The sequence below is a fragment of the Xanthomonas sp. LMC-A-07 genome, from assembly GCF_030208825.1.
Classification (GTDB): Bacteria; Pseudomonadota; Gammaproteobacteria; order Xanthomonadales; family Xanthomonadaceae; genus Xanthomonas; species Xanthomonas campestris.
The window spans coordinates 1-57169 of the sequence record NZ_JARVTF010000017.1 but is presented as its reverse complement, the minus strand read 5'-3'; the positions used below and the strand labels follow the sequence as shown (position 1 = coordinate 57169).

The window sequence follows — 57169 nt, the reverse complement described above, 5'->3', positions numbered from 1 at the left end:
TGGCAAGACATTGCCATGCAGACAAGAACGGGCGCCGCAAGGCGTCCGTTTTTTTTTGTGAGATCAGCGAACCAAGCGTGCCTCCAATAGCTCTGCCACCGCGCCGCCATGAGCTGGCAATTGTCAGGCCTGGCTAGCCGGGCACTGCCGCCATGCTTCTCCGGAATTTTAGCTGTATCGACCTGCACGGATCTCGTGATTGTTCGACCAAACAAGACGATCTCTGCAGAATTCCCCGTGCTGTTTCTCGACCCAACATTCGTAGAGGAACTGGTTGCTGAGAAAGCAGTTGGGCAGCCGAAGCGCTTCAGTGTCGGCGCAGCGAAGTAGGTCGTTTTTCTGTCCCCGGGTTTTGCTTAACAACAGCGCATCGCTTTACAGATGCGATAGCGACAAGCGCCTGTGCGGGAAGCTGAAGAATCGTACCGAGCGGACTTGCAGGTATAGCTACCCCACCGCCGATCACTGCTTCAAACCGCTTTCTGCGGCCAGTTGAGCTGAGCGCTCACGACTCCGAGGACCTGTATCACACATGTGCTACATTGCCTACTAAACCCACCGCCGGGAGCCCCGCATGAGTACCACCACGATCCGCCTGCCGGACGCGCTCAAGGCCCGCATCGCCAAGGCGGCGGAGGCGGCCGGCACCACGTCGCACAACTTCATCCTGGAAGCCATCGCCGAGAAGGCCGAGCTGGCCGAGCGACGCGCCGACTTCCATGGAGAGGCCGAACGCCGTTGGGCCGAATTCCTCGAGACCGGCGAGAGCATTTCCTGGGAGGAGATGCGCCGCTATCTGACGGACCGCATTCAAGGTAAGGACACGCCACCTCCCACGCCCCGCAAGTTAGCGAAGTAGCATGGCGCGCGTCGAGTTCCTGCCCTCTGTCAACAAGGACCTGCGCCGCATCATTGGCCATCTGGAACAGTACGAGGCCGAGCACGTCCAAGCGCGTCTTGGCGAGATCGTCAGCGCATCGACTGTGCTCACGGACAATCCGCTGATCGGGCGCCTGACGCGCAACGATTTGCGCGAACTGGTCATTGGCCAAGGCGCTCACGGCTATATTGCCCTCTACCGGTATGTGATCGCGCTGGATACCGTATTTGTGCTGGCGATCCGCGCGCAACGCGAGGCGGGCTATACACGCGACGTATGAAACCGAGCCGACACCCGCGCCAACGCAACTGCCCGCCCCGTTGCTGCGCGATGCAGGCTGGGGTGTGATGCAAGGAGCACAGGTCCAGTCCGAACTGATTTGCCTGGCCGCATACTCGGCAGTGGCCGGCGCTATCGGCGGATGACGTGCGACCACGATCACGGCAGCCAGTTCGCGTTGTTCTGCCAGAATCTCACGCCGCGCCGGTAGACCACCTGGTCAAGTCATACACCGAACCGCCCTCTCTTCCTCAGCGCGTTGCGCAGTAACGTAATCGGCACTATCGGGATCTCTTCGGGCGCGACGGTGCGCCTTGAACCGCGTGCTTCGCTCGCCTTGCAACAGTGGCTGGCAACTCCGCATCGCTCGATGTTCGACGTATTGATCAGTCCGTTGCAGCTGAACCCTTGCACTCGACAGGCTGCACATGCCGGCGGTAACGTACCGGCCCGGGCGTCGCCCCTGCCTTGCCTGCACGCGGTTGCGGCAAAGCGCGCTGCCTCGGTCACCCCATCTAAAAAGGACACCGCATGGGTAGCTTCAGCATCTGGCATTGGCTCATCGTTCTTGTGTTTTTCGGCATCATCGCTGCCGTCATCAGCGCGATCGTCTGGCTTGCCAAGCGCGCTTCACGCAAACCCGGTGCATCTGCCGCAGGCACTACAGCGGCACTGAAGACCACCGAATCCCGGCTGGCCGAACTGGATCGGCTCAAGTCTCAGCAGCTGATCACCGACGCCGAGTACACCCAGCGACGCGCTCAGATTCTGAGCGATCTCTGAGCGGCTGCACCTGCCGGTGAATCATGTCCGCGCCGTGCTGGAACATGAGATCCATGTGGGTTGCGTACCAGGCGCCGCGTATCAAACGCTACTGGCGCAAGGTGACGCGACAAGCGACGGGATCGTGCTGGACGTCCGCACACCGGAGCGACAGGCCAAGATGTTCAGCCTGCTGCAGTCGCTGCAGCTTCCGTTTGCCGATGCGCCTGCAGGCTGGCCACCCGCAGCGGTCTTTGCGCAGCTCAGGGAGCAAGGGCTGGTGCACGGCGCCATCATCACGGTGACGTGGGCGGCCCCCGAGATGCCCGTGCTCGGCGTCGGCTAACGCTGCTTGAGCGCGTTGCTTGAACGCCGGTCGCCTGCAGGCAGCTGACGAAGGCGCAGGCCCATGTGCAATCGCTGCGCCCAACGCCTCGCGTCAGGGGCGCCAATTCGCGTTGGCATCCCAGAACGCCACCGCGCGGCGGTAGGCATCGCGATCCAGCGGCACGCCGGAACCGCCCTCCTCCACACCCAGCGCATTGCGCAACATGGTGATCGGGGCCATGGGAATTTCGTCTGGCTCGGCGGTGTACAGACAACCGACCACGCCCCAGTCCGCGTCGACGGGGCTGCCTTCTTTGGCCAGCTGATCGCGGCTGTAGAGGATGGGCAGCAGGTAGGTGGCCACCGGCGGCTCCACGCCTTCGAACCAGCGCACCAGGACTGGTAATTCCTGCGAATTGCGTGCCTCGTAGCCGGAGCGCAGCTGATGGCGATTGGCATCGGTGATGGGGACGGTCAGGCAGCGTGTCGAAGTCCAATTGCGATGCGCATGCAGCCGGCAGAATGGCGCGTAGCCCTCGATCACGCGCACTGGCGTTTCATCGTTGAGGCGCTGGATGAACTGCTCGGGCGTGCAGTCCTGGATGGCGTTGCGGCGGCCGTCGCGCGGAAACAATCGCGGGCGGGCAAACGGGGTAAGAACAATCGACATGGCGCGTGCTGGCAGCGGTACAGCGTGCAAGGGTAACGCGGGCGCATCGTTCTCACGCAAGCGCTGCTCCCGCGCCTTGGTCTGCGGTGACCCGCCAGATGTGCTGGCAGCAGTGCACCGCCCTTTTACCTGTACGCGCGTTGCCTGCCATCGACGCGGCGCACACGCATCACGGTGCCCGCATCCGGCTTACCAGATCAGATCGTCCGGCACCTTGAACTGGCTGTAATAGTCGTCGTCGCTGTCCGGCGATGGTGGCGCTGCGGCGCGGCCATGATCCAGCACCACCGCGGTGGCATCGCGGCTGTAGACCTTCTCCGCTGCAGCGCGCGGAATCAGTTCGAAATTCTCGCCGTAGCGCACGATCACCAACGCGCCGCTGGCCAGCTGGCTACGCAAAAGGGGGTTGACCAGCACGCTGCGAATGACGCTGCCATCGTTGAAGCGGTAGTCGATCTCGCCTTCGCGCTTGACGCGGCTGGTCTCGATGATCTGGCGGACCTGCGCCACCAGTTCCTGCTGCCGCAGCTGCGCGTTGCGCTCCTCGGCCAGTGCGCGGTCGCGCTCGGCGCGCTCGGCCTGCAGGCGAGCGGCATCCACCTTGTCCGGGGCTGCTGCGGCCGCCGGTGCACCCTTGGCATGGCGCTGCTTGTTCTGCTCGCGCGCCACCTTGTCCACCTGGGCTTTCTTGACCAGGCCTGCCTTGAGCAGTTGTTCTTGAAGAGGATTGCGCATGCGAGAAAACCAACGGTGACGTGCACACAGTTTAACGCGGCCGGCGTGGCGGCCGCCCTGGCGCACGAGGTGCCGCTGACCCAGGAGGCCTGAACCAGGCTGTTCAGGCTTAGCGCAGCTATCAAAACGCCTGCGCAGCCGCCAGCCGGGCGCGGCCGGCGCTCGGAATCGGCACGTCCCCTTCCCGTACACTCCGGGTGCTCCGCGCCGCCGCACCCACCTGACAACTTGCTCGCTACGTTTTGTAGCCGCTCTTCATACCGCTGAGCCGTTGTGCACGCGCAGCGCTGCTGCACTGGGCTGACGTCGTTGCCTGTAGCGCGCAGGTTGCGCCGAGCCAGGCCTGCTGGGCGTCACGGCATCCATACCGGCAACCACCACCGTCAGTGATCAGCGCCACGCGCAATGCATCGGCGCGAGTGCGACCGTGCACGCCCTCGGCATCGAACCGGCCGCACGTTTCGCGGCTGTTTTGCAGTGAATACGTATGCACAGGGTCGATGCTGCGCCGCGATGCGCGCTTAGCATCACCGCGCGCCGCACGCCGTGGGGCGCGCTTTCCGGAACAGGGGCCGGAGGGCATTGCTGCATGCATCGCTGTGCGGGATGCGTGCGTCCACTGATCAGGAGACACACCCGATGCACGCCACCTCTCGCCCCTGTCCACGCACGTTCTGGCAACGCGCTCACCAGTTGCTGTTAATCGCGCTGACCTTGTTGCTGACCACCGCCAGCGCACAGGCCGACGTCATCCTGCATGCGTTCAACTGGCCCTACGCCACGGTGGAAGCACGCGCCAAGCAGATCGCCGATGCCGGGTATCGCAAGGTACTGGTCGCACCGGCGTATCGCTCCGAAGGCAGTGCCTGGTGGGCACGCTACCAGCCGCAGGATATCCGCCTGATCGACAATCCACTCGGCGACACCACCGCGTTCGCGCGCATGGTGCAGGCACTGGCCAATAACGGCGTGGAAACCTATGCCGACGTGGTGTTCAACCACATGGCCAACGAAGCAGCAACCCGCTCGGACCTCAATTACCCCGGCAGCGCGGTGCTGGCGCAGTACGCGGCCCATCCTGGGCGCTACGATGCACTGCGCCTGTTCGGCACCGTGCAGTCCAACTTTTTGAGCGGCAGTGATTTCGGGCCGGCGCAATGCATCAGCAATTACAACGATGCCTTCCAGGTACGCAATTACCGCATCTGCGGCGGCGGCAGCGATCCGGGCCTGCCAGATCTGCTCGGCAACGATTGGGTGGTGCAGCAGCAGCGCGCCTACCTGCAGGCGCTCAAAGGCCTGGGCGTCACCGGCTTCCGCGTGGACGCGGCCAAGCACATGACCTTCGACCATCTCAATCGCGTGTTCGATGCCGGCATCCGCTCCGGTGTGTACGTGTTCGGCGAAGTGATCACCGGCGGTGGCAGCGGCAATGGCGATTACGACCAGTTCCTGGCGCCATATCTGCAATCCACCCCGCATGCCGCCTACGATTTCCCGCTGTTCAACGCGGTACGCAATGCCTTCGGTGTGGGCGCGAGCATGCAGCAGTTGGTGGACCCGGCGTCCACCGGGCAGGCCTTGCCGGGCAACCGTGCAGTCACCTTTGCCGTGACGCATGACATCCCCAATAACGCGGGCTTCCGCTACGCGATTCTCGACCCGGTCGATGAAACGCTGGCCTATGCGTACCTGCTGGGCCGCAACGGCGGCGTGCCAATGGTCTACACCGACAACAACGAAAGCGGCGACAACCGCTGGGTCAATGCCTATCTGCGCGATGATCTGCGCCGCATGATTGGCTTCCACAACGGCGTGCAGGGCAGCGACATGCAGGTGCTGTCATCCAGTGCCTGCCACATCCTGTTCCGCCGCGGCAGCCTCGGCATCGTGGGCATCAACAAGTGCGGCAACCCGGTCAACACCACCGTTGCCATGAACGGCAGCGTGTTGTTCTGGAATGCGGATTACGTCGATGCACTGGGTTCCGGCAACGTGGTGCGCATCTCCAGTGGCTCGTACACCTTCACCCTGCCGGCGCGGCAGGCGCGTATGTGGCGACGTTGATTTTGCAGACGCGCTGCGTCTGTAGGAGCGCTGCAGCACGGTCTGTTTTCCGTAGGTGACATCCAGGCAACCAGGGAACATCAGCAGATCCCGCTGAGTAGCAACACCGACGCCTTCATGAGGGCAGCCCGCATGAAGGCGTCGATGCGTTCGGCACCCGAAAACATCTACAACAACGCATCTTTTTCATTGCTGGCGGCATCTCAGCACCAAGCGATGACGCGCACGGTTACCAGCAGGTGCCCTGGCGCGCATGCCAACGAAAGATGAATTGTCCGCACACGGCAAGCGATCAATGCAACCCGTTCGCACGGCGAGCGTACCTACGGGCGGTCGCTGCAATTGCTTCCTTCTGCTGCCCCAGCTGCGCGGCGACCATCGTGGCGAGCGCCATGCGAGCACTACACGCATGACATCGCCCTCCCCCATCGATGGTGCACGCCGGAGCATGCGATGCCTCTCTACTTTGTCCGCCATGGCGAATCGCTCGCCAACGAACAGAACTACTTCGCTGGTTCCCAGAATTCGCCGCTGACCCGGCTCGGCCGGCGTCAGGCGCAGCAGGCCGCACGCTACGTGCAGCAACGCGCACTGCACTTCGACCAGGTACACGTCTCCACGCTGGAACGCGCGCAGGCAACGGCAGCCATCATCCTGCATGACGTTGCGCCCATGCCCGAGGTTGTTTCCAGCGCGGCACTGGTGGAACGCAACTTCGGCATCTTCGCCGGCAAGAACAAGACCTTGATCAAGAAGTCGGTCGGTCATGCGGTGTTTGAACGCTACTTCCATGATGCCGATGGCGCGCCACCGGATGGCGAACACTGGATGGACATGTACGCCCGCTGCAAGACCTACTACGAGACCGTGCTGGCGCCGCTGGATCAGCAAGGCAAGCACGTGCTGGTCGTCGCGCATAAATACATCGTGGAAGTCTTTGCACTGATCGCATCCGGGCTGCCGCCAGCGGAGTACATCGACTTCCGCTTGCCCAACTCGCGCCCGCTGTCATGGGACGAACTCAAGCAACTGACCGCGCGCAGTTCGTCACACCTCAATACGCTGGGCGAATTGACGGAAATCCACCTGCTGCGCTGGATGCTGCTCGCCGCGCTCGGTGGTTTTGCACTGTCGTGCATGGGCGTCGCGCTGCCACCTGCGTTAGCCAGCGCTGCGGTGATCGCCTTGCTGGCAGTGAATGCGTTCTTCCTGTCGCTCCGGATCGAGCCCGGGGCACTGCGCCTGACCAGCGGCCCGGAGAACATCGCATTGGGTGCACTCAGTGTGGGGCGTGTCTTGCTGGCAATAGCCCTGCTGGTTGGCACACAGAACGCGTGGATGCATGTCCTGGGCCTGTTGCTCATCGTACCGCCAGCGTTGTCGGTGCCCACGTTCTCGCTGGCACGTGGGGGCGACTATTTCTTTGCCGCACGCTACACGCTGGTCTTGTCGATCGTGCTGCCGCTGCTGCTGTTGGTGCTGTTCCTGGACCATCGCGAAGTGCTGGGTAACGCGCATGCGCTGGAGCGCTTCTTCGTGGTGTTGGTGGTTGCCTTGGCGCTGCCTTGCCTGCTTGGCCAGGCCTGGCGCCACGCGCGCCCCATTGCGGCCGGCAAGCTCGCCACCAACTGGAGCTGGGTCGGTGCGCTGGCGATGGTGCCACTGGCATTTCTGGTGTCGCTGCGCGCGGACGGCGATGCGCTGCCGGCCACCCTGCGCCACGGCGGCTGGCATGCGTGGGCCGCGTTGCTGCTCCCGTTCTGCGTCCTTGTGGCCAGCCGCATCTGCAGCGCGCTGTATCTGCGGCTGCACCAACGGATGACCGGCAGGGCCATTCATGCCGCGATCGTGGCCGATATCCATCTGCTGCAGACCTCGCCGAATATTTTTCTGTGGCTCAGCCTGCTGTTACCCGGCACGTTCCTGCATGCGCCGACACTGGTGGCCGGCTCCCTGTTGGGCTTCTTCGTCTTCGCCTACTTGGATGAAGCGCTGATCGTCAGGCGTTTTCGCGCACAGATTGCGCCCGCCGTGGCAACCCCGGTGCGTGCTGCGACCGACTGCATCGGTGAAGCGCAAGCGGTGGATGCACAGGATCAATGCACTGTGCTCGACACGCGGTAGGTCAAGACGCGCCTGTTCTCAGACGCTCTAGCAATGGCGTCTCGGCGGCGTTCCATGCACTGGAACGCTGTGAACGGGCGCATGGCGAGCCTGCCAACGCTACGCCTTACGCGCGCACTGTTACCACGCAAACGGCGCAGTCACCTGCCGTTCGCCTAGTAAAAACGCATCAGCCACATGCACGAAGGGCGTGGTGTCCACCTCGGACTCACCCGCGCGCACCAGTTGCACGAAACGCGCGTACAGCCCGTCGTATTCGCTGGCCGCAGGCACGCTATGTGCGACGCCATCGATGTGCAGCTTGGCACCGCCCTCGCTCAGCACCAGCGTTCCCTGCGTGGTCTCCACCGCGATGTCCCAGCATTGGTGGCCGGTCTGCAGGAAATCGAATTCCGCAGTTACCGGCACATTGTCGGTATCGGCGAAGGTGAGCGTGGCCGCCAGCGGCGCCTGTCGATTACTCGGTGTGTGCAACGTGGCTTTGCGTAGTGCGAACGGCCGGGGCAGCAGATGGGTGACGATGGACAACGCATTGATGCCGGGGTCGAACACGCCCATGCCGCCGGGCTCCAGGATCCAGTCCTGGCCCGGGTGCCAGTGGCGGATGTCTTCCTTCCAGGTAATGTGCACGCGCACCAGCTGCTTGCCGGCGAGCCACTGCCGTGCCGGCTCCACGCCGGCGGCGCAACGCGAGTGCCAGCTGGTGAACAAGCTGCGCTGCGCCTGCCGGGCGATCACGCGCAGGTCGTCGATCTCCGCCAGGGTGGCGGCCGGTGGTTTTTCCAGGAACACATGGCGCCCGGCCGCCAGCGCCGACTGCGCCAGCGCATGCCGCCCCACTGGCGGTGTGCATAAGGCCACGGCCTCGATCTGCGGATGCGCGGCAAACGCCTCCTCCAGCGTCTGGAAGGCTGGCACACCATCCACCGTGCCATGCCGGCTCACGGTGGCCACCAGCTGCACATCGTCGCGCGCGGCGATGGTGGGCACGTGCTGGTCGCGGGCGATCTTGCCGATACCGACAAGGGCAATGCGCAATGCGTCTGGATGCTTCATCGAAACCTTCGTGCTCATGAGGAAGTGACGACCCACAGATGACGCCGGCAACCCTGCGTCGTCGTGCGCACGGCTGCGTGGCGAGAGGCGTCGCAGCCATGGCGGCTGCGCGCAACCGGCGCAGTGTACGGGCAGCACAGCGGCCGCTGCGAGACATCGCTACCGCTTGTTTTGCTATACCTCGTGGCAGACCACAGCCGCGCGCATCGTGCAAGGTCGGGCAACGGATCTACGGTTGACGGCACGCAGGGCAGCGGCCAGCATCGCGCCGCACACTCCGTGCAGTCATCCCCTCGGGCGCCTCGCCATGCTGCATCACCTCTCGCTGGGCGTCAGCGCCATCGACACGTCCGTTGCCTTCTACGATGCGGCGCTGGGCGCACTGGGCTATGTGCGGGTGTGGTCGGACCTGGCGCCTGGCACCGATGACCAGGCAGTGGGCTATGGCTGGGCCGGTGGCGGCGACAAGCTCGCCCTGAAGCAAAGCACGGCCGTGCCGCTGGCCGCGGGCGCCGGCTTCCATCTCGCCTTCAGCGCACCGAGCACCGCTGCGGTGGACGCGTTCTACGCCGCAGCGCTGCTGTACGGCGGCCGCTGCAACGGCACGCCGGGCCTGCGGCCGGACTATGGCGATGACTACTACGCCGCCTTTGTGATCGATCCCGATGGGCACCGCATCGAGGCGGTGCACAACCAGCCTGCCGGCTAAGAGCAGCTATCAAAACGACTGCGCAGCCGCCAGGCGGGCGCGGCCGGTGCTCGGAATCGGCATGTAGCCCCGTACACTCCGGTTCCTCCGCGCCGGCCGCGCCCGCCTGACGGCTGCTCGCTACGTTTTGTTAGCCGCTCTAAGTGTTGCTGCGGGTGATCGCCGGTGGCGCGCTGTCTTCGAGTCGCGCAATGCCAACGATAAGGCGGCACGCGCACCGCTCAAGCAACCACATAGGCGCGCCCATGCGACAAGCCCGCAGCGTAGGGTGCAGGCCATGTGCGCACCTGCAGTGTCGCTACATTTCCAGCACCACCTTGCCCAGATGGCTGCCCTGCTCCAGATAGCGATGCGCGGCGGCGGCTTCGGCCAGCGGGAAACATTGATCGATCAACACGCGCACCTTGCCTTGCGCAATCCAGGGCCACACCACGCGTTCCACTTCCGCTGCCAGCCGCGCCTTTTCGTCGGCGCTGCGCGGGCGCAGGGTTGAACCGGTGATGATGGCCTGCTTGCGCATCAGCAGCGGGATCGGTACTTCCAGCGTGGCGCCGGCCTGCGAGGCGATGTAGACGATGCGGCCGCGCGGATTCAGTGCTTCCAGCGTATCGGCAAAGACCGATGCGCCCACCATGTCCAGCGCCACGTCCACCCCGGCGTGCGCCTTGGCGGCGGCCACGAACGACTCGGTGGTGGAGTCGATCGCCACGTCCGCGCCCAGCTCGCGTGCCTGCGCCGCCTTGCCGGCCGAGCGGGCCGTGGCCAGCACATGCGCGCCGGCAGCCTTGGCCAACTGGATCGCGGTCACGCCGATGCCGGAGGTGGCGCCGTGCAGCAGCAGCCATTCGCCTGCCGCCAGGCGGCCATGTTCAAACAAATTGGCGTAGGCGGTGAAGATGGTTTCCGGCAATGCAGCGGCCTGCACCAGCGTCATACCGTCAGGAACCGGCAACACATGGCGCGCGTCCACCACCGCGTACTGCGCGTAGCCACCGCCGCCGAGCAAGGCGCACACACGGTCACCGACCTTCCAGCGGCCAGCGGCCACCACGACGTCACCCGCGACCTCCAGGCCCAGCGTCTCCGGTGCACCCGGCGGTGGCGGATAGTGGCCGGCACGCTGCAGCAGGTCCGGCCGATTGATGCCGGCGGCATGCACACGGATCAACACCTGGCCAGGTCCCGGCTGCGGGCGCGCTTGCTCAACCGCATGCAGTGCATCTGCATCGCCCTTGCCGTTGCGGATCGCAATGGCCGTCATCGTGGTCTCGCTCATGGGGACGCTCCGTAGAAAGTGGGCACCAGTGTAGGCGCCGGCCCGTCAACGTTTGGCACAGGAGCAATGTGTGCCCGGCGTAGCGTCGCGAGAAACGCGAACCGTCTTTGGCGTCACGCTACATCCCTGGGCGACGTGACGACTTTGCGCATTGATGCAATGCCTGCATCAAGAAAGCCTTGGTCCTCAAGCAGGCGCTGAGCGTTCGAACAGCTGATGACCGATGCAGTTTCGCGCTGGCAATGAAGCGAACAGGGACTAGCTGCGCGCTGCTAAGCCTGCGCTGCGAGACATCGTCGCGCGCTCCCGGTGATACCAAGTCATCGTTGAACTCGCGCTTGGAGCGCATTTGCGGTGTTCACGCTGTTACTGCCACCAGCCGTGGCGCCATGCGATCGTATACAAGTGAGCGCTCCAGCCACGACCACTTCCCCACGCACGCCGCAGATGGACACCACACGTCGTAGACGCATCACCGTTTTGCTTCGACTCACAACAGCAGCAGCCACCAACTGCCACCACTTGGGCGAAACTATCACCAGCGACCCATCCCCAGTTGTCGCCATGACGGCATCGCGCTGCACCGCGACACCTCGCGCGCCGCCCAAACGACACCACCACCATCGCCACGCCAACAGCTGCGCGCCCACGTTTCCGTAGGCGCGCAGGCAGCCAGTTACTCGGCGTCGTCTGCCACCACGTCCTGATCCAGGTACTGACGGATCGCCTCGAACACCTTCGAGGTCCCGTCATCCTGGCCCGAGGGCAGGCGTGCGGCGAAGTCGCGCAACAACTTGTCGCCGTCCACGCCGGGCTGTTCGGCCATCGCGAGCGCGAGATCGCCCACGCTGCGCGCCAACGCGACCCATATGCGGCCCAACGACTCAGCGATTACATCCATTTCCTGCTCTTGCATGTCGCGCTCCGATCAATTGCGTGGGGTAGCGCCCAGCTTACCGCGTGCATCGCGCAATGACTGCGTCACCGGCAAGCAGCCCCAAGCATGCCGCGACCACGATCACATCCAGCGGCCCTGCCACATCTATGATTTGCTGCATTCGGCAGCGGAGTCGCGCATGAGGTATCGATGGCAGTGGTGTCAGTTGGTGGCGGGCGCCCTGCTGCTGGCCTGCAGCGCAGCGGCATGGGCCGCGCAGGTGCGCATCGAACACCGCGATGACGGCTATCGGCTGCTGGTCGATGGCGCGCCCTTCGTGATCAAGGGCGCGGGCCTGGGCAATGGCAGCATGGAGACGTTGGCAGCACGTGGCGGCAACGCGCTGCGCACCTGGCGCGTGGATCCGGATCCGCAGCGCCAGCGCGCATTCCTGGACCGTGCGCAACGCAATGGGTTGAAGGTCGCCGTCGGCATCGAGGTCGGCAACGAACGACACGGCTTTGATTACAACGATGCCGCGGCCGTGCGCCAACAACTGCAGCGCATCCGCACGCAGGTGCAGCAGTCCGCTGCGCATCCGGCGGTGTTGATGTGGGTAGTCGGCAACGAGCTCAATCTCGACTACACCAATTCAAAGGTCTGGAACGCGGTGGGCGCGATTGCCGATGCCATCCACGCGATCGATCCGGACCATCCGGTCACCACCACCCTGGCCGGTTTCGACAAGCCGTTGATCGACCGCCTCAAGGCACGTGCCCCGTCGCTGGATCTGATCGCCGTGCAGCTGTACGGCGACATCGATGCATTACCGCAAAAACTGCACGACAGCGGCTGGCGTGGCCCGTATGTGGTCACCGAATGGGGACCCACCGGCCACTGGGAATCGCCGACCACTGCCTGGGGTGCGCCCATCGAAGACAACAGCGCGCGCAAGGCGGTGCTGCTGGAGCAGCGTTATCGCCAGCGCATCGCCAGCGATACGCGGCAAGGGCTGGGCTCGTTCGTGTTCCTGTGGGGCAACAAGCAGGAGCGCACGCCCACCTGGTATGGGCTGTTCCTACCCTCTGGCGCGGCCACGCCCGGCGTGGACACGCTGCAGGCGCTATGGACCGGGCGCTGGCCGGCCACGCGCGCACCGGCCGTGTCCACGCTGACGCTGGACGGCAAACAGGCACTGGACAGCGTGACGCTGCGCGCAGGCCACACCGCCACCGCCACGCTCACGGCCAGCGGTGCCACCGCACTGCGCTACGTCTGGCAGGTGCGCATCGAAAGCACGGCGCGCAGCATCGGTGGCGATGCGGAAGCACTGCCACCGCAGATCGACGTTGAGCTGCATCCCGAGCATGCGGGCGATGACAGTCGCGTCCGCCTGAAGGCACCGGCGCCAGGCAATTACCGCCTGTTCGTGGAAGTCCATGACCAGCAAGGCCGCGCCGGGTACGCCAACCTGCCGTTCCAGGTGGAAGCGCCTTAGCGCGGCATGTACCGCGCGGATCAAGACACTCGCAACCAAATATGCATTCATCGCGATGAAGCGATATTATGGCCGCACGCTCTGCCGGACCTGCCGCGATGACGCATCTCAGCTTCGAGTTCTACCCGCCCAAAACTGACGACCAACGCGCGCAGCTGGACCGCACCGCAGCCAAGTTGAAGGCCTATGCGCCCGAATACGTGTCGTGCACGTTTGGTGCCGGCGGCTCCACACTGAGCTACACCTCCGAGACGGTGCGCCACCTCAAGCAGAAGCACGGCTTTGAAGCGGCGCCGCATCTGTCCTGCGTGGGCGGCAGCCGCCAGGAAATCCGCGAACTGCTCAAGCTGTATCGCGCCATCGGCTGCACCCGCATCGTGGCGCTGCGTGGCGACCTGCCGTCTGGCATGGGCCACCCAGGCGACCTGCGCTACGCCTCGGATTTGATTGCCTTCATCCGCGCCGAGCATGGCGATGCGTTCCGCATCGAGGTGGGCGCCTACCCGGAGACCCATCCGCAGGCCATCGATGCCGACAGTGACCTGAAGTACTTCAAGGCCAAGGTCGATGCCGGCGCGGATGCGGCGATCACCCAGTACTTCTACAACGCCGATGCGTACTTTCATTTTCGCGACGCAGCGCAGCGGCTGGGCGTGGAGGTGCCGATCATTCCCGGCATCATGCCGATCTCCAACTTCTCCCAGCTGCGCCGGTTTTCCGAGCAATGCGGTGCAGAGATCCCACGCTGGATCGGCAAGAAGATGCAGGCCTACGGCGATGATGCCGATGCGGTGCGCGCGTTCGGCGCCGAAGTGGTCGCCGCGCTGTGCGAACGGCTGATCGCAGGCGGCGTGCCGGCGCTGCACTTCTATACGCTCAATCTGGCCAAGCCGACCACACAGGTGTTGCAGCTGCTCGGGCGCTGAGGCACGCCGTCCAAGGCGTTCTCTCCACAGGCATGTCGTTCCGGATCACATCCCTCGCACGCACGCGCGTGCCCAGCGCGCGCGGCGCAAGCCTGTGTGGCATCGCTGTGTTGTTCGCCGGCTCACGCGCGCACCGTTACGCTGCGTCGATGCCTCGCCTTCTGCTGCCGTTGCTGCTGTTGTTCTGCCTTTGCTCCGCAACACGCGGGCAGGCGCAGGAAATCCGTCGCTGCGTGTCGCCGGAGGGGCAGACCATGTTCACCGACCGCCGCTGCGAAGACGTGGGCGCGGTCAGCCGCCTGCCGCCGGCCACGCGTGCGCAGGGCAATGAAGGGTTGTATCGCTACGGCTGCCCTCGTCGGCTGAGCGAGCTGGTGTCGCTGCTGCAACTGGCAGTGGACAGCCGCGACGTCAACCGGCTATCCAGCCTGTATCTGTGGAGCGGGCAGTCCGACGCCGCCGCCAATCAGGTGCTGAGCCGGCTCGAAGCCATCGTGCAACGCCCCTTGCTGGAGATCGCCCCGATGTATCCACAAAGCGATCCTCCGGCCTGGGAGGCAGAGGCAACAGCCTCTGCGGCGGCACCTGCCAGCGGCCTGGATGGCGGCACGGTCGACGCGCCGCTGCCACCGCCGGCCACCCGTCCGCGCCCCTGGGGGCTGCGCCTGGAGCAGGCACTCGCCAGCGGCACACCGGCGCGCAGCGTGTTGCGGCTGCGCCGGCAATACAACTGTTTCTGGGTGACGTTCTAGCGTCAGCCTCGCCGCCCGCCGTGCAGAGGCGGAAGCCAGCAACCAGCAGCGATCGATTGCACCGGCGTGCGCAACGCTAACGCGCCATGCCGCTCAGCGCGTGCGGCCGGCGAACTGCCCAAAGCACTGGGCGCAAGGTCGTTCGCACATGGCCCGCACGACGCACGACTGCTGCTTGCCGTGCCGCCTGCGCACCTCAGCGCACCTCAACAGCGCGACGCTCAACCACCGCATCCCCATCTAGCCGGCCAGGTGTGCAGTGATTGCCGCTACCGCCTGCTCCGGGCTCAGCACTGCACTGTCGAGCAGCAGATGCGGCTGCGTCCACGCCGCATAGTCATGCGCCAACACTGACGCCCATTCCGGCAATCGCAGGCCCGGCACCTCGCTCTGGCGTGTCTCCACCCGCTGCCGATGCAGGTCTTGGTCGCTGCAGATCACTTCGATCTCCAGCACGCGGCTGCCCGCATCCGCGGCAACGTCGCGCCAGGCCTGGCGCGTGACCGGCAAGGGATTCACGCAATCGGCGACCACCGGCAGGCCGTGGTGCAGATTGCTGCGCGCCAGCGCATAGGCAGCCAGGTAACCGGCCGCGCCAACGTCGCCGGCAAGCATGCCGCTGTCGCGCAACGCCTGCTCGATCGTATCGATGCGCAAGTACACTGCCCCGCACTGCGCGACCAGCCGCTGCGCAATGGCGCTCTTGCCGACGCCAGGCAATCCACCGAACACCACCAACCAGGGCGACCGTGCGGCGATCGCGCCTGCCGTCACGCTGGCCACAGCCCGCGAATGGCGGCGATGCCCTGCGCGCCGTGCGCGCGCGCTTCGCGCACATCCCCGGGCTGCATGCCGCCCAGCGCGTAGATCGGCAGCGAGACCTGCTCGCGCAAGGTCTCAAATCCCTCCCAGCCCATCGGCGTGGCGCCCGGGTGCGATGCGGTGGCCTGCACCGGCCCAAGCACGGCGAAATCGCAGCCCAGTCGCTGGGCATGGCGCAGATCCTCCAGCCCGTGGCAGGAGGCGGCAACGGGCTGGTCGGCCGGCAATGGGCGCTCGGTCAATGTGGCCAGCTGCTCCGATCCCAGGTGCACGCCGATGCCGAGCTCGCTGGCCAGGCCGATGTCGCGATTGAGCAACCACTGCGCACGCTGACGCCCGCGCAGCCCCATGACTTGATGCACCAGCGCGTGCCAGCGCGCAGGATCCACCGCCGGTGCGCGCAGCTGGATGCGGGCGATCCCTTGCTGCAGCGCCTGCTCCACGCCATCCAGCCACGCGGCATCGTCCTGCGGCTCTGGCGTGATCAGGTAGCGGTCCGGCTGGCGCAGCACCCCCACCACCGGCACATCGGCCGGCGGCATCGAATAGCGCGCCAGCTTGTCGGCGGCCACCCAGGTCATGGCCTGGCCCTCGCGCCCGCGCGGGCTGCCCTTCCATCCGGTGATCTCCCGGACTTCCAGCCGCAGCCGCTTGTCCGGGTACAGCTGCGGCACGTCCATCACCCACGCGCCCACGTGCGCATCGATGCCGAGTTCTTCATTGAGTTCGCGCACCAGCGCCTGTTCGGAGGTTTCGCCAGGCTCACGCTTGCCGCCGGGAAACTCCCACAGGCCGGGCATGTCACGGGTTTCGGTACGGCGGGTCAGCAGGATGCGGCCGCGGGCGTCGGTGATCACGCCGGCAACGACGTGGATGGATCTGAGGGAATCGGGCATGGCGCAAGAGTGCCGCGAGTGAGCGGTTCAGCGCAATCGACTGGCGGTTCAAACAGAGAACGCCGTGCACCAGCTGCCATCTGCACTGGTCAACGCACAGCATTGGGAACGACGAGGCCGGCAGCAACCGGCTCCGCAGTCCGCTCCAACCAATCTCCACTCCCCAATCCCGACTCCCTAACCTACAGCGGATGCCCGATGCGCCAGAGCACGCCACTGGGGTCGTGCAGGGTGAAATCGCGCGCCCCCCAGGGGCGGTCTTCCGGCACGCTGCAGGTCACCTGGAAGTGCGTGGTCAGTTCGCTGTCGTGCACGTGCTGCCACCACGCGTCGGCCTCATCCACCCACAGGTGCAGCATCAGGTTCTCGGCCAGCTCGCGCACGTAGAAGTCCTGCAGCAAGAACGCGCAATGCGCCCCATGCCGGAAGCAGGTCACGTGACCGACCTCGTCTTCCTGCAAAAAGCCCAACGCCCGATAGAACTGTTGCGAGACGGCATAGTCGCGCGCAGGCACGAACACTTTCAGTTGCTGGCTGGACAGCAGCGCCATGACGCACTCCACGCGGGACGTAGGCTGAGCATACGCCCCGCAGTGGCGCAGGCGGAGTAGCTCGCATGCAGCGGCGCTGTTGTGTACGTGCGTGATGGAAAAGGGTGTAGCGGAACTGCCATGCCGAGGCTCAACGGGAGAGCGCCCATCGAGCTCGTCAAATTCTCCTAGCGCCTATGCCATGGTTGTCAGACAACCGCGTGGCTATGACACAGGCCACGACTTGTAAGGAGGAGGTGCGCGATTCGGCGAAGTAGCGCACCTAGCCTTCGGCGCTGCATGCCCTGCATCGGGCTCCATCGAATGCCTCTGCGCCCCCTTGGTTAGGCGGCGAGAGAAAGGCGAGGGATCGAAAGCAAGGACCGTTCACTCAGCGTCCTGCGCGGACGTTGGGTGTGCAGCCCGCGTCACGGGCTGCACCACGGTCACCACAGGATCAGCTGAGCTGACCGTGGCAGTGCTTGTACTTCTTGCCGCTGCCGCAGGGGCAGGGATCGTTGCGGCCGACCTTGGGTTCGTCGCGGGTGACCTGCGACACCGGTACCGGCGCGTTGCCGCCCTGCATCTGCTCCACTTCTTCGTCTGCACCGTAGCCGCCGGCATCCTGGTGCTGGAACTGCGAGGCCAGCAGGCGTGCTTCGGCCTGGCGACGCTCCTGCTCTTCCAGTTCGGCCACTTCTTCTTCGCTGCGAATACGCACGCGCGCCAGCAGGTTGACCACCTCGCGCTTGACGTTCTCCAGCATCTCGGAGAACAGCTCGAAGGCTTCCTTCTTGTATTCCTGCTTGGGTTGCTTCTGCGCATAACCGCGCAGATAGATGCCCTGGCGCAGGTAATCCATCTTGGCCAAATGCTCCTTCCAGCCCTGGTCGAGCACGGTCAGCATCACGTGCTTTTCCAGCGCGCGCATGGTGTCCGCGCCCACGGCCGCTTCCTTCTCGGCGAAGTGCGCATCCACCGCGGTCTGTACCTTGGCGGCGATCTGCTCGGCGTCCAGTTCTTCCTGGGTCTTGGCCAGCTCGCGCAGTGCCAGCGGCATGCCCAGTTCCGATTCCAGCGTGGCTTCCAGGCCCTGCAGGTCCCACTGCTCGTCCACCGAGTTGGGTGGCACGAAGCGAGCGACCAAGTCGTAGATCACATCGCCACGGATGCCGTCGACGTTGTCCTTCACCGACTCGGCATCCAGCAAGTCATCGCGCTGTGCGTAGATCACCTTGCGCTGGTCGTTGTTGACGTCGTCGAAATCCAGCAGGTTCTTGCGGATGTCGAAGTTGTGCGCTTCCACCTTGCGCTGCGCCTTTTCGATCTGCCGGCTGACCAGGCGATCTTCGATGACGTCGTCTTCCTTCATGCCCATCATGCGCATCGCCTTCTGGACCCAGTCCGAGGCGAAGATGCGCATCAGGTTGTCTTCCAGCGACAGATAGAAGCGCGAGGAACCCGGGTCACCCTGGCGGCCGGCACGGCCACGCAGCTGGTTGTCGATACGCCGCGATTCATGGCGCTCGGTACCAATGATGTGCAGGCCGCCGGCGGCCTTGACCGCCTCATGGCGGCGCTGCCAATCGGTCTTGATCTTGAAGCGGGCTTCTTCGGTCGCGTCGTCGCCCAAGGCGTGATATTCCGCTTCCAGCGAGCCACCGAGCACGATGTCGGTACCGCGACCGGCCATGTTGGTGGCGATGGTCACCGCGCCCGGCTGGCCGGCATTGGCCACGATGGTCGCTTCGCGCTCATGCTGCTTGGCGTTGAGCACTTCGTGCTTCACGCCGGCCTTGCGCAGGTGCTCGGAAAGCATCTCGGAGGTTTCGATCGAGGTGGTACCCACCAGCACCGGCTGACCGCGCTTGGCGCAGTCTTCGATATCGGCCAGCACCGCATTGAACTTGCCCTTGCGGTTGAGGAACACCTGGTCCGGATGGTCCTTGCGCACGGTCGGGCGGTTGGTCGGAATCACCACCACTTCCAGGCCGTAGATGCTCTGGAATTCGTAGGCTTCGGTGTCGGCCGTACCGGTCATGCCGGACAGCTTCTTGTACATGCGGAACAGGTTCTGGAAGGTGATGCTGGCCAGCGTCTGGTTCTCGCGCTGCACCGGAACGCCTTCCTTGGCCTCGACTGCCTGATGCAGGCCGTCAGACCAGCGACGCCCGGAGAGCGTGCGGCCAGTGAATTCGTCGACGATCACCACCTCGCCATCGCGCACGATGTAGTCCACATCGCGCTGATAGATCGCATGCGCCCGCAGCGCAGCGTTGAGGTGATGCACCACGCTCAGGTTCTGCGCGGCATACAGGCCGTCGTCGGCATTTTCCAGAATACCGGCCTGCAGCAGCAGTTCTTCGGCGTGGCCCATGCCCGCCTCGGACAGATGCACCTGCTTGCCCTTCTCGTCGATCCAGTAATCACCCTCGCCTTCTTCGCTTTCCTGCTTGGTCAGCTGCGGCACGATGCGATTGACGCGGATGTACAGCTCGGGCGATTCGTCGGCCGGGCCGGAAATGATCAGCGGGGTGCGCGCTTCGTCGATCAGGATCGAGTCGACTTCGTCGACGATCGCGTAATGCAGCTTGCGCTGGTAACGGTCGGCCCGCGACAGCGCCATGTTGTCGCGCAGGTAGTCGAAGCCAAATTCGTTATTGGTGCCGTAGGTAATGTCGGCAGCGTAGGCGGCGTGCTTGTCGCTATGCGGCATGCCCGGATACACCACGCCCACGCTCAGGCCCAGCCAGTTGTACAGCTTGCCCATCTGCGCGGCGTCGCGGCGCGCCAGGTAGTCGTTGACCGTCACCACGTGCACGCCCTGGCCTTCCAGTGCGTTGAGGTAGACCGGCAGCGTGGCCACCAGGGTCTTGCCTTCACCGGTGCGCATTTCGGCGATCTTGCCCAGGTGCAGCACCATGCCGCCGATCAGCTGCACGTCGTAGTGGCGCATGCCCAGCACGCGGCGGCTGGCCTCGCGGCAGACCGCAAAGGCTTCGGGAAGGATCTTGTCCAGGGACTCGCCGGCGGCAAGCCGCTGCTTGAACTCCGGGGTCTTGGCTTGCAGCTCGGCGTCGGAGAGCTTCTCGATCGTCGGCTCCAGCGCATTGATCTGGGTGACGAGGCGGTTGAGCTGGCGCAGCTGGCGTTCGTTACGACTGCCAAAGACACGGGTAAGCAGACTGTTGATCATTGAAGAAACCGGTTGAAAAGGAACGGTTTGACCGACGCCGGTCCCCACAGACCCGACCGCCGTAAACGAAACAGGGCGCACTGCGCCCTGTCGATGGCAACACCCTATTGTAGCTTGGGGCGGGGCTTCACGAATCAAGCACCGCCCGCTGCCGCCATCAGCCGCGCCCGCGGCGTCCCACCGGGGTGTTGGTATCGCCCAGGAACTTGCGCGGATTGACCACGCGGCCGTCGGCCCAGACCTCGAAGTGCACGTGCGCACCGGTCGAACGGCCGCTGGAACCGGCCTTGGCCACCTGCTGGCCGGCACGGACCAGATCGCCCACCTTCACCACCAGGCGCGAGTTGTGCGCGTAGCGGGTGACGTAGCCATTGCCGTGATCCACTTCCACCACGTTGCCGTAGCCGCCGCGCACGCCGGCATAGCTGACCACGCCGTCGGCCACCGACATCACCGGATCGCCCACATTGGCGTGGAAGTCCACACCCTTGTGGAAGGCCGAGCCACCGTCGAACGGATCGGCGCGGCCACCGAAGCCGGAGGTGATGTAGGTGTTGCGGATCGGCATCCGCGACGGCACCGAATTCTGCTCCAGCTGATGATCGAACATCAGCGAGGCGAGCACGTTCAATTGCTGGCCGGAGGCGGAAAACTGCTGCTCCAGCTGCCCCAGATCCTGCTTGAGCGACTGCACCGGCATGTCGTTGACCGGCTCATCGCCGCCACCGACGCCGACCGGCTCGTCGAAGTCGAACTCGCCGTCCTTCAACTTGCCCATCTGGGTCAGGCGCTCGCCCAAGGCGTTGAGCCGGGTGGCTTGAGCCTGCAACTCGCCCAGGCGTGCCGCCAGGGCGTTGACCTGGGCCTGCGAAGCGCGCTGCGCCTGCGCAAGCTCGGTCTGCTGCTGCGCGACCTTGGCCTGCAGCGCGGAATTGGTCACCATGCCGGTGGCGGTGCTTGCACCGACGCCGATCAGCATGCCCAGGCCCAGTACCGCACCCAGCACCACCATCGGTCGATCCGCGGCAAAGCCCTGGAACTGTCGGGCCAACCGCTGGGCCCGGGTCTCGCGAGATTTGATTACGACTTTCTTTAACGCCATATGAGTGTCATGTCCAAGCCCAAGTCCAACGCACGCAGCCCATCCGTTCCGCAGCAAGCCGTCGAGGCCCTGCTCGGGGAAAAGGCTGGCGACCCTCTGCGCCGAGCGTTGTGGCTCGACGCGCTGGATCGGCAGTTGCGCCCCCTGTTACCGCCCCATCTCGCCACCCGTTGCCGGTTGGCCAATGTCCGAGGCGAACAGCTCGTTTTTCTGGTTGATTCGCCGGTCTGGCATGCCAAGGTGCGGCTTGCCGAAACCCAACTGCTCGATGCCGCCCGATCCATCGGGCTGAAGGTCACCGCGGTGACCGTCAAGACGGCCTCTGCGCCGCTGCATTCCCCAACACAGCAACACCGCGACCGCCCACACACGCCGGTATCCGAGGCCACGCGTAACGGCTTGCGTGACGCACTTGCGTCCTTGCGCGACGTGCCATCGACCAACAAAAAGTGATGTCCATGCCGCTGCAAGCGGCTGCCGGTGCGTGAAGAAATTGCGAAGTACCGCACACGACCCGACGCATCCTAGCGGTCATGGACGCCGTAGGAGTTAGGGAAAGCTTAAATAAACGTTAAGAATAGGCCGGAAATCCGACGCAGTTCACACTTCGCGGCCGTGCCAGGGAAATCCCTGACATCAGGCATAAACGGGGCTGGCGTAGGTCACCGGTGGCTGCTCGGTGCCTTCCGGGAAGCTGACCCATTCCCATGCGGCCTGGTCCGCCAGCAGCGCACGCACCAGCTTGTTGTTGAGCGCATGGCCGGATTTGAAGCCTTCGTAGGCACCCAGGATCGCGCCGCCAGCTAGATACAGGTCGCCGATGGCGTCGAGGATCTTGTGGCGGACGAATTCGTTGGTGTAGCGCAGGCCGTCCTCGTTGAGCACGCGGAACTCGTCCAGCACGATGGCGTTATCCATCGAGCCGCCCAGTCCCAGGTTGCGCTCGCGCATGTACTCCAGGTCGCGCATGAACCCGAACGTGCGGGCGCGCGAGATTTCCTTGACGTAAGCGGAGGTAGAAAACTCGATCTCCTGGCGCGACTGCTTGGCCGGGATCATCGGGTGATTGAATTCGATGGTGAAACCGAGCTTGTAGCCCTCGTACGGCTCGAAGCGCGCGATCTTGTCGCCTTCGCGCACTTCCACCGGCTGCTTGATGCGGATGAAGCGCTTGGCCTTGTTCTGCTCGACGATGCCAGCCGACTGCAGCAGGAACACAAACGGGCCGGAGGAGCCATCCATGATCGGCAATTCAGCCGAGGACAGCTCCACGATCACGTTGTCCACGCCCAGTCCGGCCAGTGCCGACATCAGGTGCTCCACGGTCTGGATCTTGGCGCCGTTGCAGGTCAGCCCCGTGCACAGCGTGGTCTCGGTGACCAGCTCGGCATCGGCAGGAACTTCGATCACCGGCTCCAGATCGACGCGACGGAACACAATGCCGTGATCGACCGGTGCAGGACGCAGGGTCATATAGACCTTGTCGCCGCTATGCAGGCCGACGCCGGTGGCACGGATGGTGTTCTTGAGAGTGCGTTGCTGGGTCATGGGCGAAGTCTGTATGAGCAATGCAGACAGACGCTGAACCGGCTGTCTAATCGGGGGAGATTAGCCGAATCTTAACAAATCATGCGTGACGGAGACTGTAACGCACCAGTCACGCCGCTGCAAAAGCTGCCGGGTCGGCACCGACCCGGCAGAAAAGGACAGGACAGGCGCCCCGGCGGCTGCCGGGGCATTGCCGCTGCGCCGAACCGCGCGCAGCGTGGGGCGGTCAGTCGGCCTGGCGGCGCAGGAACGCCGGGATATCCAGGTAGTCGTTCGGCAGATCTGCGGCGGCCGGGGTGGACGCGCCAGCGTTGCTGCTGCCGGCCGAGTCGCTGCTCGGACGACGCAGGCCCAGGCCCATGCTGCCGCCGACGGCCTTGGAGACCGCGTCACCGCCGGTCTCGAAGTCGCCAAATTCCGGCTGGCCGGTGGTGGCATTGCGCACCAGCTTGATCGGCGCGCGCTGGTCCGGGCGCTGGGTCTGCCGCGCAACGGCGCGGTTGAGGCCCGTGGCCACCACGGTGACGCGCACTTCGTCCTGCATGTCGGGGTCGAGCACGGTGCCGACGACCACGGTCGCGTCTTCGGAGGCGAACGCTTCGATGGTGCGGCCGATCTCGTCGAACTCGGCCATGGTGAAATCCGGGCCGGCGGTGATGTTGACCAGGATGCCGTTGGCACCGGCCAGGTTGACGTCGTCCAGCAGCGGGTTCTGGATGGCGGCTTCGGCCGCGGCCTGCGCGCGGTCATCGCCACGTGCCGAACCGGTGCCCATCATGGCCAGGCCCATTTCCGACATCACAGTGCGCACGTCGGCGAAGTCGACGTTGATCAGGCCCGGACGCACGATCAGATCGGCGATGCCCTGCACGGCGCCCTGCAGCACGTCGTTGGCGGCGCGGAAGGCCTGGATCATGGTGGCGTTGCGGCCGAGCACGGTGATCAGCTTTTCATTGGGAATGGTGATCAGTGAGTCGCAATGCTGGCTCAGTTCCTCGATGCCCTTGAGCGCCACCTGCATGCGGCGGCGGCCTTCAAACGGGAACGGCTTGGTAACCACGGCGACGGTCAGGATGCCCATCTCCTTGGCCAGCTGCGCGACCACCGGGGCGGCGCCGGTACCGGTACCGCCACCCATGCCGGCAGTGATGAACACCATGTCCGCGCCCTGCAGTGCGTCCATGATGCGCTCGCGGTCTTCCAGCGCGGCCTGGCGGCCGACTTCCGGATTGGCGCCTGCGCCCAGGCCCTTGGTGACGTTGGTGCCCAACTGCAGCTGCAACTTGGCGCCGCAGTTCTTGATCGCCTGCGAGTCGGTGTTGGCGGTGATGAATTCCACGCCATCGACGTTGGTGTTCACCATGTGCGCAACCGCGTTGCCACCGCCGCCGCCGACGCCGACGACCTTGATCACCGCGTTGGGAGCCATCTTTTCGATCAGTTCAAAATGTGCCATGTCAGTGTCCTCTTGAGCCGGGATTGGGGAATGGGGAGTCGGGATTCGCAAAAGCGTTGGTCCCTGTCCACTCCGCACCACGGCGAGTGTTGTTGTTTGAAAGTCGGGATTCGTGTGCGGGACCGTAGATGTGCTGTTGCGCTCTACGACTCACCTCACCTATTCCTCGACGCAATGCCTGCAAAAAAGTTTACCGCCTACCCGCTCGCCGCTCTCTACTTAATCTTGCTACCACTCAGTTTTTTCTTTGCTCTTACCAATCCCAAATCCCGAATTCCCAATCCCTGCCACTCAGAATTCGCCGCGATACCAGTTCTTCAATTTCTTGAACAAGCTGCCGGCGCGACCGGTCGGGATCGACGGTCGGCGCGGGTGTTCGATCTGGCTGCCCATCAGCAACAGGCCCACGCCGGAGGCGTGTACCGGGTTGCCCACCACTTCGCCCAGGCCGGTGACGTGCTGGGGAATGCCCACGCGCACCGGCATCTGCAGCATTTCTTCGGCCAGCTCCACCACACCTTCCATCTTCGAGGCGCCACCAGTGAGCACCATGCCGGCGCGCACCATTTCCTCGAAGCCGGAGCGACGCAGTTCGGCCTGCACCATCTCGAAAATTTCTTCGTAGCGGCCCTGCACCGCTTGCGCGAGTGCGTGCCGCGGCATGCGACGCGGCGGGCGATCGCCCACCGATGGCACCTGGATGCTTTCTTCGGCGGTGGCCAGCTGCGCCAGCGCGCAGGCGTAGCGCACCTTGATCTGCTCGGCTTCCGGCGTCGGCGTACGCAGCATGTGCGCGATGTCGTTGGTGACATGGTCGCCGGCGATCGGCAGCGACGCGGTGTGGCAGATCGCGCCCTGCACGTACACGGCCAGGTCGGTGGTGCCGGCGCCGATATCTACCAGCACGACGCCCAGTTCGCGCTCGTCGGCGGTCAGCACCGCGACCGAGGACGCCAGCGAGGACAGCACCAGATCGTCCACCTGCAAGCCGCACTTCTGCACGCACTTGGTGATGTTGGCCGCGGCTGACTGCGCGCACACCACCAGGTGCGCATGCACCTCCAGGCGCACGCCGGTCATGCCGACCGGGTTACGGATGCCTTCCTGCGAATCGTCCAGCACGTACTCGCGCGGAATTGCATGCAGGATGCGTTGATCGGCAGGAATGGCCACGGCCTTGGCGGCGTCAAGCACGCGCTCCAGATCGCTCCAGGTCACCTCGCCATCGCGGATCGGCACGATCCCGGGCGAGTTCTTGCACTGCACGTGGTTACCGGAGATCGAAGCGTACACCGAGCGGATTTCACAGCCGGCCATCAGCTCGGCTTCCTCGACCGCGCGCTGGATCGACTGCACGGTGGATTCGATATCCACCACCACGCCGCGTTTGAGGCCGCGCGACTCGTGCGAACCGATGCCGATCACTTCGATCGGATTGCCGGGCGAGTACTCGCCGACCAGCGCGACCACCTTGGAGGTGCCGATATCCAGTCCAACGATAAGGGATTTGTCGCCTTTGCGGTTCATGTATGCAGACTGCGTTGAAGAGGGAATGACGGAAGCGCGGCGACCAGACGATCGATCAGCCGGTGCGGGACACGCATGGCGATGGGGTGCACCTCTGCGGGGGGCGCGGCCGGTGAAGGCGCAGCGCCGCTCTTGGGTTTCTTGGCATCGTGCGGCGTTTCGCCCGGCGCACGCTCAACCGTAAAGCCGTTGGTGTAACGCAGGTCTGCGCGCGCGATCGGACGTTGTGGATCAGTCAGCTGCGGCAGTACCCGCGCGAACCGCTGCAGGCGTGCGCGCGCATCGTCGCGGCCGATCACGATCTGCACGCCGTTGCTCAGTCCCAGCGACCAGCTGCCGCGCGCATCCATTTCCAGGCGCTCCACATCCAGCCCGGTCGGGGCGAACAGCGCGCGCGATTCGTTGTACAGCGCCACCACGTCCTGCGTCTTGCTGTCCGGGCCACCGAGTTGCGGCAGCTTGAAGTCCTTCAACAACGGCGGGGTGCGGAACAGCCGGCCCTGCTCGGACAACATGCGGTCGGTGCCCCAGCGGGCGAACGGCTTGTGTTCGACCACATGCACTTCCAGCACATCCGGCCAACGCTTGCGCACCTGCGCACTTTCCACCCACGGCAAGCGCGCGATGGCGTCCTGCGCGTCTTGCAGCTTCACCGCGAAGAATCCCGAGCGCGCATACGGCAACACCACCGCACGCAGCTCCTCGGCCGGCACCCGCTTGAAATCGCCGGAAACACGCAAGCGCGCCAACGGCCACCGCTCGGCACCCACCCAGCCATTGAGCACGGCCACCACCGGCAACGCGACCAGCGCCACCGCGATCAACCAGGCCAGGATGCGCAGAGTGGCGTTCATACACGCGCTCCGCGCTGGGGATTCGGCATTGGGGATTGGGGATTCGTAACGGCAGCAGCAACAGCAACGGCGCACGCGGCGTCGCTGTTCACCAATCCCGAATGCCGAATCCCCAATCCCAGCTTCACAGCGTCTGCTCCAACACGCGCCAGACCAGCGCTTCGAAGTCGATACCGAGTTGGCGGGCGGCCTTGGGCACCAGCGAGTGGCTGGTCATGCCCGGGGCGGTGTTCACTTCCAGCAGGTACAGCTGGCCGGTGCTGCCATCGCGCATCACGTCCACGCGACCCCAGCCGCTGCAGCCGGCGGCGCGGAAGGCGTCCAGGGCGAGCTGGCCGATCTGTGCTTCTGCGTCGCCATCCAGGCCCGGGCACAGGTACTGCGTGTCTTCGGCGATGTACTTGGCGTTGTAGTCGTACCACTGGCCCTTGGGCACGATGCGGATCGACGGCAGCGCCACATCGCCGAGCACGGCGACGGTGAGCTCGTCGCCTTCGATCAGTTGTTCCATCAGCAGCGCGCCGTCGTAGCGTGCGGCAAGCGTCACGGCCTCTTCGAGCTGCGCCTGGTCGAACACGCGGCTGACGCCGACGCTGGAGCCTTCGTTGGCCGGCTTCACGATCACCGGCAAACCGATCTGTTCGGCAGCGGCGTGAATCTGCTGCGCGCTGGCGCCGGCGGCAAGCCGTGCGTAGCGCGGCGTGGACAGGCCCAGCGAGAGCCAGACCTGCTTGGTGCGGATCTTGTCCATGCTCAGCGCCGAGCCGAGCACGTTCGAGCCGGTGTACGGCACGCCGAAGGCTTCCATCAACCCCTGCACGATGCCGTCTTCGCCGCCGCCGTTGTGGCCGTGCAGCACGTTGAAGACGCGGTCGAAGCGCTGTGCGACCAATGCCTGCGCCAATGCCGGAATGCCGTCGACCGGCTGCGCATCAACGCCGCGCGCGCGCAGGGCGTCGAGCACATTGCTGCCGGAGTTGAGCGAGACCTCACGCTCGGACGAGGTGCCGCCGAGCAGCACTGCAACCCGGCCGAAGGCGGCCGGGTCGCTGATGCGCGCGGGAGCGATCTGCGTACTCATGCCGGCGCTCCGACAAAGCCATCGGTGACGATCTGCTGGGCGACATAACCGATGTCGCCGGCGCCCATCATCAGCAGCAGGTCACCGTCCTGCAGAACGTCGGGCAACACTTCGGACAGACCGGCGACCTGGCCGACCACCACCGGCTCGCTACGGCCGCGTGCACGGATGGCACGCGCCAGGGCGCGTGAATCAGCGCCAGGAATAGGCGCTTCGCCGGCCGGGTAGACCTCGCTCAATACCAGGGCGTCGACGGTACTGAGCACTGCGGCGAACGCGTCGAACTGATCGCGGGTACGGCTGTAACGGTGCGGCTGGAAGGCCACCACCAGGCGCTTGTCCGGCCAGCCGCCACGGGCCGCGGCGAAGACTGCTTCGAGCTCGCGCGGGTGGTGGCCGTAGTCGTCGACCACGCGCACGCGCGCGCCGCTGGCGGTGGTGACTTCGCCCAGATCGTTGAAGCGACGGCCGATACCGGCAAAGTTTTCCAGCGCGCGCGCGATGGTGTCCGGCGCCACGCCTAGTTGCCAGCCGATGGCCGCAGCAGCCAGTGCGTTGAGCACGTTGTGACGGCCCGGCAGCGCCAGCGTCACCGGCGTGGTGGTGCCTTCGGGCAGGCGCAGTGTGAAGCGCATGCGCGGGCCGTCCTGCACCACGTCTTCGGCGCGCACGTCGGCGTTTTCGCTCATGCCGTAGCTCATCACATGGCGCGGCGTCTTGCCGGCCAACGCCGCCACTTCCGGGTCGTCGATGCACAGCAACGCCAGGCCGTAGAACGGCAGGCGCTGCAGGAATTCGGCAAACGCCGCCTGCACGCGGGCAAAGTCGTTGCCGTAGTTTTCCAGGTGATCTGCATCGATGTTGGTGATCACCGCCATCAGCGGATTCAGGCGCAGGAAGCTGCCATCACTTTCATCGGCTTCGGCCACCAACCATTGACCACCGCCCAGCTTGGCGTTGGCGCCGGCGGCCAGCAGCTGGCCACCGATCACGAAGGTGGGATCCAGACCACCTTCGCTCAGCACGGCCGCGGCTAGGCTGGTGGTGGTGGTCTTGCCGTGCGTGCCGGCCACCGCGATCCCGCGGCGGAAGCGCATCAACTCGGCCAGCATCGCCGCCCGCGGCATGATCGGAATGCGCTGGCTGCGCGCTTCCATCAGTTCGGGGTTGTCTTCGCGGATCGCGCTGGACACCACCACGCAATCGGTTCCCAGCACGTTGGCCGCCGAATGGCCGCGCATCACGCGCGCACCCAGCTTGGCCAGGCGCCGCGTGGCCGCATTATCGGCATTGTCGGAGCCGGAGACTTCATAGCCCAGGGTCAGCATCACCTCGGCAATACCGCTCATGCCGGTGCCGCCGATACCCACGAAATGCACACGCGGGAACGCGCGCACCAGATCGCCACTGTCCTGCAGACGGCGGATCACTGGGCACCTCCTGCGGAGGTGCGAATCGGGAATCGAGAATCGGGAATCGGATGAAGCGAAGCGCTGGCTGCGTCGAGCGCCTGATCGGTGCGCTTGTTTTGGTGAATCACGGTGTGTTCCTGAAGTTGTTCTGCGCTCTGGCCATTCCCCATTCCCGATTTACCATTCCCGGCCTCTTGCAGAATGATGTCGGCGATGCGCTCAGCGGCGTCGGGTTTGGCGAGGGTGCGGGCGGCCTGCGCCATGGCGAGGCGACGGGCGGGGTCGGCGAGCAGGGTCTGCAGCACTTGCTGCAGGCGCACTGCCAGGGTGTCGTCCTGCTTGAGCAGCACGGCGGCCTCTGCACTGACCAGGTATTCGGCGTTGCGGGTCTGGTGGTCATCCACGGCGGCGGCGAACGGCACCAACACGCTGCCGACACCGGCCGCGCACACTTCGGCCAGCGTGCTGGCACCGGCGCGGCACACCACCAAATCGGCCCAGGCGTAGGCCGCGGCCATGTCGGCGATGAAGGGTTCCACGCTCGCATTCACCGCTGCCTGCGCATAGGCGGCTTCGGCTTCGGCGCGCAGCTTTTCGCCGCACTGGTGACGCACGTCAACAGCCGGGTGGCCGAGCGCAGCCAGTGCGGCTGGCACAGCGTTATTGAGCGCACGTGCGCCCTGGCTGCCGCCGAGCACCAGTACCCGCACCGGGCCGCCACGGCCGACCAGGCGCGTGGCCGGTGCGGGCAGTGCGGCGATTTCCTCGCGCACCGGGTTGCCCACGGCTTCTTCGCCAGCGAAGCTACCCGGAAACCCGGTGAGCACGCGGCGCGCAAAACGCGACAGCACCTTGTTGGTCATGCCCGGCGCGCGGTTCTGCTCGTGCACCAACAGCGGCACGCCCAGCAGACGCGCTGCCAGGCCGCCCGGGCCGGCGGCAAATCCACCGAAGCTGATCACCGCGCGCGGCTGGCGCTTGCGCAGCACGAAGCCGGCCGCGCGCACCGCACGCATCACCCGCACCGGCGCACCGAGCAGTTTCACGATGCCCTTGCCACGCAGGCCACTGATGGCCAGCGTGTCGATCTGGATTGCGTGCTGTGGCACCAGGCGCGTTTCCATGGCGCCGTCGGCGCCCAGCCAGGTCACCGGCACGCCGCGTGCGCGCAGCACCTTGGCCACGGCCAGGCCCGGAAAAATATGCCCGCCGGTGCCGCCGGCCAGGATCATCACCGGTCGCACTGATGCCGCGGCATGTGCAGGCTGCTGCGTCGGATTCGCATGCTCAACGCTCACGCGATCCTCCCGAACGTGGGTTCGACGCGTGGCTGCATGCGGCTGGTCCCGCGCAGCACGGCAGATGCCGGCACGACGGAGGCGGGCATGGCCGGTGCAGGTGCGGCAGCCGCGGTTTCGCGCTGCGGCTTGCGCACCGGTGCAGGCGCCGGCGCTGGCTCGGCAGACGGCTCGACCGGTGCCATCGGAGCAGGCGCGGCACCGTGCGGCGACAACTTGCTGCGCAGGCGCTCGGCACGGTCCATTTCATAAGACACGCGCAGCAGCAGGCCCATCGCCACGCAGGTCATCAGCACCGACGAACCGCCCGAGGAGATCAGCGGCAAGGTCAGGCCCTTGGTCGGCAGAATGCCCAGATTCACGCCAACCGAGACGAAGCTCTGCAGGCTGATCCACAGACCGATACCGAAGGCGATGTAGCCAGAGAAGTGGCGCTTCATTTCCACACAGCGCATGCCCAGCCAGAACGCGCGGCCGACCAGCAGCGCGTACAACGCCACCACGCTGCACACGCCGACAAAGCCAAGTTCTTCGGCGATCACCGAAAAGATGAAGTCGGTATGCGCTTCGGGCAGGTAGTTGAGCTTCTGCACCGAGGCGCCCAGGCCCACGCCGGTCCACTGGCCGCGGCCCACCGCCATCAAGGCGTTGGACAACTGGTAGCCGGAGCCAAGCTGGTCGGCCCATGGATCCAGGAAGGAGGTGATGCGGCGCAGGCGGTACGGCTCCAGGATCGCGATGAACGCAAACACCGGCAGGCCGAACACGATCGGCATCGACATCCGCGGCAGGTTCACCCCGCCCAATACCAGCATGCCGGCGGTGATCGCCAGCAGCAGTGTGGAGGAGCCGAAGTCCGGCTGCATCAGCAACAGGCCAACCAACGCGATCGCCACGCCCAGCGGCTTGAGCATCGCCGGCCAGGTCGCGTTGACCTCGTCGCGGAAACGCACCAGGTAGCTGGACAGCCACACGATGTAGAGCACCTTGACCGCTTCGACGGTCTGGAATTTCGACACGCCCAGGTTGATCCAGCGCTTGGCGCCGTTGACGCTGCTGCCCAGCCCCGGCACGAACACCACCATCAGCAGGCCGAAGCACGCCAGCAGCAACACCTGGTTGTACTGCTCGATGGTCTTGAGCTCGGTGCGCATGGCCCAGAACGCCAGGCCCACGCCGATGCCCAGGAACAGCAGATGGCGGGTCAGGTAATAGAACGGGTTCTCCGACAACTCGATCGAGCTGGAGGCCACCATCACCACGCCCAGCGATGCCAGCGTGGCAGCCGCGCCGAGCAGCCACGGGTCATAGCGGCCGCCAATGGCGTCCAGTCGCGTGGCCTGGCGGGACATGTCGTTCATCAGCGCACCTTCAACGTGGCAAGGCCGATCAGCACCAGCACTACCGAGATGATCCAGAAGCGCACGATCACGCGCGGCTCCGGCCAGCCCTTGAGTTCGAAGTGGTGATGGATGGGCGCCATGCGGAATACGCGCTTGCCGGTCAGCTTGAAGCTGGCGACCTGGATCATCACCGACAGCGTTTCGATGACGAACACGCCGCCCATGATCACCAGCACCAGTTCCTGACGCACGATCACCGCCACGGTGCCGAGCACCGCGCCCAGCGACAGCGCGCCGATGTCGCCCATGAACACCATCGCCGGATAGGTGTTGAACCACAGAAAGCCCAAGCCTGCCCCGGCAATCGCCGAGCAGATGATGATCAGCTCACCGGCGCCGGGAATCAGCGGGATCTTGAGGTATTCGGCGAATACCACGTTGCCCGAGGCATAGGCGAAGACGCCCAGCGCGCAGGCGACCAGCACGGTCGGCATGATCGCCAGGCCGTCCAGGCCGTCGGTCAGGTTGACCGCGTTGGAGAAGCCAACGATCCAGAAATAGGCGATCACCACGAAGCTCACGCCGGCCAGCGGCAAGGCGATGGCCTTGAACATCGGGATATAGAAGGTGATCGCGGCCGGCACGTCGGCCGTGTAGTACAGGAACAGGCCCGCGGCCAGGCCGAAGATCGACTGCAGCAGATATTTCCAGCGCGACTTCAAGCCGTTCGGGTCGCGCCGCACGATCTTGATCCAGTCGTCGTACCAGCCGATCGCACCGAAGCAGATCATCACCGCCAGCACCAGCCACACATAGCGGTTGCGCAGGTCGCCCCACAGCAACACCGACAAGGTGACCGTGAGCAGGATCAGCGAGCCACCCATGGTCGGCGTGCCGGCCTTGGAAAAATGCGTCTGCGGGCCGTCCTGGCGAATCGGCTGGCCGCCCTTGAACTGCGCCAGCTTGCGGATCACCGCCGGGCCCATCCACAACGACAGGAATAGCGCGGTCAGCGCTGCCAGGATGCCGCGGAAGGTCAGATAGTTGAACAGCCCGAACAGGCTCTCCAGTTGCTGTAGCCAACGGGCCAGCTCAAGCAGCATGGGAGGCATCCTCCGACGGTGCGAGCAACGCGGCGACGATGCGGTCCATGGCGCTGCCGCGCGAGCCCTTCACCAGCAGCGTGGGCGGCGTGACGGAGGCAGCGGCCTGCGCCACTGCACCGGTGTGTTCGTGCATCAAAGAAGAGTCCTGCGTTTGAGTCTGCGAAGCAGCGGCTGCCAGGTCCGCCTGCAAAGCCGCGGCCAGCGCGGCATGGGTGGCGAACACGCGGCCGCCGTCGCCGAACGCCTGCGCGGCGGCGGCGCTGAGCGCGCCCAGTGCATACAGGCGCGTCAGCTTGGCGTTGCGCGCGCGGCGACCGGCCGCAGCATGCAATGCCTGCGCTTCGGGGCCGAGTTCGCGCATGTCACCCAGCACCAGCCAGCCCTCGCCCGGCGCGGCGGCCAGTGCGTCGATGGCCGCGTCCAGCGAACCGGGATTGGCGTTGTAGCTGTCGTCGATCAGCACCGCACCGGTCGTCAACGTGTGTGCAATCTGGCGCCCGGCCACCTGCGTGGCCTGGGCCAGACCGGCGGCAATGATCGGCAGCGCAATGCCTGCGCCCAGCGCCAGGCCGGTGGCGGCCAGCGCATTGAGCACGTTGTGGCGGCCCGGCAGCGGCAGCACCACCGGCGCTTCGCCCTGCGGGGTCACCAGCACGAACTGCGCGCCGGCGGCATGCAGGCGCAGCTGACGCGCAGTGATTTCAGCACTTGCGTGCAAGCCGTAGCGCAGCACGCGGCGGCCCTGCAGCGGCTGCGCCAGCAGTTGTTGTTCGAACCAGGCGCCGAAGGCGTCGTCGGCATTGATCACGGCCACACCATCGGCCGGCAGCGCGGTGTAGATGGCGCCCTTGGTCTGCGCCACCCCGAGCAGGCTGCCCATACGCTCCAGATGTGCCGGCGCGATGTTGTTGACCAGGGCCACGTCAGGGCGCGCGATGTCGGTGAGATAGGCGATGTCGCCGGGCTTGCCTGCACCCATTTCGTAGACCGCCAGATCGGCATCGTCCGGCGCGGCGATCACCGCCAGCGGCAGGCCGATCTCGTTGTTGCGATTGCCCGGGTTGGCGTAGGCGGTGATGCCGTCGACACGGCCGGCTTCGGCCAGAATCGTCAGCAGCAATGCCTTGACGCTGGTCTTGCCGTTGGAGCCTGTCAGCGCAATCACGCGCGTGGCGCGGTCGCGCTGCATGCCGGCGGCGATGCGCGCCAGGGCGAGTTCGGTATTGGCGACCACTACCTGCGGCACGTGCAGTGCCGGCAGCAGGCGTTCCACCAACAGGCCGCTGGCGCCGCGCGCCACCGCATCGGCGGCAAAGTCGTGGCCGTCGAAACGCTCACCGCGTAGCGCCACGTACAGGCTGCCGCTGGCCAGCGCACGGGTGTCGTTGCCAACGGCGTCGATCATGGCGTCGTCGCCATGCAGCTCGCCGCCAGCAAAGTGGGCAATCAACGACAGCGGTGTGAGCTTCATACGCGCACCCCCAGCCCTGTGCGCGGCAGCAACGCCTGCGCAGCCACTGCTGCATCGTCGAAGGCATGCCGCACGCCGGCCACTTCCTGATACGGCTCATGGCCCTTGCCGGCGATCAGCACGATGTCGTCCGCGCCTGCCATGCTGATGGCCTGGTGGATAGCGGCAGCACGGTCGCGCTGCACGATCGCCGCATCGGGACGCGCAAACCCGCGCAGGATGTCGGCAACGATCACATCGCCATCTTCGCCGCGCGGATTATCGTCGGTGACGATCGCCACATCGGCGGTGACCTCGGCAATGGCGGCCATCTGCGGGCGCTTGCCGGTGTCGCGTTCGCCGCCGCAACCGAACACGCAGATCAACCGATTCTGCGCATGCGAGCGCAGACTGGTGAGCGCCTGTTCCAGTGCGTCGGGCGTGTGTGCGTAGTCCACCACCACCAGCGGCGCACCATGCGCGCCACCCAGGCGATTCATGCGGCCGTGGATCGGCTGCAAGCGGCCCAGCACCTCGGCGATCTGCGCCGGTGCGATGTCGAGCGCGTGCAGCGCGCCGGCCACGGCCAGCAGGTTATCCACATTGAAACGGCCCAGCAGCGGCGAGCGCACCGGGTGCGCCGCTTCGCCGATGTGCAACGCAAACTGGATGCCGTGGTGATCGAGCTGCAAATCCTGCGCCTGCACCGTGGCACCGGCCTGCGCACGCGAGCTCACGCCGATGGCGCGCAGTGCCGGATCCAGCGCCGCAAACAACGTGCGGCCGAAGGCGTCGTCCAGGTTCACGACCGCTGCGCGCAACCCGGCGCGTGCGAACAACTTGGCCTTGGCCGCACCGTACTGCGCCATGTCGCCATGATAATCGAGATGGTCGCGGGTGAGATTGGTAAACACCGCCACGTCGAACTGCACCGCATCCACGCGGCCCTGATCGAGTGCATGCGAACTGACTTCCATCGCCACCGCCTGCGCGCCGGCATCGCGCAGTTGCGCGAGCTCGGCGTGGGTCTGCAATACCAGCGGCGTGGTGAAGCCGGTCGGCACCGCAGCGCCGTACAGGCCCACGCCCAGCGTGCCAATGGTGCCGGTGGGGGTGCCGAGCAGCGTCAGCGCCTGCGCCAGCAGCTGCACCGTGGAGGTTTTGCCGTTGGTGCCGGTGACACCAATCATGCGCATCGTCTGCGACGGCGCACCGTGGAAGTGGTCGGCCAGCACGCCCAGGCGCGCGCGCAACCCCGGCACGGCGATCGCGTCGGCAGGCACTGGCAGGTCGGCCGGCGCCGGCGGTTCGAACAGGATGGCGGATGCACCGCTGGCCAGCGCCTGTGCGGCAAATCCCAGCCCATGCGCACCGAAGCCGGCGATGGCCACGAAGGCATCGCCCGGGCGCACGGCACGGCTGTCCATCACCAGGCCTGACACCTGCACATCGCGTGCAAGTGCCACGTCCGGCAGTAGCTGCGACAGTGCCATGGCGCGGCTCACTGGCGGCTCTCCTGCAACGGCGCCGGCTGCGCGGGCATGGCGCCCGGTGCCAGTGCGGTCGGGATGCCGGCGGACACTTCGTCCACCGGGTCCGGCACCAACGCCGGGTCCAGATCGGCCGGCTGCGGCTTGACCACCGGCTGGCCGGTCTTGCCAGCCGCCTGCGCGGCCAGCCACGACTGGATGTCGTCCGGCGGCACGTCCATCAGCCGCAGCGCGCCTTCCATCACCCGGTGGAACACTGGCGCAGAGACCAAGCCGCCGTAATACACCTTGCCCTGCGGGTCGTTGATCACGATGACCGTGGCAAAGCGCGGCCGGGTGGCCGGCACCAAGCCGGCGAACAACGCGTTGTAGTGCCCGCGCTCGTAACCGCCAGCGCCGTTCTTGCGCGCGGTACCGGTCTTGCCGGCCACGTGATACCCCAGGATCGCCGCACCCTTCGCGCCGCCCTGGGTGACCACGGTTTCCATCATGTCGATGACCTGGCGCGCCACTTCCGGCGTCACCACCTGGCGTGTTTCGTTGTGCTGGCCGCGCACGAAAGTGGGCGGGGTCAGCTTGCCGCCATTGCCCAACGTTGCGTACGCCTGCGCAATCTGCAGCGGCGTCACCGACAGGCCGTAGCCATAGGACATGGTGGTCTTGGACGGGCCACTCCACTTCTGCGGCTGCAGCACCATGCCGGACGATTCGCCCGGAAATCCGCTGTGTGGCGCGCTGCCGTAACCGAAGTTGCGGATCGACTGGTAGAACGTCTGGTCCGGCACCTTGGCCGCGATCTTCGCCGCGCCGATGTTGGAACTGCGGGTGATCACGCCGGTGACGTTGAGCACGCCGTTGTTGCGCGGCACGTCGCGGATGGTGAAGCGCCCCACGGCCATGTAGCCGGGGTTGGTATCGATGATGGTGTCCTTGGTCACCACGCCGGCAGTCAGCGCGGTGGCCACGGTCAGCGGCTTCATCGTCGAGCCCGGCTCCACCAGGTCGGTGACCGCGCGGTTGCGGCGCGCCGACGGGTTGATGCCGGTGACCGAATTCGGGTTGTAGGTGGGCAGGTTGACCATGGCCAGCACTTCGCCGGTGGCCACGTCCATCACCACCATCGAGCCGCCAGCGGCCTTGTTTTCGACCAGCGCGTTGCGCAGCTCCTTGTAGGCCAGGAACTGGATGCGGCGGTCGATGCTCAGCGTCAGGTCTTTGCCCGGCTGCGCCGGACGCACCAGGTCCACGCTCTCGACAATGGCGCCGCGGGCATCGCGCACCACCTTCTTGGAGCCCGGCTTGCCACGCAGCCATTCGTCGAAGGCCAGCTCCAGGCCTTCCTGACCGCGGTCGTCGATATTGGTGAAGCCCAGCACGTGGGCCATCGCCTCGCCTTGCGGATAGAAGCGACGGAACTCGCGCTGCGAGAACACGCCCGGGATCTTCAGATCCACGATCGCATGCGCCTTGTCCGGGTTGATCCGGCGCTTGAGGTACATGAATTCCTTGCCGGCCTTCTGCGCCAGCTTGGCGTTCAACTCGTCCAGCGGCTGCCCGAGCGCGGTGGCCAGCTCCGGGATGCGGTCCGGGTTACGCAGCAATTCCTGCGGATTGACCCAGATCGATTCCACCGGCGTGGACACCGCCAGCGGCTCGCCGTTGCGGTCGGTGATCATGCCGCGCGACGTGGCGATCGGCAGCTCACGCAGATAGCGCGCTTCGCCCTGGCGCTGGTAGAAATCGCGATTGACCAGCTGCACGTAGGCCGCGCGGCCGATCAGCGTCACCGAGCACAGACCCAACGCCACGCCGACCAGGGTCAGGCGACCGCGCAGATTGAAATTGCTGCGGGGGCGGTTGCGGCCGGCTTTCATGGCGCACATCCCTGTGCGCCACCCTGCGGGCGGCTTCGCCGTGCAAAACGGCTGTCGTGCCGTTTTGTCATGGACGCACCGCACTGTGCGCCACCCTGCAGGCGGCTTCGCCGTGCAAAACGGCTGTCGTGCCGTTTTGTCATGGACGGACCGCACTGTGCGCCACCCTGCGGGCGGCTTCGCCGTGCAAAACGGCTGTCGTGCCGTTTTGTCATGGGCGCACCGCACTGTGCGCCACCCTGCGGGCGGCTTGCCAGTGCGAAACGGCTGTCGTGCCAGCTTGTCATGGGCGGATCACCACAATGTCGCTGGTCTCCGGGAACTTCATCCCTATACGCTCACGCGAGACCTGATCCACGCGGTTGCTTTCCGCCCACGTGGCCTGCTCCAGCTGCAGCCGGCCGAATTCGATATTCAATTCATCGCGGCTGTGTTCGAGCTTGGACAACTGCACGAACAACTTGCGATGCATGTGGCGCATGTACACCACACCGATCGCCGAGGCGATGCTGCAGGCGAGCAGCACGATGAGCAGCAGGCGGCTCATGGGGCGTCCCCTTGAGACGCCGGGATTGGTGATTGGAGATTCGAGATTCGCTCAGAGCGCTTCTCCAATCCCGAATCCCGAATCCCGAATCCCAGCTTCTCAGCCACCCGCAGCACCGCGCTGCGGGCACGCGGGTTGACGGCCAGTTCGCTGTCGTCGGCCTTGATCGCGCCGCTGACCAGTTGCAGGGTCGGCACGAACGGCTGCGCTTCGGGCAGGCGGCGGTTGCTTGGCGGGGCTTTGGCGTAGCGGGCCATGAACTGCTTGACGATGCGGTCTTCCAGCGAATGGAAGCTGATCACCGCCAGGCGGCCACCCGGCTTGAGCGCGCCCAGGGCAGCGTCCAGCCCGGCTTCCAGGTCGGCCAGTTCGCGATTGATATGGATGCGGATCGCCTGAAAGCTGCGCGTGGCCGGATGAGTCTTGCTGTCGCCGCGCGGCATCACCGAGGCAATCAGGTCGGCCAGCTGTGCGGTGCGCAGCAACGGCTGTTCGCCACGACGCGCCACGATCGCCCGCGCGATGCGCCGGCTCTGGCGTTCTTCGCCGTAGGTCCACAGCACATCGGCAATCTCGCGGTCGGTTGCCTGCGCCAGCCAGTCGGCGGCGCTCTGCCCGCTATCGGGGTCCATGCGCATGTCCAGCGGGCCGTCCTTGCCGAAACTGAAACCGCGCCCGGCCACGTCCAGCTGCGGCGAGGACACGCCCAGGTCCAGCAGGATGCCGTCGACGGTTGCCGCGGCGACCACCTGGCCGAGCCCGGCGAAACTGCCACGATGGATGGACACGCGCGCATCGCCACCGAACGTCTGTTCGGCCACGGCAATCGCTTCGGGGTCCTTGTCCATCACCAGCAGTCGACCTCCCGGGCCAAGGTGTTCCAGCACGCCGCGTGCGTGCCCGCCACGCCCGAACGTGCCATCGAGATAGGTTCCGTTTTCGGTCACCTGCAGGCCTTCGAGAACCTGGGTGTACAGCACCGGCACATGGGCCGCCGGCGGCTGCGACACCGGGTGACCGGGCTGCGCTTCACCGCGCATCCGGGCACCCCGGCTCACAACCTGAGATCGAGCAATTCATCGCCCAGATCCCCGTCAGACAATGTCTGCTGGATCAGTGCGCGATGTGCCTGCTCGCTCCAGAGTTCGAACTTGTCGCCCATGCCCAACAGCACGGCCTTCTTTTCAATGCCGACCGCATTGCGGTGACTGGCGGGGATGCTCAAACGGCCATTGGCGTCGAGCTCCAGCACCGCCGAAGAACCCACCAGCTTCTGCTGCAGCGTGCGGACCACGCGCTGGGTATTGGGCTTGGACATCACATCGTCACGCACCCGCTCCCACTCCTTTTCCGCATACAGCCACAGGCATCCGGCTTCGAACGGGTTGTAGGTGAGCACCAGGCGATTGCCGCTCACGCGCGCAACGAGGTCGCGATATGCGGTTGGCACCGCCATACGCCCCTTGTCGTCCACCGTGATGGCCGTCTCGCCCTGAAACACCGAATGCAACCTCGAAAATCCGCCTGGGGGATCATTGAACCACGAAAAACCACAAAAAGCCTGGTTTTCCCTCCGTTGCCCACCTTAGCAGTGCGTCAAAGGTTGTCAACAGTTTTCAAAGGCGCAAATCGCCAGTCACATCAATGAGTTGCAGCACTCTTTAGAGACTTGTTCAAAGCTTATCCACAAGTTGCTGTTTCGTCTCAGATTTTGAGATTAAACAAAAATTCAGAGGCGTGAAGGCTATGTAAACCCGACCGCTGTCTCACTTCACACTGCGCCAGCTGCAGACCTCAACTGCGCAAACGGGCGACAATAGAAGGCATGTGCCTGGTCGCTCTTGCCTGGAAAACCCACCCGCGCTGGCGCCTGCTGCTGGCCGGCAACCGCGATGAGTTCCACGAGCGCCCCACCGCGCCACTGGCGCAATGGGCGGCGCCGGCCGAGCGCGTGCTGGCCGGCCGCGACCTGCGCTCCGGCGGCAGTTGGGTGGGCCTGGGGCTGGACGGCCGCGCCGCCGTCGTGACCAACGTGCGCGACCCGCTGGCCACCGCCTCCGGCCGTTCGCGTGGCCACCTGATTGCCGATTACCTCTCCGGCAGCGCGCTCTCCGGCAGCGCGGACGCGGCCACCTACGCGCGCGAACTGGCGGCTGCCGGGCAGGAGTTCCCGCCCTTCAATCTGCTGCTGTGCGACGCCGAGCGCTGCGAGCACCTCAGCAACCATCCAGCGCTGGCACGCGCCCTCGCCCCGGGAATCCACGGCATGTCCAACGGCCCGCTGGATACGCACTGGCCCAAGACCACCGCGCTGACGCAAGCACTGGCCGCCTGGTGCGACAGCGGCAGCGACGACCTGCAGCCGTTGTGGACGGCCCTGGCCAACCCCGCTACTGCCGCAGATGCCGACCTCCCGCACACCGGCGTGGACCGCGCCACCGAACGCCTGCTCTCGGCGGCCTTCATCACCGGCGCCAGCTACGGCACCCGCGCCAGCACCATCGTGGCGGTGGACCACCACGGCCACGGCTTTATCCACGAACGCCGCTTCGGCCCGGATGGTGTCTTCCAGGGCGAGACACGGTTGGACGTCGCCGGCATGCATTGACAATGCGCATTCATGCGCATAGCGTGCGCATGAATGACAGGATGCCAATCATGAGCCGTTACTACGACACTTCCGCGCAAAAAAAGCCGCTGAACCTGACCATCAACTCGGACTTGGCCGCGCAGGCACGGGCGATGACCGGCAACCTGTCGGCAAAGGTCGAAGAACTGCTGGCCGACTACGTGACAAAAGAGCGCGACAGCCACAGCGCCAGAGCGATGGAGCTGCAACGCGCCGCAAGCGAATGGAAGACCTTCACCGACGCGCACGGCTCCTTCGCCGACGAGTTCTCCACGCTATGACCGACCAGTTCGATGTCTACGCGAACGTCGGCCAGAACAAGAACATCCCGTACGTGGTGGTCGTCCAGTCAAAGATCTTCGACGCCTCACCTCGCCGCGTCGTCGTGCCCCTGGTCCGAAAGTCCACCCACTCCCCGACCCCATCCCGCTTCACCCCGGAACTCACGGTGTCCGGCCACAGCGTCATCCTGCAACCCCTGGAAATGACCTCGGTGCCGCTGGCGGCGCTCAGCAAACCTGCCGGCTCCCTGAAAGACCAAGGCCAAACCATCATCGACGCCCTGGACGAACTGTTCACCCGCTCATTCGGCTAAGCGCCAAACACGGCCGCAGGGGAAACACCAACGCGTCGTCGGCCGCGAGGGCAAAGCCCAAGCCCCAAAACGATCAAATAGACCGCGAAGGCGAAGCCCAAGCCACGTAACGATGACCGCAGCAACCAGATCGCATTGATCGCAGCCAAGGCAAAGCGCCCAGCAGTGCACCCAAGTGCAAGCCCCCTTGAGTCAAGGGGGCGCGGCGATAGCCGCGGGGTTCTGGAATGCCCGGGGCGGGACCCGCGTTTTGTACTGCCGCAGGCGGTACGAAGCGTGGGCGCCTTGAGCTTTGGGCGATGCCCAAAGCAAGGCGGCGGAGCCGGCCGATAAGCCGGGTTCTGTCGTGGACAGTCATTCGTCTAGGCGCTACGTCACCGCAGCGCTCAAGCAACCTACCCGGATCCAGCGCGGGCCACGCCAATGGATCCCTATTTGGTCTTGCTCCAGGTGGGGTTTGCCGTGCCGGTCCGTTACCGGACTCGCGGTGCGCTCTTACCGCACCATTTCACCCTTACCGGCTCCCCGAAGGGAACGTAGGCGGTATCTTTCTGTTGCACTTTCCGTCGGCTTGCGCCGCCCAGGCGTTACCTGGCACCTTGCCCTATGGAGCCCGGACTTTCCTCGGCACTCTTGCGAGTGACGCGACTGTCTGGCCGACTCCGCCGGGGCGAACTATACGCTATTGCCAGACAACGCCCCGCCCATCGCTGTCTTCGGCGTACAGCACAACACGTTCGAACTGATGCGCGAACGACCATCCCGCCGCCTCGGCTGGCACCGCGAGCTGCGCGTGCGAAGGTGCCCTCGGGCAATAAATCAGCAGCGCGACGGCATCTGCATGCGCGCGATATCCCTCGATCTTCGTGTGCTTTTGCAGAATGCATGTCGACACCTGCAAGTTAGTGAGTGAGGGCACTTCAAAGACGCCGCCTCCGAACACGCCCGCTTGAGTAGCTGGCCAAAGTTGCACATGTCTCAAGAATGCGGGGAGCCCTTTCCTGATGACCTGATTGCCTTCGATCAGTCTCGACTTCTCGGACAACAGATGCTCCACCTGTTCAATTGCGTCTGGAAGCTTGGGGAGCGGCTGATCCGTGAAACCAAGACTGATCTGTACGCCAGGCAGACGATGCGCCAATCGCGGCGTCAGCGACGCTAGTAATTTTTCACGCGCCCGAACGCGCGCTTTTCCATCCGATCGCAGAAGCTGGGTGATCTCGACGGCATAAGTTGAGCCATCGGCAATGCGAAAACGGATGTCTGCTGCGGGCTCCTTAGGCTGTTCTATCTCGCCGATCTGCGGCGGAAATGCATCCGGCCAGCTCGTCAAGACGCACTTGAACTGACATAACTCAAGCGCCTTCTTCTTTTCCTCGGCAGTCGTTGTATCAGCCATTGCCGCCATACAACGCCTTACGCGGCGCACCAGTGAGCTCGGCGGCCAGCTTGGCGGCGGTGGATGGTGGCAGGTGTTCGGCAAGCTTGGCGTAGACGCGGCGGCCTTCCGCAAGCTGGCCGTCGGCGGCATCGGCGGCGCCCTGCACCATCACCACGAACTCGCCCTTGCGCTGGTTGTCGTCGGCTTCGACCTGGGCCTGCAGGTCGGCCAGGCTGCCATCGAGCACGGTTTCGAACAGCTTGGTCAGCTCGCGGGCGATCACCGCCGGGCGGTCGTCGCCGAAAGCACTGCGCAGGTCGGCCAGCGACTCGACGATGCGGTGCGAGGATTCGTAGAACACCAGCGTGCGGGTCTCGCCGGCCAGGCGTGACAGCCGCTCGCGGCGCGCAGCGGATTTGGCCGGCAGGAAGCCTTCAAAGCCGAACCGGTCGCTCGGCAAGCCGGCAACGCTGAGCGCGGCGATGGCGGCGCAGGCGCCCGGTACCGGGCTGACCCGGATGCCGGCCTCACGGGCGGCACGCACCAGCTTGAAGCCCGGGTCGCTGACCAGCGGGGTGCCGGCGTCGCTGACGATGGCCAGCGATTCGCCCTCGCGCAGGCGGGTCACGATGCGCTCGGACATGGCTTCTTCGTTGTGGTCGTGCAGGGCCAGCAGCGGGCGATCGATGCCGAAATGGCTCAACAACTGCCGGGTATGGCGGGTGTCTTCGGCACAGATGGCGGCCACACCGCGCAGCGTCTCCTGGGCGCGCGACGACAGGTCGGCCAGGTTGCCGATCGGCGTGGCGACCACGTGCAGGGTTCCGGGGGACGTCATCAGCGGCATTCTCAAGGGCAAAGAGTAGAATCGTAGCGTTTTTAACGGTCCGCCCTGGCGGCCCCTGTCCAATGGATCTGAAATGAACAAGCGTGTTGCAAGGATCTCCGCCCTCTCGCTGATGGTCATGCTGGCCGCCGGTTGCGCGACCAGCAGCGTCACCCAGACCGCTTCGCCGACACAGAGCGCGGCGCTGGCGCTGTTGGACCAGGGCAAGCCGCGCGAGGCCGCGCAGCAGCTGGAAGCCGAGGCAGCCAGCGCCAGCGGCGCGCAGCGCAGCCGCCTGCTGGCTGCGGCGGCGTTCGGTTGGCACGATGCCGGCGACGACGCACGCGCCCGTACCTTGCTGGGCCAGGTCACCGCGCGCCACCTCACCGGCGAGGACCGCGCGCGTTTTGACCTGCTCACCGGCGAGCTGGCGGTGATCGACAAGCAGGCCGCGCAGGCACTGCAGGCCTTGGGCGACAGTCCGCAGGGGCTGACCCAGCCGCTGCAGACACGCTGGCTGGTGGCACGCGCAGCCGCGCTGGAAGCCACCGGCGACCTGTTCGGTGCCGCGGCCGACCGCGCCCGCGCCGATGCCAGCCTGACCGGCACACCGCGCAGCGAGAACCAGCGCGCCATCGTGCGCCTGCTTGCCGCACTCGACGACGCCACGCTCAAGGGCCGCACCGCCGCGCTGCCGGCCGGCGACCCGCTGTACAACTTCGCCGGCCGCGCGCTGATCAGCCGCGGCCTGCCGCTGCCGCGCGCCTTCGAACGTGACGCGCAGTGGGGCTTCGACACCAGCAAGCGCCCGCCGGCCGAACGCGACGGCTACCGCCCGCCGGTGAAGCTGGGCGTGCTGCTGCCGCTCAGCGGCAACCTGGCCACCGCCTCGGCGCCGGTACGCGACGGCCTGCTGGCCGGCTATTACGCCGAGACCCGCCGCCGCCCGGAACTGCGCTTCTTCGACACCGCCGGCACCGCCGCCGGCGCCAATGCCGCCTACGACAAGGCGGTGGGTGCGGGCGTGGATTACGTGGTCGGCCCGCTGGGCCGCGATGAGGTCAGCGCGCTGTTTGCGCGCGGCCAGCTCGCGGTACCGGTGCTGGCGCTCAACCGCCCCACCGACAACAAGGCCCCGCCCAGCGGCAGCGCCGGGTTCTCGCTGGCGCCGGAAGACGACGGCATCATGGCTGCCGAATATCTGCTCTCGCGCGAACGCCGCAATGTGCTGATCGTCGGCACCAGCGACGACAACGGCAAGCGCACCATCAAGGCCTTCCGCGACCGCTTCAGCGAACGCGGCGGCACCATCGCCGGCAGCATCAGCGTGGCCGATGTGCCGGGCGACATCGGCGCGCAGTTGCGCAATTACGGCACCGCCGATGCGGTGTTCCTGGCGGTGCGCGGCAACACCGCGCGCGCGTTGGCGCCGCAGTTGGCATTGAGCGGGTTTGCCGGCAAGTCGCGCGTGGGCACCTCGCAGCTGGTGGCCGGCACCGGCAAGGTGGAAGACGACCTGGCGCTGGATGGCATCGTGTACCCCAGCGAGACCTGGACCGCCCTGGGCGTGTCCGGCCTGCCGGCAGCCAGCCAGGTCGCCAGCACCCTGCCCAGCGCACGCGGCCCGGCGGCACGCCTGTTCGCGTTCGGCTACGACGCCTGGAAGATCAGCGCGTATCTGGAAAAGCTCGCCACCGGCAGCGACGGCGGCCTGCGCGGCGCCACCGGCACCCTGCATCTGGATGGGTTCGGCAATGTGCTGCGCACGCCGGCGTGGTCCACCTTCAACGGTGGCCGGCCGGTCCCGATCGCCGACGGCCGCTGAGCCCATGCCGGCGGCCCGCCAGCAGCGTGGCGCAGCGGTGGAAGCCGCCGCGCGCGCGCAGCTGGAACAGGCCGGGCTGCGGCTGGTAGTGAGTAACGCCAATTACCGCGGCGGTGAACTCGATCTGGTGATGCGCGACGGCCCGATGCTGGTGTTCGTGGAAGTGCGCTACCGCCGCGACGCACGCTTCGGTGGCGGCGCGGCATCGGTGGATTTCCGTAAACGCCGCAAGCTGGTGCTGGCCGCGCAACTGTTCCTCGCCGCCCACCCGGCGCTCGCGGCGTTGCCGTGCCGCTTCGATGTCGTCGAGGCCAGCGGCGAGCCGCCGCTGCTGCACTGGATCCGCGACGCATTTCGCCTAGACGACTGCTGAGCAACGAGCCCGTTCGATGCCAACCATCATGACCCACGCCGCGGTGCCGCTGGCGCTCTGGTGTGCCAGCGAGCGCGGACGCATCAGCCCGCGCCTGCTTGCCGCCGGCATGGTGGCCGCAATGCTGCCCGATGCCGACGTGGCCGCGTTTGCGCTGCACATCCCGTATGCCGATGCGTTCGGCCACCGCGGCGCCAGTCACTCGCTGCTGTTTGCCGTGTTGATGGCCACGCTGGGTGCCGGCGCGCATCGCCTGCTGCGCGCCGACGCACTGCAGGCCGCGGTGTTTCTGTTGATCTGCACCGCTTCGCATCCGCTGCTGGATGCAATGACCTCCGGCGGCCTGGGCGTGGCACTGGCCTGGCCGTGGAGCGATGTGCGCTGGTTTGCGCCGTGGCGGCCGATCCGGGTCTCACCGTTTGCCGGCAATTTCTTCAATGCGCGTGGCCTCACCGTGCTGCTCTCCGAGCTGCGCTGGGTGTGGCTGCCGCTCACCGTCGCGGCGCTTGGGTGGCGATGCCTCCAACGCGCGAGACCACAGGATCACGCGTTATGACTGATGGACTTCCCACCGCGCTGGCCGACCTGCTGGCCGCACGGCTTGGACCGGAAGGCTGGCTGACCGGCGCAGACGCGCGGCGCCGCTATGGCGAGGACGATTCGCGGCGTTGGGCATTGCCGGGTGCGGTGGCGCTGCCGCGCGACATCGATGACGTGGTGGCGATCGTGCAGGCGTGCCGCGCGCATGGCGTGCCGATCGTGGCGCGCGGCGCGGGCACCGGCACCACCGGCGCGGCGGTGCCGTTTTCCGGCGGCGTGGTGGTGTCGATGGCGCGCATGAACCGCATCCTGGCGTTGCGCCCGGCCGACCGCTGTGCGGTGGTGCAACCGGGCGTGCTCAATGGCGATTTGCAGCAGGCCTTGCAGCCGCATGGCCTGTTCTGGCCACCGGATCCATCGAGCGCGGAGATCTGCAGCGTGGGCGGCAACCTGTCGACCAATGCCGGCGGCCCGCGTGCGGTGAAATACGGCGCCACCCGCGACAACGTGCTCGGCCTGGTCGCGGTGACCGGCACCGGCGATGTCATTCACTGCGGCGGCGCGTACACCAAAAATTCCACTGGCTACGACCTCACGCATTTACTGGTCGGCAGCGAAGGCACGCTGGCGATCATCGTCGAAGCCACCTTGAAGCTGACCCCACGCGCAGTCGCACAAGCCGGCGTGCGTGCGCTGTACCGCGATGCCGCCAGCGCGGCGGCAGCGGTGTCGCGCATCATGGCGCAACCCACCACGCCGACGATGCTGGAATTCATGGATGCCGGCGCGATTGCACTGCTGCGCCGCAATGGCAGCGACGTGCCCGATGCCGGCGCGATGCTGTTGATCGAAGCCGATGGCGATCACGACACCCTGCCCTACGCATTGCAGGCCCTGCATGACGCGGCCGAGGGCGATGGCGTCCTCAGCCTGGACATCGCCGCCGATGGCAGCGCGCGCGACAAACTATGGGCGGCACGCCGTGCATTGTCGCCGGCATTGCGCACCATCAAGCCGGGCAAGATCAACGAGGACGTGGTAGTACCGGTCTCGCGCATTCCTGAGCTTGTCGCTGGTGTGGAAGCACTGGCGGTGGAATTCGCGCTACCGATCGTTGCCTTCGGTCATGCCGGCAATGGCAACCTGCACGTCAACATCATGTATGACCCGGACGACGCCGATGAAACTGCGCGCGCGCAGGCGGCACTGCCGCGCGTGTTTGCGCTGGTAATAGCACTGGAAGGCACGCTCTCCGGCGAACACGGTATCGGTGTGGCCAAGCGCGATTTCATGACCCAGGCCTTCAGCGCACCCACACTGGCGGCCATGCGCGCGATCAAGGCCGCGCTGGATCCGGATGGGATTTTGAACCCGGGCAAGGTGCTGCCGCCGGCGCCGTGATGCAGTGGTAGAGATGCGTGGAATGATGGATGCGGTGCTGGCGAGCGGCGAATGCGGCATGGAAGAACGCCGGCAGCTGGAAGCTGCAAACGCGCGCTGCCAGTTGCTGCTGCGTTTCGTTCGCTGTGTGGGCGGCGCAGTAGTGGATCGTTGCTCAGCGTGTGATGCAACCAAGTGCCGATGGCGCGCGAATGAGCCCGTCTGTTTATGTAGAAGACGCATCGAGCTCGGTACTCATGTCTGCGCGGCATCAAAGCAGTCACATGACACGACCCGCCCCCAGGTAGGAGCGCCCTCGGGCGCGAGCGCTTTCTCGATAAAACCTAGCCGCGCCCACGCTTGATTTCGAACAACGCCAGAACCCTGCCATCCGCAAGCGCTGGGCACTTAGAGCAGCTATCAAAAACGACTGCGCAGCCGTAATGAGATAGCGCCCCGCGACCAGCGCAACGCAATACTCAGCGCCCACCACCAATAAATCGCAAGCCCACGCCCGGTTCGGTGACGATGTAATGCGGCGCCGCCGCATCATCGTGCAGCTTCTGGCGCAGCTTGCCGACCAGGATGCGCAGGTAATGCGTGTCTTCTTCATGGGTGGGGCCCCACACCTCGCGCAGCAACTGCGGCTGCGTCACCACGCGGCCTGCGTGCTTGAACAGCAGCGCGAGCAGCGCGTATTCCTTGCGGCTAAGCGGCACTGCTTCGCCATCGAGCGTGACTTCGCGCAAGCCCAGGTGGATATGCAGGTGGCCATCGTCGAACACGCTTTCCTCCACCGTGTTGCCGGCGCCGGCCTGGCGCAGCAGCGCGCGGATGCGGGCCATCAGCTCTTGCACGCCGAACGGCTTGGTGACGTAGTCGTTGGCGCCGGCGTCAAGCGCGGCGACCTTCTCGGTTTCGCCGGCGCGCACGGTGAGCATGATCACCGGCACGCTGGACCACTGGCGAATCTCGCGCAGCACCTCGTGGCCGTCGCGATCAGGCAGGCCGATGTCCAGCACCACCAGCTCGGCGCCCTGCCCGGCCAGCGTGGCCAGGCCTTCTTCGGCGGTGCCGGCCTGCAGCACGCGGTACCCCTGCGCACGCAGGCTGATGTCGAGAAACCGGCGGATCTGCGGCTCGTCGTCGATGATGAGCACGCGCGCGGGGGGAATGGCAGTCGGGTCAGTCGGCATCGGGGCGAGGTGGCGCGGCAGGAACGAGCAGCGGCAGCGTAATGCGGATCGTGGTGCCGTGACCATGCGGGCCGGCCAAGGCCTCCACGCTGCCGCCATGTGCGCCGATCATGCCCTGGCAGATGGTCAGGCCCAGGCCGGTGCCGTGGCGGCCGCGATCGCCGCGCTCCACGCTGTAGAACATGTCGAAGATGCGCGCGCGCTCGTCTTCGGGAATGCCCGGGCCCTGGTCGCCGATCTCGATCTGCAAGGCGCCGCTCTGCAGCCGGGCCTGCACCGTCACCGCCACGCCTGGCGGCGAGAATTTCGCCGCGTTCTCCAGCACGTTGAAGATGGCCTGCTCCACCAACGCCGGATGTACCCAGATCGCCGGTAGCTCCGGCGCCAGGTCCAGCTGCAGGCGCACCTGCGGCTGGTAGCGCTGCAGCCGCCGCGTGGCCGAGCCGATCAACTCGTCCACGCCGATCCAGTCGCGCTTCAAGGTCAGGCCGGTATGGCCGAGCCGGGTCATGTCGAGCAGGTTCTGGATATAGCGGTCCAGCCGCTCGCCTTCGAGCTGGATGGTCTCCAGCAGGCTGCGGCGGTCGGTGGCGTCCATCGCCTCGCCATATTCGGCCAGGCTGCTGGCTGAGCCGATCATTGAGGCCAGCGGCGAGCGCAAATCGTGCGAGACCGACGACAACAACGCCGAGCGTAGCCGTTCGGTTTCGCCGCTGACGCGGGCGCCTTCCAGATCGGCAACCAAGCGCGTGCGCAGTGCGGCCTGGCCGATGTCTTCCACCATCGCCTCGGCCAGGCGGCGCTGCTCCAGGCCCGGCCGCTGCAGCTGTTGGCGGAAGCGCAACGCGGCCACGCCCAGCGTGCCGCGCTCATGCCGCACCGGCAGGCACCACCACTGTGCGCCGGCCAGGGTGTCGGTGAAGCGGCCGGCCGGCTGGCCGTGGCGCTGGGTCCAGTCGGCGGCGTTGCGGTCCAGTGCACTGAAACTGGTGGGCGCTTCGCTCTCGCGCTGTTCCAGCCGCAGCCAGACCTCTGCATCGAGCGCACTGGCCAGCGCACGCCGGCCGGCTTCCAGCACTTGGCCCAGATCGGCCGCGGTGCTGAGCTGGCGGGCCAGCGCCTGCAATGCGTTGGCGTGCGCATTGGCCGCGCGCAGGGCGAGCACCTGGCTGCGCAGGCGTGAGGCCAGGCGCCCGGCCACCAGGGCGGCGATCAGGAACAGGCACACCGTCACCACGCCCTGGCGCGCACTGATGTGCAAGGTGAAACGCGGTTCGATGAAGAAGAAGTTGTAGGCGACAAAACTCAGCAGCGCGGCGATCACCGCCGCGGCCATGCGCGTGCGCGAGGCCACCAGCACCACCGCGACGATGAACACCATCGACAGGTCATCGATGTCGGTCCAGCGCTGGATCACCCAGGCCACCGCCACCGCGGCGGCAGCGGCGATGGCGGCATAGGCCAGGTCGTAACGCTGCAGCCACTGCCCCGGGTTGCGCCAGCGCTGCCGCGCGCGGGCGCGCGCATCGCCAGAGCTGACAATGACCAGTTCGTAATGCGCGCCGCGCTGTAGCAGTTGCTGGGTCAGCGTGCGGTTGAACATGCGCGCCAGCGGGCGCTCGCGAGTACGGCCCAACACCAGTGTGGAGACACCGTTTTGCGAGGCGAAATCCAGCAAGGCATCGGCCACGTTGGCGCCATGCAGCAGCGCCGTGTCGCCGCCGAGCCGGCGCGTCAACGCGAACGCGCGGTCGATCTCCAGTTGCCAGGCGGCATCGGCCACGGTGCGTGTCTGCACCGTCACCACGGTCCACGGCGCATCGCGCCGTTCCGACAGCCGCCGCGCCACCCGCACCAGATAGTCCGAGCTGCCGCGCCCGTCGATTGCCACCACCACATGCCGCCGCAACGCCGCCGTGCCCGGTAGACCACGCGCAGCCTGGGTGTCGCGCAGATCGCTGTCCACGCGGTCGGCGGCGGTCTGCATCGCCAGCTCGCGCAACGCGGTGAGGTTGGAAGGCGAAAAGAAGGCCTGCAGCGCCTGGCTGGCTTGCTCGGGCAGATACACCTTGCCCTGCTGCAGACGCTCGATCAGCTCGCGCGGTGGCAGGTCGACCAGCACGATGTCGCGCAGGCGGTCGAACACCGCATCGGGCACGGTCTCGGACACGCGCACGCCGGTGATGCGTAGCACGATGTCGTTGAGGCTTTCCAGGTGCTGGATATTGACTGTGGTGTAGACGTCGATGCCGGCGTCCAGCAACTCCACGATGTCCTGCCAGCGGCGCTCGTGGCGGCTGCCGGGCACGTTGCGATGCGCCAGTTCGTCGATCAACGCCAGCTGCGGCTTGCGCGCCAGCAGCGCATCCAGCGCCAGTTCCTCCAGCGCATGCCCCTGGTAGCTCACCTGCGCACGCGGCAGCAGCGGCACGCCATCGAGCAACGCGGCGGTCTCGCTGCGGCCGTGCGTTTCCACCACCCCGGCCACCACATCCACGCCCTGGCGCAGCCGCTCGCGCGCGCGCGACAGCATGGCGTAGGTCTTGCCCACGCCCGGCGCCGCGCCCAGGAACACGGTCAGCCGACCGCCGTGTTCGCGCTGCAGTTCGCCGATGAGGGCATCGGCGTGTTGGGTACGGGCGTCAGACATTCGGGAATCGGGAATCGGGAATCGAAGAGCCTACCTTGGCTTGGTGTACTAGCGCTGTTGCTCTACGCCATTCTCCGTTCCCGGCACTCCATCTCCGGCGCGATCAAGCGACAGATTCAGCGCAAGCACATTGATTCGCGGCTGCCCAAGCAAGCCGAACTGCGGCTGCTCGGTGGCGGCCTGCAGCAGCGCGGCCACGCGTTGCTCCGGCCAGCCGCGGGCGGCGGCGACGCGGCGCAGTTGCACCTGCGCACCAGCCGGGCTCAGGTGCGGATCCAGGCCACTGCCTGACTGGGTGAACAGCTCGCCGGGAACTGCATCAGGCGCAATGCCATCGCGCTGTGCAATCTCCGCACGTGCGGTGGCAATCCGCGCCAGCAGCTCTGGATTGGAGCGCGCCTGGTTGCTGCCGGCCGCAGCGGTAGGGTCGTACTTGGCGGCGGATGGACGCGGCTGAAAGTAGCGCGCGTCGGCAAACGGCTGCGCCACCAGCGACGAGCCGATGACCCGGCCATCCGCCCGCAGCAGTGACCCATGCGCCTGATCCGGCATTAATGCACCGGTGATGCCGGTGGCCACCAGCGAATAGCCCAGGCCCAGTCCGAGCAGCACGAACAACGCGAGGGCGAAAGATGCGCGCACGGCGCCATCGTCACGCAATGGCAGGGAGTTAGACATGGTCGTGCTCTTGGAAGAAGTGGTCATGACTCAGGCACCCAGCGTGGCGACCAGCGCCAGATCGATCAGTTTGATGGCGGCAAACGGCAGCAACACGCCGCCCAGGCCGTAGATCAGCATGTTCCGGCGCAACAACGCCGTGGCGCTGGAGGGACGGAACCGCACGCCGCGCAGTGCCAGCGGAATCAATGCAGGAATGATCAGCGCATTGAAGATCAGCGCCGCCAGCACCGCATGCCGCGGGCTGGACAGGTGCATCACGTTGAGCGCGGCCATCGAGGGAATGGCCGCAGCGAACAATGCGGGCAGGATCGCGAAATACTTCGACACATCGTTTGCCAACGAGAACGTGGTCAACGCGCCGCGGGTGATCAGCTGCTGCTTGCCCACTTCGACCACCGCCAGCAACTTGGCCGGATCCGAATCCAGATCGACCATGTTGCCGGCTTCCTTGGCGGCCTGGGTGCCGGAGTTCATCGCCAGGCCCACGTCGGCCTGTGCGAGTGCCGGGGCGTCGTTGGTGCCATCGCCCACCATCGCCACCAGTCGCCCGCCGGCCTGCTCGGCGCGGATGCGCGCGAGTTTGTCTTCCGGGCGCGCCTGGGCGATGTAGTCGTCCACGCCGGCTTCGGCGGCAATCGCTGCGGCGGTGAGCGGGTTGTCGCCGGTGATCATCACCGTCTTGATGCCCATCGCACGCAGCTGCGCGAACTTTTCCTTGATGCCCTGCTTGACCACGTCGCTGAGTTCAACCACGCCGAGCACGTGGCGGCCTTCGGCCACCACCAGCGGCGTAGCGCCGCCGCGTGCCACTTCTTCGATGCGCCCGTTCAACTCCGGCGACACCGTGGCGCCTTGCGCCTGCACATACGCCACGATCGCATCGCCCGCACCCTTGCGGATGTTGCGCCCGGCAAGGTCCACGCCAGACATGCGCGTTTGTGCGGTGAATGCAATGAAATGCACGCCTTCCGGCTCCACTGCCACTGCGCCTTGCTGACGCGCCAGCTTGACGATGGACTTGCCTTCCGGCGTCGGGTCGGCGAGCGAGGCCAGCATGGCAGCATCGCGCAGCTGTGCACGGTCGATACCGGCCAACGGATGAAACGCGGTGGCCTGGCGATCGCCATAGGTAATGGTGCCGGTCTTGTCGAGCAGCAGCACGTCCACGTCGCCGGCCACTTCCACCGCCTTGCCCGACTTGGCCAGCACATTGGCCGACAGCGCGCGGTTCATGCCGGCAATGCCGATCGCCGGCAACAGCCCACCGATGGTGGTGGGAATCAGGCACACCAGCAACGCGATCAGCAGCAACGGATCCAGCGTGACGCCGACAAAGCCGGCAATCGCCGGCAGCGACGCCACCACGATCAGGAAGGTCAATGTCATTGCCGCCAGCAGCAGCGTCAGCGCAATTTCATTCGGCGTCTTCTGCCGGTTGGCGCCTTCCACCAGCGCAATCATGCGATCGAGGAAACTCTGCCCCGGCTCGGCGGTGACCTTGAATACGATCTCGTCGGACAGCACGCGCGTGCCGCCGATCACGCCGCTGCGGTCGGTCCCGGCCTCGCGCAGCACCGGCGCGGATTCGCCGGTGACCGCCGCTTCGTTGATGGTGGCCAGGCCACGCACAATCTCGCCGTCGGCAGGCACAAACTCGCCTTCGGACACCAGCACGAAATCGCCCGGGCGCAATTCGGCCGCCGGCACGCGGGTTTCGCGCCCGCCCATTGCGGTTTCCACGCGCCGCGCCACTAGGTCCTTGCGTGCACGCCGCAACGACGCGGCCTGGCCGCGACCGCGCGCCTCGGCGATAGCTTCGGCAAAGTTGCCGAACAACACGGTGACGAACAGGATCGCCGTCACCGCCCAGCCGAAGCCGGCATTGCCATGCCCGCTGGCGGTGATCACCGCTGCCAGCAAGGTGCCGCCCATCACCACCGCCATCACCGGGCTGCGCAACAGATGCCGCGGCGTCAACTTCAAAAATGCCGCGCGCATCGCCGCCAGCAGCACCGCGCCATCGAACAACTTGGCGTCGGCGCGCTCACGCTTTTCAATCACAGGAATCGTAGACATTGCTCGGGAACTCTCAGGACGCCGCCAGGGCGAGGTGTTCGGCGATGGGGCCCAGCACCAGTGCGGGCATGAACTGCAGCACGGTGAGCACCAGCACGATGGCCATCAGGGTCAATGCAAAGGTGGGGGTTTCGATCTGCAGGCTGCCGGACGATTCCGGTGCACGGCGTTTGGTTGCCATGCGCGCGGCCACCATCAGCGGCAGGATCAGCGCCGGGTAACGCCCCAACGCCAGCACCACCGCGCAACTCAGATTCCACCAGTAGGTGGCATCGCCCAGGCCTTCGAAACCGGAACCGTTGTTGGCAAATGCCGAGGTGTACTCGTAGAACACCTGGCTGATGCCATGGAAACCGGGGTTGGAATTGGCCGTCCACGCTGGCACCGACAACGCCACCGCGGTGAAGCCCAGCACCACCAGCGGCTGAAGTAGGATCAACAGCGCCAGCAATTGCACTTCGCGCGCTTCGATCTTGCGGCCGAACAATTCCGGCGTGCGTCCGGTCATCAGGCCGGCCAGGAACACGCTCAACAACAGATACACCACGAATTGCTGCAGCCCGCACCCAATGCCGCCCCAGATGGCGTTGATCAACATGTCCACCAACGTGACCAGCCCGCTCAACGGGCTGAGCGAATCGTGCATTGCGTTGACCGAGCCGTTGGAGGTCTGCGTGGTCAACGCGGCCCACAACGCCGAGGCGTCGGCACCGATGCGCACTTCCTTGCCTTCCATCAACGCGGGCGACGTGGCGCTGGCCGAATGCGCTTCCGACCACAGCAGCAAGCCGGTGGATGCCACCGACATCAGCAGCATGGTGCCGAACACCAATGCGGTCAGCCGCTTGCGCCCGGTGAGGTAGCCGACCATGAACACCACGCTCATCGGCAGCAGCACCAGCGCCAGCGTTTCCAGCAGATTGCTCAACGGAGTGGGGTTTTCCAGGGCCACCGAACTGTTGGGGCCATACCAGCCACCGCCATTGGTGCCGAGTTGCTTGACCGCCACCATCGCTGCCACCGGCCCGACCGGAATGGTCTGCGTGGCCATACCGGCACTGCTGTCCAGCGGCGTTGCCGTCGCTGCACCCTGCAAGGTCGACGGCACACCCTGCCAGCCCAGCAGCAGCGTCCACAGCAGGCACAGCGGCAACAGCACGCGCACGCTGGCACGGATCACATCGGCCCAGTAGTTGCCCACGTCTGCATCGGGCAACGGCGCGCCTGCCGGCGTTGACGGCTGCGTCTGGTGCGCAGCCAAGCTCGCTGTCGCGGTCTGCAACGCGGTGGAGTGCGGGCCGCTTGCCGTTGCCGCAGCGTCGTTGGCATTCGCAACCGCCCGCCCGCCAAACAGCGCGCGCAAGGTTGCTACCGCCAGTGCCAGACCCATCATCGGCGTCACCACCTGCAGGCCGACAATGCCGGTCATCTGCGCCAGGTACGACAACTGCGCCTGGCCGGAGTAATGCTGCTGGTTGGTGTTGGTGAGGAACGACACCATGGTGTGCAACGCGGTGTCCCACCGCATGTTGGGGATGGCATCGGGATTGAACGGCAGCCAGGCCTGGGTCATGAACACGCCCCAGGTCAGCACGCCCACCACCAGATTGCTGAGCAGGAACGCGGCGACGTAGCCGCGCCACGACATGCCTTGTTGCGGGCGCGTGCCAAGCGCTGCGTAAAGAGGCCGTTCGATCCAGCCGAACACGGCGTCGCCACGCATGGGCGCACCGCGCATCACCGCCGCCAGATAGCGACCCAAGGGCCACGCCAGCACGATGGCCAACGCGTAGACAAGCAATGTTTCAGTCATTGGAGCGCACTCGCATCAGAAGTCTTCGGGCCGCAGCACCACGTACAAGAGGTACGCGGCCGCCACGAACACGGCCACGCCGCACAGCAGGGACAACCAGGCAGGCATGTCGATTACTCCGTGGGTGCGCAACGCGGCGCAAGCGAGATAACGCCCGCGCTTGCACGCGGCAGGGACGAACCAACAAGACAAGGCGCTGCCGCACCGGGCGCACAGCGCCGATGGGGCAGACAGGAAAGAGCGTGCATCGGGATGTCCACGGCGGAACCGCTCCGCCAATGCGCGCAGTCTCGTCCTGTGCTGCGTAAAGTCGCTATGGACCTGGTGGGGCGGCTGCGTAAATTCCGCATAAAGCGCTGAATCGGCTTGCTTGTTTCGGTAGCCGGGCCCACTTGGGTTCAGCGCTATTGGCAGGTGCTGGAGTTCCTGCGAGTCCACGCAGGGTTGGTGGCGGGCGGCCTGCCCTGACCGCTTCCGAGACACGCCGTGAATCCGTCCATGGTGGCTCCTTGGCGGCATCCATGCCGCCAAGGAGCCCGAAACCGGCCAGGGCAGTCCGCCGGCAGGTTGGCTGTGGATGGATAGAACGGCGAAAGCGTTAGCGCGACTACTGATTGATGTCAGTGCTTTGCACCTGCAGTTCTGGCACGTGCGTAGACGTGTAGAGACGGCAGAGCTAAGAACCTGTTCACGATCTTTCCTAATCAGTGCAGACTATGCGGATGCGCCAAAAG

The 57169-nt window shown here is 65.9% G+C and carries 51 protein-coding genes, 2 other RNA genes and 2 pseudogenes; 20 read left to right on the top strand and 35 right to left on the bottom strand.

What is annotated here, in order from left to right; genetic code table 11:
- The first annotated feature begins 108 nt into the window (after nt 1-108).
- The 3 genes from QRM89_RS17840 to QRM89_RS17830 all read left to right on the top strand — a co-directional run bounded on the left by QRM89_RS17840 (nt 109) and on the right by QRM89_RS17830 (nt 1160).
- On the top strand, nt 109-330 hold the full coding sequence (locus QRM89_RS17840; RefSeq protein ID WP_285448625.1) for a hypothetical protein: 222 nt from the start codon (nt 109-111) through the stop codon (nt 328-330).
- A gap of 244 nt (nt 331-574) precedes the next feature.
- Entirely contained in the window at nt 575-859 is a 285-nt protein-coding gene (locus QRM89_RS17835; RefSeq protein WP_273673643.1) for a DUF1778 domain-containing protein, read from the top strand.
- A 1-nt stretch (nt 860) separates the two neighbouring features.
- The gene (locus tag QRM89_RS17830; RefSeq protein WP_273673641.1) at nt 861-1160 is read left to right on the top strand and encodes a type II toxin-antitoxin system RelE/ParE family toxin; all 300 of its coding nucleotides are present in this window, start codon (nt 861-863) and stop codon (nt 1158-1160) included.
- A gap of 158 nt (nt 1161-1318) precedes the next feature.
- Here the strand turns inward: QRM89_RS17830 and QRM89_RS21370 are convergent.
- Nucleotides 1319-1459, bottom strand: a pseudogene (locus QRM89_RS21370) (DUF3228 family protein); the annotation flags it as partial.
- A gap of 231 nt (nt 1460-1690) precedes the next feature.
- On the opposite strand from QRM89_RS21370, the gene QRM89_RS17825 reads away from it, so the two are divergent.
- Nucleotides 1691-1942 carry a hypothetical protein gene (locus QRM89_RS17825; RefSeq protein ID WP_285448624.1) on the top strand — a complete coding sequence of 84 codons (252 nt, stop codon included), beginning with the start codon at nt 1691-1693 and terminating at the stop codon, nt 1940-1942.
- A gap of 16 nt (nt 1943-1958) precedes the next feature.
- Nucleotides 1959-2267, top strand: coding sequence for a hypothetical protein (locus tag QRM89_RS17820; protein ID WP_285448623.1), 309 nt, complete (start codon nt 1959-1961; stop codon nt 2265-2267).
- Between the two features lie 93 nt (nt 2268-2360).
- On the opposite strand, the gene QRM89_RS17815 is transcribed toward QRM89_RS17820, so the two are convergent.
- Nucleotides 2361-2918 (bottom strand): DUF3228 family protein, encoded by a 558-nt coding sequence (locus QRM89_RS17815; RefSeq protein ID WP_285448622.1) that lies wholly within the window; start codon nt 2916-2918, stop codon nt 2361-2363.
- Between the two features lie 189 nt (nt 2919-3107).
- Nucleotides 3108-3653, bottom strand: a complete 546-nt coding sequence (locus tag QRM89_RS17810; protein WP_285448621.1) for a DUF2058 domain-containing protein — start codon at nt 3651-3653, stop codon at nt 3108-3110.
- Between the two features lie 696 nt (nt 3654-4349).
- On the opposite strand from QRM89_RS17810, the gene QRM89_RS17805 reads away from it, so the two are divergent.
- Complete coding sequence (locus tag QRM89_RS17805; RefSeq protein WP_285448676.1) at nt 4350-5720, top strand: alpha-amylase family protein; 1371 nt, start codon at nt 4350-4352, stop codon at nt 5718-5720.
- 453 nt (nt 5721-6173) lie between these two features.
- Complete coding sequence (locus tag QRM89_RS17800) at nt 6174-7844, top strand: histidine phosphatase family protein (protein ID WP_285448620.1); 1671 nt, start codon at nt 6174-6176, stop codon at nt 7842-7844.
- A 120-nt stretch (nt 7845-7964) separates the two neighbouring features.
- Here QRM89_RS17800 and QRM89_RS17795 read toward each other — a convergent pair whose 3' ends face one another.
- Nucleotides 7965-8900, bottom strand: coding sequence for a Gfo/Idh/MocA family oxidoreductase (locus QRM89_RS17795; RefSeq protein WP_115573572.1), 936 nt, complete (start codon nt 8898-8900; stop codon nt 7965-7967).
- A gap of 307 nt (nt 8901-9207) precedes the next feature.
- Here QRM89_RS17795 and QRM89_RS17790 point away from each other — a divergent pair, with 307 nt between their 5' ends.
- Both QRM89_RS17790 and QRM89_RS17785 read left to right on the top strand, forming a co-directional pair.
- The gene (locus QRM89_RS17790) at nt 9208-9609 is read left to right on the top strand and encodes a VOC family protein (RefSeq protein ID WP_228436621.1); all 402 of its coding nucleotides are present in this window, start codon (nt 9208-9210) and stop codon (nt 9607-9609) included.
- 61 nt (nt 9610-9670) lie between these two features.
- A non-coding RNA gene (locus tag QRM89_RS17785) (sX9 sRNA) lies at nt 9671-9745 on the top strand.
- 162 nt (nt 9746-9907) lie between these two features.
- Here QRM89_RS17785 and QRM89_RS17780 read toward each other — a convergent pair.
- Nucleotides 9908-10885 (bottom strand): NAD(P)H-quinone oxidoreductase, encoded by a 978-nt coding sequence (locus QRM89_RS17780; RefSeq protein WP_285448619.1) that lies wholly within the window; start codon nt 10883-10885, stop codon nt 9908-9910.
- Between the two features lie 676 nt (nt 10886-11561).
- The gene (locus tag QRM89_RS17775) at nt 11562-11801 is read right to left on the bottom strand and encodes a hypothetical protein (RefSeq protein WP_012439209.1); all 240 of its coding nucleotides are present in this window, start codon (nt 11799-11801) and stop codon (nt 11562-11564) included.
- Between the two features lie 160 nt (nt 11802-11961).
- Here QRM89_RS17775 and QRM89_RS17770 point away from each other — a divergent pair, with 160 nt between their 5' ends.
- The 3 genes from QRM89_RS17770 (at nt 11962) to QRM89_RS17760 (ending at nt 14938) form a co-directional block, all read left to right on the top strand.
- Nucleotides 11962-13260 (top strand): glycoside hydrolase family 2 TIM barrel-domain containing protein, encoded by a 1299-nt coding sequence (locus QRM89_RS17770; RefSeq protein ID WP_115004053.1) that lies wholly within the window; start codon nt 11962-11964, stop codon nt 13258-13260.
- A 98-nt stretch (nt 13261-13358) separates the two neighbouring features.
- Nucleotides 13359-14186 carry a methylenetetrahydrofolate reductase [NAD(P)H] gene (gene metF / locus QRM89_RS17765; RefSeq protein WP_042596877.1) on the top strand — a complete coding sequence of 276 codons (828 nt, stop codon included), beginning with the start codon at nt 13359-13361 and terminating at the stop codon, nt 14184-14186.
- Between the two features lie 149 nt (nt 14187-14335).
- Nucleotides 14336-14938: a hypothetical protein gene (locus QRM89_RS17760; protein WP_285448618.1), complete on the top strand. Its 603-nt coding sequence runs from the start codon at nt 14336-14338 to the stop codon at nt 14936-14938.
- A gap of 240 nt (nt 14939-15178) precedes the next feature.
- On the opposite strand, the gene QRM89_RS17755 is transcribed toward QRM89_RS17760, so the two are convergent.
- The 5 genes from QRM89_RS17755 to QRM89_RS17735 form a co-directional block, all read right to left on the bottom strand.
- Nucleotides 15179-15712: an AAA family ATPase gene (locus tag QRM89_RS17755; RefSeq protein ID WP_014506682.1), complete on the bottom strand. Its 534-nt coding sequence runs from the start codon at nt 15710-15712 to the stop codon at nt 15179-15181.
- The gene (locus tag QRM89_RS17750) at nt 15709-16656 is read right to left on the bottom strand and encodes a Nudix family hydrolase (protein WP_285448617.1); all 948 of its coding nucleotides are present in this window, start codon (nt 16654-16656) and stop codon (nt 15709-15711) included. Before QRM89_RS17750 ends, QRM89_RS17755 begins: the two co-directional genes overlap by 4 nt.
- Before the next feature lie 182 nt (nt 16657-16838).
- Nucleotides 16839-17207, bottom strand: coding sequence for a VOC family protein (locus QRM89_RS17745; RefSeq protein ID WP_285448616.1), 369 nt, complete (start codon nt 17205-17207; stop codon nt 16839-16841).
- Between the two features lie 436 nt (nt 17208-17643).
- Nucleotides 17644-20382: a preprotein translocase subunit SecA gene (gene secA / locus QRM89_RS17740; RefSeq protein WP_285448615.1), complete on the bottom strand. Its 2739-nt coding sequence runs from the start codon at nt 20380-20382 to the stop codon at nt 17644-17646.
- 157 nt (nt 20383-20539) lie between these two features.
- On the bottom strand, nt 20540-21484 hold the full coding sequence (locus tag QRM89_RS17735; protein ID WP_057673227.1) for a M23 family metallopeptidase: 945 nt from the start codon (nt 21482-21484) through the stop codon (nt 20540-20542).
- On the opposite strand from QRM89_RS17735, the gene QRM89_RS17730 reads away from it, so the two are divergent.
- Nucleotides 21485-21937 (top strand): DUF721 domain-containing protein, encoded by a 453-nt coding sequence (locus QRM89_RS17730; protein ID WP_011035968.1) that lies wholly within the window; start codon nt 21485-21487, stop codon nt 21935-21937.
- A gap of 183 nt (nt 21938-22120) precedes the next feature.
- On the opposite strand, the gene lpxC is transcribed toward QRM89_RS17730, so the two are convergent.
- From lpxC to mraZ, 15 genes and pseudogenes are all read right to left on the bottom strand, one after another.
- The gene (lpxC, locus tag QRM89_RS17725; protein ID WP_076036392.1) at nt 22121-23032 is read right to left on the bottom strand and encodes a UDP-3-O-acyl-N-acetylglucosamine deacetylase; all 912 of its coding nucleotides are present in this window, start codon (nt 23030-23032) and stop codon (nt 22121-22123) included.
- Between the two features lie 226 nt (nt 23033-23258).
- Nucleotides 23259-24488 carry a cell division protein FtsZ gene (gene ftsZ / locus QRM89_RS17720; protein ID WP_011035966.1) on the bottom strand — a complete coding sequence of 410 codons (1230 nt, stop codon included), beginning with the start codon at nt 24486-24488 and terminating at the stop codon, nt 23259-23261.
- A 291-nt stretch (nt 24489-24779) separates the two neighbouring features.
- Nucleotides 24780-26015, bottom strand: coding sequence for a cell division protein FtsA (gene ftsA, locus QRM89_RS17715; protein WP_003485272.1), 1236 nt, complete (start codon nt 26013-26015; stop codon nt 24780-24782).
- A 101-nt stretch (nt 26016-26116) separates the two neighbouring features.
- Nucleotides 26117-26869: pseudogene (locus QRM89_RS17710) on the bottom strand (cell division protein FtsQ/DivIB); the annotation flags it as partial.
- Nucleotides 26870-26993: 124 nt separating this feature from the next.
- Nucleotides 26994-27950, bottom strand: a complete 957-nt coding sequence (locus tag QRM89_RS17705; protein ID WP_050911696.1) for a D-alanine--D-alanine ligase — start codon at nt 27948-27950, stop codon at nt 26994-26996.
- Nucleotides 27947-29380, bottom strand: coding sequence for a UDP-N-acetylmuramate--L-alanine ligase (gene murC / locus QRM89_RS17700; protein ID WP_011035963.1), 1434 nt, complete (start codon nt 29378-29380; stop codon nt 27947-27949). The genes QRM89_RS17705 and murC overlap by 4 nt, the downstream gene beginning before the upstream one ends.
- Nucleotides 29377-30594 carry an undecaprenyldiphospho-muramoylpentapeptide beta-N-acetylglucosaminyltransferase gene (gene murG / locus QRM89_RS17695; RefSeq protein WP_285448675.1) on the bottom strand — a complete coding sequence of 406 codons (1218 nt, stop codon included), beginning with the start codon at nt 30592-30594 and terminating at the stop codon, nt 29377-29379. Before murG ends, murC begins: the two co-directional genes overlap by 4 nt.
- A gap of 62 nt (nt 30595-30656) precedes the next feature.
- Entirely contained in the window at nt 30657-32021 is a 1365-nt protein-coding gene (gene ftsW / locus QRM89_RS17690) for a putative lipid II flippase FtsW (protein WP_285448613.1), read from the bottom strand.
- A complete protein-coding gene (gene mraY / locus QRM89_RS17685) occupies nt 32021-33106 on the bottom strand; it encodes a phospho-N-acetylmuramoyl-pentapeptide-transferase (protein WP_011035960.1) in 1086 nt (361 codons plus the stop codon). Before mraY ends, ftsW begins: the two co-directional genes overlap by 1 nt.
- Entirely contained in the window at nt 33096-34580 is a 1485-nt protein-coding gene (gene murF / locus QRM89_RS17680; RefSeq protein ID WP_285448612.1) for a UDP-N-acetylmuramoyl-tripeptide--D-alanyl-D-alanine ligase, read from the bottom strand. The genes mraY and murF overlap by 11 nt, the downstream gene beginning before the upstream one ends.
- On the bottom strand, nt 34577-36052 hold the full coding sequence (locus tag QRM89_RS17675; RefSeq protein WP_285448611.1) for a UDP-N-acetylmuramoyl-L-alanyl-D-glutamate--2,6-diaminopimelate ligase: 1476 nt from the start codon (nt 36050-36052) through the stop codon (nt 34577-34579). The genes murF and QRM89_RS17675 overlap by 4 nt, the downstream gene beginning before the upstream one ends.
- Nucleotides 36053-36060: 8 nt before the next feature.
- Entirely contained in the window at nt 36061-37923 is a 1863-nt protein-coding gene (locus tag QRM89_RS17670; RefSeq protein WP_285448610.1) for a penicillin-binding protein 2, read from the bottom strand.
- A gap of 283 nt (nt 37924-38206) precedes the next feature.
- Entirely contained in the window at nt 38207-38470 is a 264-nt protein-coding gene (gene ftsL / locus QRM89_RS17665) for a cell division protein FtsL (protein WP_011035956.1), read from the bottom strand.
- The gene (gene rsmH, locus QRM89_RS17660) at nt 38467-39510 is read right to left on the bottom strand and encodes a 16S rRNA (cytosine(1402)-N(4))-methyltransferase RsmH (protein WP_161960764.1); all 1044 of its coding nucleotides are present in this window, start codon (nt 39508-39510) and stop codon (nt 38467-38469) included. The genes ftsL and rsmH overlap by 4 nt, the downstream gene beginning before the upstream one ends.
- Nucleotides 39511-39524: 14 nt before the next feature.
- Complete coding sequence (gene mraZ / locus QRM89_RS17655) at nt 39525-39980, bottom strand: division/cell wall cluster transcriptional repressor MraZ (protein WP_005910933.1); 456 nt, start codon at nt 39978-39980, stop codon at nt 39525-39527.
- 315 nt (nt 39981-40295) lie between these two features.
- On the opposite strand from mraZ, the gene QRM89_RS17650 reads away from it, so the two are divergent.
- From QRM89_RS17650 to QRM89_RS17640, 3 genes are read left to right on the top strand one after another with little or no spacing between them, the layout of a single operon-like run.
- Nucleotides 40296-41078 (top strand): NRDE family protein, encoded by a 783-nt coding sequence (locus QRM89_RS17650; protein ID WP_285448609.1) that lies wholly within the window; start codon nt 40296-40298, stop codon nt 41076-41078.
- 50 nt (nt 41079-41128) lie between these two features.
- Nucleotides 41129-41380 (top strand): type II toxin-antitoxin system CcdA family antitoxin, encoded by a 252-nt coding sequence (locus QRM89_RS17645; protein ID WP_029217148.1) that lies wholly within the window; start codon nt 41129-41131, stop codon nt 41378-41380.
- Nucleotides 41377-41694: a CcdB family protein gene (locus QRM89_RS17640; protein ID WP_011035952.1), complete on the top strand. Its 318-nt coding sequence runs from the start codon at nt 41377-41379 to the stop codon at nt 41692-41694. The genes QRM89_RS17645 and QRM89_RS17640 overlap by 4 nt, the downstream gene beginning before the upstream one ends.
- 314 nt (nt 41695-42008) lie before the next feature.
- On the opposite strand, the gene rnpB is transcribed toward QRM89_RS17640, so the two are convergent.
- The 3 genes from rnpB to rsmI all read right to left on the bottom strand — a co-directional run bounded on the left by rnpB (nt 42009) and on the right by rsmI (nt 43913).
- An RNA gene (gene rnpB / locus QRM89_RS17635) (RNase P RNA component class A) lies at nt 42009-42358 on the bottom strand.
- An 18-nt stretch (nt 42359-42376) separates the two neighbouring features.
- Entirely contained in the window at nt 42377-42595 is a 219-nt protein-coding gene (locus tag QRM89_RS17630; protein WP_223648098.1) for a hypothetical protein, read from the bottom strand.
- 490 nt (nt 42596-43085) lie between these two features.
- Nucleotides 43086-43913 (bottom strand): 16S rRNA (cytidine(1402)-2'-O)-methyltransferase, encoded by an 828-nt coding sequence (rsmI, locus tag QRM89_RS17625; protein ID WP_285448608.1) that lies wholly within the window; start codon nt 43911-43913, stop codon nt 43086-43088.
- An 82-nt stretch (nt 43914-43995) separates the two neighbouring features.
- On the opposite strand from rsmI, the gene QRM89_RS17620 reads away from it, so the two are divergent.
- From QRM89_RS17620 to QRM89_RS17605, 4 genes are read left to right on the top strand one after another with little or no spacing between them, the layout of a single operon-like run.
- Nucleotides 43996-45726: a penicillin-binding protein activator gene (locus tag QRM89_RS17620; protein WP_011035950.1), complete on the top strand. Its 1731-nt coding sequence runs from the start codon at nt 43996-43998 to the stop codon at nt 45724-45726.
- A gap of 4 nt (nt 45727-45730) precedes the next feature.
- A complete protein-coding gene (locus tag QRM89_RS17615) occupies nt 45731-46099 on the top strand; it encodes a YraN family protein (RefSeq protein ID WP_076056566.1) in 369 nt (122 codons plus the stop codon).
- A 16-nt stretch (nt 46100-46115) separates the two neighbouring features.
- Nucleotides 46116-46655: a metal-dependent hydrolase gene (locus QRM89_RS17610; protein WP_274393251.1), complete on the top strand. Its 540-nt coding sequence runs from the start codon at nt 46116-46118 to the stop codon at nt 46653-46655.
- On the top strand, nt 46652-48040 hold the full coding sequence (locus QRM89_RS17605; protein WP_285448607.1) for an FAD-linked oxidase C-terminal domain-containing protein: 1389 nt from the start codon (nt 46652-46654) through the stop codon (nt 48038-48040). The genes QRM89_RS17610 and QRM89_RS17605 overlap by 4 nt, the downstream gene beginning before the upstream one ends.
- A 458-nt stretch (nt 48041-48498) precedes the next feature.
- On the opposite strand, the gene QRM89_RS17600 is transcribed toward QRM89_RS17605, so the two are convergent.
- From QRM89_RS17600 to QRM89_RS17575, 6 genes are read right to left on the bottom strand one after another with little or no spacing between them, the layout of a single operon-like run.
- Complete coding sequence (locus tag QRM89_RS17600; RefSeq protein WP_274298652.1) at nt 48499-49215, bottom strand: response regulator transcription factor; 717 nt, start codon at nt 49213-49215, stop codon at nt 48499-48501.
- Nucleotides 49205-51865: a sensor histidine kinase KdpD gene (locus QRM89_RS17595; RefSeq protein ID WP_042597566.1), complete on the bottom strand. Its 2661-nt coding sequence runs from the start codon at nt 51863-51865 to the stop codon at nt 49205-49207. Before QRM89_RS17595 ends, QRM89_RS17600 begins: the two co-directional genes overlap by 11 nt.
- A 48-nt stretch (nt 51866-51913) precedes the next feature.
- Entirely contained in the window at nt 51914-52543 is a 630-nt protein-coding gene (gene kdpC, locus QRM89_RS17590; protein WP_285448606.1) for a potassium-transporting ATPase subunit KdpC, read from the bottom strand.
- A 30-nt stretch (nt 52544-52573) separates the two neighbouring features.
- A complete protein-coding gene (gene kdpB, locus QRM89_RS17585; protein WP_285448605.1) occupies nt 52574-54622 on the bottom strand; it encodes a potassium-transporting ATPase subunit KdpB in 2049 nt (682 codons plus the stop codon).
- Between the two features lie 13 nt (nt 54623-54635).
- On the bottom strand, nt 54636-56435 hold the full coding sequence (gene kdpA, locus QRM89_RS17580) for a potassium-transporting ATPase subunit KdpA (RefSeq protein WP_285448604.1): 1800 nt from the start codon (nt 56433-56435) through the stop codon (nt 54636-54638).
- Between the two features lie 15 nt (nt 56436-56450).
- On the bottom strand, nt 56451-56543 hold the full coding sequence (locus tag QRM89_RS17575; protein WP_011035940.1) for a potassium-transporting ATPase subunit F: 93 nt from the start codon (nt 56541-56543) through the stop codon (nt 56451-56453).
- Nucleotides 56544-57169: the final 626 nt, after the last annotated feature.

Coding starts and splice junctions, on each gene's coding strand:
- ftsL (WP_011035956.1), bottom strand. CDS start 38,470: ATGAGCCGCCTGCTGCTCATCGTGCTGCTCGCCTGCAGCATCGCCTCG.
- QRM89_RS17615 (WP_076056566.1), top strand. CDS start 45,731: ATGCCGGCGGCCCGCCAGCAGCGTGGCGCAGCGGTGGAAGCCGCCGCG.
- rsmI (WP_285448608.1), bottom strand. CDS start 43,913: ATGACGTCCCCCGGAACCCTGCACGTGGTCGCCACGCCGATCGGCAAC.
- QRM89_RS17815 (WP_285448622.1), bottom strand. CDS start 2,918: ATGTCGATTGTTCTTACCCCGTTTGCCCGCCCGCGATTGTTTCCGCGC.
- kdpC (WP_285448606.1), bottom strand. CDS start 52,543: ATGTCTAACTCCCTGCCATTGCGTGACGATGGCGCCGTGCGCGCATCT.
- QRM89_RS17825 (WP_285448624.1), top strand. CDS start 1,691: ATGGGTAGCTTCAGCATCTGGCATTGGCTCATCGTTCTTGTGTTTTTC.
- QRM89_RS17705 (WP_050911696.1), bottom strand. CDS start 27,950: ATGAGTACGCAGATCGCTCCCGCGCGCATCAGCGACCCGGCCGCCTTC.
- QRM89_RS17675 (WP_285448611.1), bottom strand. CDS start 36,052: ATGGCACTGTCGCAGCTACTGCCGGACGTGGCACTTGCACGCGATGTG.
- QRM89_RS17775 (WP_012439209.1), bottom strand. CDS start 11,801: ATGCAAGAGCAGGAAATGGATGTAATCGCTGAGTCGTTGGGCCGCATA.
- QRM89_RS17735 (WP_057673227.1), bottom strand. CDS start 21,484: ATGGCGTTAAAGAAAGTCGTAATCAAATCTCGCGAGACCCGGGCCCAG.
- QRM89_RS17780 (WP_285448619.1), bottom strand. CDS start 10,885: ATGAGCGAGACCACGATGACGGCCATTGCGATCCGCAACGGCAAGGGC.
- ftsZ (WP_011035966.1), bottom strand. CDS start 24,488: ATGGCACATTTTGAACTGATCGAAAAGATGGCTCCCAACGCGGTGATC.
- QRM89_RS17605 (WP_285448607.1), top strand. CDS start 46,652: ATGACTGATGGACTTCCCACCGCGCTGGCCGACCTGCTGGCCGCACGG.
- QRM89_RS17575 (WP_011035940.1), bottom strand. CDS start 56,543: ATGCCTGCCTGGTTGTCCCTGCTGTGCGGCGTGGCCGTGTTCGTGGCG.
- QRM89_RS17650 (WP_285448609.1), top strand. CDS start 40,296: ATGTGCCTGGTCGCTCTTGCCTGGAAAACCCACCCGCGCTGGCGCCTG.
- QRM89_RS17800 (WP_285448620.1), top strand. CDS start 6,174: ATGCCTCTCTACTTTGTCCGCCATGGCGAATCGCTCGCCAACGAACAG.
- QRM89_RS17840 (WP_285448625.1), top strand. CDS start 109: ATGAGCTGGCAATTGTCAGGCCTGGCTAGCCGGGCACTGCCGCCATGC.
- QRM89_RS17670 (WP_285448610.1), bottom strand. CDS start 37,923: ATGAAAGCCGGCCGCAACCGCCCCCGCAGCAATTTCAATCTGCGCGGT.
- murF (WP_285448612.1), bottom strand. CDS start 34,580: ATGAAGCTCACACCGCTGTCGTTGATTGCCCACTTTGCTGGCGGCGAG.
- ftsW (WP_285448613.1), bottom strand. CDS start 32,021: ATGAACGACATGTCCCGCCAGGCCACGCGACTGGACGCCATTGGCGGC.
- QRM89_RS17790 (WP_228436621.1), top strand. CDS start 9,208: ATGCTGCATCACCTCTCGCTGGGCGTCAGCGCCATCGACACGTCCGTT.
- lpxC (WP_076036392.1), bottom strand. CDS start 23,032: ATGACCCAGCAACGCACTCTCAAGAACACCATCCGTGCCACCGGCGTC.
- QRM89_RS17750 (WP_285448617.1), bottom strand. CDS start 16,656: ATGCCCGATTCCCTCAGATCCATCCACGTCGTTGCCGGCGTGATCACC.
- QRM89_RS17595 (WP_042597566.1), bottom strand. CDS start 51,865: ATGTCTGACGCCCGTACCCAACACGCCGATGCCCTCATCGGCGAACTG.
- kdpA (WP_285448604.1), bottom strand. CDS start 56,435: ATGACTGAAACATTGCTTGTCTACGCGTTGGCCATCGTGCTGGCGTGG.
- QRM89_RS17770 (WP_115004053.1), top strand. CDS start 11,962: ATGAGGTATCGATGGCAGTGGTGTCAGTTGGTGGCGGGCGCCCTGCTG.
- QRM89_RS17795 (WP_115573572.1), bottom strand. CDS start 8,900: ATGAAGCATCCAGACGCATTGCGCATTGCCCTTGTCGGTATCGGCAAG.
- QRM89_RS17810 (WP_285448621.1), bottom strand. CDS start 3,653: ATGCGCAATCCTCTTCAAGAACAACTGCTCAAGGCAGGCCTGGTCAAG.
- murG (WP_285448675.1), bottom strand. CDS start 30,594: ATGATCCTGGCCGGCGGCACCGGCGGGCATATTTTTCCGGGCCTGGCC.
- QRM89_RS17830 (WP_273673641.1), top strand. CDS start 861: ATGGCGCGCGTCGAGTTCCTGCCCTCTGTCAACAAGGACCTGCGCCGC.
- QRM89_RS17760 (WP_285448618.1), top strand. CDS start 14,336: ATGCCTCGCCTTCTGCTGCCGTTGCTGCTGTTGTTCTGCCTTTGCTCC.
- QRM89_RS17745 (WP_285448616.1), bottom strand. CDS start 17,207: ATGGCGCTGCTGTCCAGCCAGCAACTGAAAGTGTTCGTGCCTGCGCGC.
- metF (WP_042596877.1), top strand. CDS start 13,359: ATGACGCATCTCAGCTTCGAGTTCTACCCGCCCAAAACTGACGACCAA.
- QRM89_RS17610 (WP_274393251.1), top strand. CDS start 46,116: ATGCCAACCATCATGACCCACGCCGCGGTGCCGCTGGCGCTCTGGTGT.
- mraY (WP_011035960.1), bottom strand. CDS start 33,106: ATGCTGCTTGAGCTGGCCCGTTGGCTACAGCAACTGGAGAGCCTGTTC.
- QRM89_RS17640 (WP_011035952.1), top strand. CDS start 41,377: ATGACCGACCAGTTCGATGTCTACGCGAACGTCGGCCAGAACAAGAAC.
- rsmH (WP_161960764.1), bottom strand. CDS start 39,510: ATGCGCGGTGAAGCGCAGCCCGGTCACCCGGTGTCGCAGCCGCCGGCG.
- ftsA (WP_003485272.1), bottom strand. CDS start 26,015: ATGAACCGCAAAGGCGACAAATCCCTTATCGTTGGACTGGATATCGGC.
- QRM89_RS17835 (WP_273673643.1), top strand. CDS start 575: ATGAGTACCACCACGATCCGCCTGCCGGACGCGCTCAAGGCCCGCATC.
- QRM89_RS17645 (WP_029217148.1), top strand. CDS start 41,129: ATGAGCCGTTACTACGACACTTCCGCGCAAAAAAAGCCGCTGAACCTG.
- kdpB (WP_285448605.1), bottom strand. CDS start 54,622: ATGTCTACGATTCCTGTGATTGAAAAGCGTGAGCGCGCCGACGCCAAG.
- QRM89_RS17600 (WP_274298652.1), bottom strand. CDS start 49,215: ATGCCGACTGACCCGACTGCCATTCCCCCCGCGCGCGTGCTCATCATC.
- secA (WP_285448615.1), bottom strand. CDS start 20,382: ATGATCAACAGTCTGCTTACCCGTGTCTTTGGCAGTCGTAACGAACGC.
- QRM89_RS17730 (WP_011035968.1), top strand. CDS start 21,485: ATGAGTGTCATGTCCAAGCCCAAGTCCAACGCACGCAGCCCATCCGTT.
- QRM89_RS17620 (WP_011035950.1), top strand. CDS start 43,996: ATGAACAAGCGTGTTGCAAGGATCTCCGCCCTCTCGCTGATGGTCATG.